Source organism: Streptomyces sp. NPDC002790, assembly GCF_040295505.1.
GTDB lineage: Bacteria > Actinomycetota > Actinomycetes > Streptomycetales > Streptomycetaceae > Streptomyces.
Genome location: NZ_JBEOVM010000041.1, coordinates 1 through 51,702 on the forward strand (window position 1 = coordinate 1; position 51,702 = coordinate 51,702).

Consider the following 51,702-nt stretch of genomic DNA (forward strand, 5'->3'; position numbering starts at 1 on the left):
TGTTTGTCTCGGCCCCCGGTGCCCCCCCTGGTCGGCGCACCCCCCAGCTCCCGGGGGGCGCCCCCCCGGCCTGGGGGGGGGCCCCGGCCCTTGGATCCGGCTGAAGCGTCAGTCGTTGCCGTTGCCCGGCGTCGGCGTCGTCTTCTGGATCTGCAGCAGGAACTCCGCGTTGGACTTCGTCTGCTTCATCTTGTCGAGCAGCAGCTCGATCGCCTGCTGCTGGTCGAGCGCGTGCAGCACGCGGCGCAGCTTCCAGGTGATCGCCAGCTCGTCGCTGCCGAGCAGGATCTCTTCCTTACGGGTACCGGACGCGTCCACGTCCACCGCCGGGAAGATGCGCTTGTCCGCGAGCTTGCGGTCGAGCTTGAGCTCGGCGTTGCCGGTGCCCTTGAACTCCTCGAAGATGACCTCGTCCATGCGGGACCCGGTGTCCACCAGGGCGGTGGCGAGGATGGTCAGCGAGCCGCCGTCCTCGATGTTGCGGGCCGCACCGAAGAAGCGCTTCGGCGGGTACAGGGCGGTCGAGTCGACACCACCGGACAGGATGCGGCCGGAGGCCGGCGCCGCGAGGTTGTACGCACGGCCCAGACGCGTGATCGAGTCGAGCAGCACGACGACGTCGTGACCCAGCTCCACGAGGCGCTTGGCGCGCTCGATGGCGAGCTCCGCGACCGTGGTGTGGTCCTCGGCCGGACGGTCGAAGGTCGAGGAGATGACCTCGCCCTTCACCGACCGCTGCATGTCGGTGACCTCTTCCGGACGCTCGTCGACGAGGACGACCATCAGGTGGCACTCGGGGTTGTTGATGGTGATCGCGTTGGCGATCGCCTGCAGGATCATGGTCTTGCCGGTCTTCGGCGGGGCCACGATCAGACCGCGCTGGCCCTTGCCGATCGGCGCGACGAGGTCGATGATCCGCGTCGTCAGCACACCCGGGTCCGTCTCCAGGCGGAGGCGGTCCTGCGGGTAGAGGGGCGTCAGCTTGTTGAACTCCGGGCGCCCGCGGCCGGATTCGGCCGCCATGCCGTTCGCCGAGTCGAGGCGGACGAGCGCGTTGAACTTCTCGCGGCGCTCGCCGTCCTTGGGCTGACGCACGGCACCGGTGACGTGGTCGCCCTTGCGCAGGCCGTTCTTGCGGACCTGGGCCAGGGAGACGTAGACGTCGTTGGGACCCGGCAGGTAGCCCGACGTACGGATGAAGGCGTAGTTGTCGAGGATGTCGAGGATGCCCGCGACGGGGATCAGGACGTCGTCCTCGGAGATCTGCGGCTCGTTGCCGAAGCCCTGCTCGTCACGCCCGCGACGCCCACGGCGGTCGCGGTACCGGCCCCGGCGCCCGCGGCGGCCGCTGCCGTCGTCGTCGTAGCCGTCGTCCTGCTGGTTGTTGCGGCCGCCGCCCTGCTGGTTGCCGCGGCCACCACCCTGCTGGTTGCCGCCCTGGTCGTCGCCCTTGCCGCCGCGGCGGTCGCGGTCACCGCGGTCGCGGTCGCGTCCACCACGGCCACCCTGGCGGTCGCCGCCCTGGCGCTCGCCCTGACGGTCACGGCGGTCGCGACGACCCTCGTGGTTGCCGTCCTGGCCGCCGTCGCCCTTGTTGCCGTCGCCGCCGTCCTGACGCTCCTGCTTGTCCTGACGGTCCTGCTGGCGGTCCTGCTTGTCCTGCCGCGTGTCGGCCTTGGCCTCGGCGGTGGCCGTCTCGGGGCTGCCCGCCTCGGACGTGGCACGGCGGCGACGACGCTCACCGGCCGGCTGCTCGTCACTGGCACCCTGGCCGGGGATCTCGATCTGCTGCTGGTCGGTGGCCTTCTTCGCCTTGGCGTCGGCCGACTCGGCCTTGTCCGCCTTGGCGGCCGACTTCGCGGGCGCGGCGTCGGCCGCGGCCTCCTCGCCTGTGCGGGCCTTCGAGGTGGCCCGCCGCTTCGGCTTCGTCTCGGCGGCGTCGGCGCTCTTGGCGGGGGCGGCCTGTGCGTTGCCTCCCCCGGACTGCGCCTCCTTGATGACCTCGATCAACTGGCTCTTGCGCATACGCGCGGTGCCCTTGATTCCGAGGCCCGATGCGACCTGCTGCAGCTCGGCCAGCACCATGCCGTCAAGGCCGGTACCGCGGCGCCGCCGGGAGCCGGCGGGCGCGGCAGAGGCGTCCGCAGAGGACGCGGCGGGCGCGGCAGCAGAGCTGTCGGCAGTCACGCCCATCAGATCGGTGGTGTCGCTCACGAAGGGTCCTTCCCTGGAGCGGACGTCGGCCTGTCTGGCTCGGCGACCGGTTGTGCTGTCCGGCGAAGGTCCTGCCTGTACGGACCGTGCCGGGGCGGTTGTCCGCCGAAGAGGCGGAAGATTCGGTGGTGACGGCGTTGGCCGATTCCGCGGGTGCACTGGATTTCTGTGTCACGCGGCTCGGTCACGCCGGTTCCGGAGCGTGCTCGCCACTCTTCAGTGCCACATCTCGACATGCGAGAACGATGCACAGAATCGCTGGGGAGGCTCCCGGAAGAATGGTTGTCCCTGACGGGGACACACAGCACCTCGCCATGGTAGGGCCGGGTGCAGACTTGAGGTTAACACTACCGGATCCAACAAACATTCCCCCTCTCGTAATCCGGCAACCGGATGTCAGGAGCCAAGCGGCAGCACGCTCGCTCCGTCGACATCGAGGTCAAGGCGGTTCGCCGCCCAGCCCTCCCCGGCCAGCCGGGCGACCTTGTCGGCCGTTTCTTCCTCCACCAGAGCGAGGACCGTCGGCCCCGCTCCGGAGATCATCGCGGGCACCCCGTCGGCCCGCAGCCGCTCCACAAGGGCGGCGCTCTCCGGCATCGCCGGCGCCCGGTACTCCTGGTGAAGACGGTCCTCCGTGGCCGGGAGCAGCAGCTCGGGGCGCCTGGTCAGGGCCTCTACGAGCAGGGCCGCCCGGCCCGCGTTGGCCGCGGCGTCCACGTGCGGGACGGTGCGCGGCAGGAGTCCTCGGGCCATTTCGGTGAGGACCGGCTTTCCGGGGACGAACACCACCGGAACGATGGAACCGGCCGCGTCGAGACGGATCGCCCGGCCCGCTCCGGTCTCGGTCCACGCGATGGTGAAGCCACCGAGCAGGCAGGGGGCCACGTTGTCGGGGTGGCCCTCGATCTCGGTGGCGAGTTCGAGCAGTGCGGCGTCGTCGAGCACGGCGGCGCCGCCTATGGTCACGGCGCGCGCGGCGACCACGGCCGACACGATCGCGGCGGACGAGGAGCCCAGGCCGCGGCCGTGCGGGATGCGGTTGGCGCAGACGATCTCCAGGCCGCGCGGCTGTCCACCGAGGGCGTCGAAGGCCGTGCGCAGGGACCGTACGAGAAGGTGCGACTCGTCGCGGGGCAGGGTCTCGGAGCCCTCACCGGCGATGTCGATGTTCAGCCCGGAGTCGGCGACCCTGACGACCACGTCGTCGTAGAGCCCCAGCGACAGACCGAGGCTGTCGAAGCCCGGGCCGAGATTGGCGCTGGTGGCGGGGACGCGCACCCTGACGGCGGCGGCGCGGAACGCGGGACCGGCCATCGCTCGATGACTCTCCTTGAGCTGCGGGATGTTTCGAGAACTTCCGAAGGATGCTTTGACCGACGAGATCGACGAGATCTTCGACAGTCGAGGTTTTCGAGAACTTCCGATACTTCCGATGTTTTTGATGCGTAGGTCGACACCCGGGCCGCGATGGACAAAACAGCGGCGGCACCACGGCATATGCGGTGGGCGGGTTCGCTACAGCCTATCGAAGGAAGGTTCCGTGGCGACATAGGGCGCACAGGAGGCGCACGATGCGTGTCGTAAGCCCCCTGTGCACCCCCTGTACTGAAAAGCCCAGTTGACGAGGTGTCAGCGTCGCCCGGAGAAGCCGCCCGGAGAAGCGGTACGGCTCAGGCGAGACCGAGACGCTCGGCGGCCGCTGCGGCGTCGACCGGGACGGTGACCGGCTGCGGGGCTCCGGCGACGGCCCAGTCCGGGTCCTTCAGACCGTTGCCCGTGACGGTGCAGACGATCCTCTGGCCGGGGTCGACCTTGCCCTGCTCGGCGGCCTTAAGCAGGCCGGCGACGGACGCGGCCGACGCGGGCTCGACGAAGACACCCTCCTGGGACGCCAACAGCTTGTAGGCGCGCAGGATCTCACGGTCCGTCACCTCGTCGATGAAGCCGCCGGACTCCTCACGCGCATCGAGCGCGTACTGCCACGACGCCGGGTTCCCGATACGGATCGCGGTCGCGATCGTCGAGGGGTCCTTGACGACCTCGCCGCGCACGATCGGCGCGGAGCCGGAGGCCTGGAACCCCCACATGCGCGGCGTACGGGACGACACCGAGTCGGCGGCATACTCCTTGTAGCCCTTCCAGTAGGCCGTGATGTTGCCGGCGTTGCCGACCGGGAGGACATGGATGTCCGGCGCGTCGCCGAGCGCGTCCACGATCTCGAACGAGGCCGTCTTCTGGCCCTCGATGCGGTACGGGTTCACCGAGTTCACCAGCGCCACCGGGTAGTTCTCGGAGAGGCTGCGGGCGAGGTTCAGGCAGTCGTCGAAGTTGCCGTCGACCTGGAGGATCTTCGAGCCGTAGACGAGCGCCTGGCCCATCTTGCCGAGCGCGATCTTGCCCTGCGGCACGAGGACGGCGCAGACCATGCCGGCCCGCACCGCGTAAGCGGCGGCGGAGGCCGAGGTGTTGCCGGTGGAGGCGCAGATGACGGCCTGCGCACCCTCCTCCTTGGCCTTCGTGATGGCCATGGTCATGCCGCGGTCCTTGAACGAACCGGTCGGGTTGGCGCCCTCGACCTTCAGGTGCACCTCACAGCCGGTGCGCTCGGAGAGCAGCCGCGCCGGCACGAGCGGCGTACCGCCCTCGCGCAGTGTCACGACCGGCGTGGTGTCGGTCACCGGGAGCCGGTCCCGGTACTCCTCGATGATGCCGCGCCACTGGTGGGTCATTCCGGTCATCCCTGCTACTCCCCTTCAACACGCATGATGCTGGCGACACCGCGCACGGTGTCGAGCTGACGCAGCGCGTCCACGGTCCCGGTGAGGGCCGCGTCGGCCGCGCGGTGGGTGACGACGACGAGGGAGGCCTCGCCGTCCTTCCCCGACTGGCGCACGGTGTCGATGGAGACACCGTGCTCGGCGAAGACCGTCGCCACCTGCGCGAGAACGCCGGGCTTGTCGGCCACGTCGAGGCTGATGTGGTACCGCGTCACGACATCGCCCATCGGCGAGACGGGCAGCTGTGTGTACGCGGACTGGCCGGGTCCCGTCGCGCCGTTGAGGCGGTTGCGGCAGACGGCGACGAGGTCGCCGAGTACGGCGGACGCGGTCGGCGAACCGCCCGCGCCGGGCCCGTAGAACATGAGCTGCCCGGCGGCCTCGGCCTCGACGAAGACGGCGTTGTACGCGCCGCGCACGGAGGCCAGCGGGTGGGACAGCGGGATCATCGCCGGGTGCACGCGGGCGGTGACGGACTGCCCGTCGGCGGCCCGCTCACAGATGGCGAGCAGCTTGATGGTGCAGCCCATCTCCTTCGCGGAAGCGAAGTCGGCGGCGGTCACCTCGGTCATGCCCTCGCGGTACACGTCGTCGAGCCGGACGCGGGTGTGGAAGGCGATCCCGGCGAGGATGGCGGCCTTGGCGGCGGCGTCGAAGCCCTCGACGTCGGCCGTCGGGTCGGCTTCGGCGTACCCGAGGGCGGTGGCCTCGTCGAGCGCCTCCTGGTAACCGGCGCCGGTCGTGTCCATCGCGTCGAGGATGAAGTTCGTCGTGCCGTTCACGATGCCGAGGACACGGTTGACCTTGTCGCCCGCGAGGGACTCCCTGAGTGGCCTGACCAGCGGGATCGCGCCTGCGACCGCGGCCTCGTAGTAGAGGTCCTCGCCGTGGTCCACGGCGGCGGCGTGCAGGGCCTCGCCGTCCTGGGCGACGAGCGCCTTGTTGGCGGAGACGACGGAGGCGCCGTGCTCGAAGGCGGTGGTGATGAGCGTGCGCGCGGGCTCGATGCCGCCGATGACCTCGACGACCACGTCGATGTCGCCGCGTTTCACGAGCGCCGTGGCGTCGGTGGTCACCAGCGCGGGATCGATTCCCTCGCGCACACGGGAGGGCCGCCGCACGGCCACACCCGCGAGTTCGACGGGGGCACCGATCCGGGCGGCGAGGTCATCGGCGTGCGTCGTCATGATGCGCGCCACCTCTGAGCCGACAACCCCACAGCCCAGCAGCGCCACCTTCAGCGGACGCGTACGCATCATGCGACCTCGTTTCCTTCTACGTACTTACTCAGGTACTTCTACGGTGGGTCCAGTCTCGCCCACCGGACCGGGGTTTCAGCCCCGGGTCCGGATCGTGAGACGTAGATTTCATTTATCCGACGTCGAGGCGCAGGAGATCTTCCTCCGTCTCGCGCCGGACGATCACCCGGGCCTCGCCGTCGCGCACGGCGACGACGGGCGGGCGAAGCGCGTGGTTGTAGTTGCTGGCCATGGAGCGGCAGTACGCGCCGGTGGCCGGCACGGCGATCAGATCACCGGCCGCGACATCCGCGGGCAGGAACGCGTCCTTCACGACAATGTCGCCACTCTCACAGTGCTTGCCGACGACGCGGACGAGCATGGGCGCGGCGTCGGAGCGGCGGGAGACGAGGGCGACGGTGTACTCGGCGTCGTAGAGGGCGGTACGAATGTTGTCGGACATGCCGCCGTCGACGGAGACGTAGGTCCGCAGTCCTTCGAGCGGCTTGACGGTGCCGACGGTGTAGAGCGTGAAGGCGGTCGGGCCGACGATGGCGCGCCCCGGCTCGACGGAGATACGGGGGGTACGGAGGTTCGCCGCCTCGCACTCACGGCCGACGATCTCGTTCAGCGCCTTGGCGATCTCGTGCGGCTCGCGGGGGTCGTCGTCGCTGGTGTACGCGATGCCGAGGCCGCCGCCGAGGTCGATCTCGGGGAGTTCGACCCCGTGCTCGTCACGCACCTCGGCGAGCAGCCCGACGACCCGGCGGGCGGCGACCTCGAAGCCGGCCATGTCGAAGATCTGCGAGCCGATGTGCGAGTGGATGCCGATGAGCTCGATGCCGTCCAGCTTGAGGGCGCGGCGCACGGCCTCCGCCGCCTGCCCGTCGGCGAGGGCGATGCCGAACTTCTGGTCCTCGTGCGCGGTGGCGATGAACTCGTGGGTGTGGGCCTCGACGCCCACCGTGACGCGGATCTGCACGCGCTGCCGCTTGCCGAGGCCGTCGGCGATGTGGGCGACGCGCGCGATCTCCTGGAAGGAGTCGAGCACGATGCGACCGACGCCCACCTGGACCGCGCGGCTGATCTCTTCCTCGGTCTTGTTGTTGCCGTGGAAGGCGATGCGCTCGGCGGGCATGCCGGCGGAGAGCGCGGTCGCGAGCTCGCCCCCGGAGCACACGTCCAGGTTCAGCCCCTCCTCGTCCAGCCAGCGCACGACGGCCCGCGACAGGAACGCCTTGCCGGCGTAGAAGACATCGGCGTCGGGGCCGAAGGCGTCGCGCCAGGCGGCGCAGCGGGCGCGGAAGTCGGCCTCGTCGAGGAAGTATGCCGGGGTGCCGAACTCCTCGGCGAGCCGGGCGACTTCGATGCCGCCGACGGTGACGCCGCCGTCAGCGGTGCGGGCCACGGTCTGCGCCCACACCTTCGGGTCGAGGGCGTTGAGGTCGTCGGCGGGGGCGGTGTAGTGGCCCTCGGGCAGGACGTCGGCGTGCCGGGGACCGGCGGGGTGGGCGGAACGGCTCATGGCTGCAATGGCTCTCTTCGTCTACTTCTGTGTCACAGATGTTCGGGTGCGTCGATGCCGAGCAGGGTCAGGCCGCCTGCGAGCACCGTCCCGACGGCTTCGGCGAGCGCGAGCCGGGCACGGTGGGCGGCCGAGGGTTTCTCCTCGCCTTGCGGCAGTACGACCGGATGAAACGAGGCCATGAAGGTGCCGGCGACGCCGACGAGGTGCCGGGCGAGCCGGTCGGGCGCGTGCTGCTCGGCAGCGGCGCGGAGGATCCGCGGGTGGTCGGCGAGCGCGGCGAGGAGGTCTTCCTGACCGGGTACGTCGCCGGTGGCGGCGGTGAGGCCGAGGTCCGCGGCGTTGCGGGTCAGGGCGTGGGTGCGGGCGTGGGCGTACCGGACGCGGAAGAGCGGGTTGGTCTCGCGCTGGGCGAGGTGCTCGGCGCCCCCTTCTTCCTCGGCGCCGATCCGGGGCCGGTCGTGGCCCGCGGGGTGGAGCAGGGCCCAGCGGGCGGCGTCGCGGCCGAGCGGCAGGGGGTCGGCGGGGGCGGGCACGGGGCGGACGTCCACATCACGGGGGGCGCTGCCGACCGTGTCGACCTCGACGCCGAGGACGTCGACCCACTCGGGCCGGGGGTGGCCCGCACAGCTGGTCCGTACGAGGGCGCCCTGGGAGCGCAGGAGGCGGGCGACGGAGTCCATGACGACGAGGGCGCGGACGTCACCGGGGGCGTGCAGCCGCAGGACCTCGCCGGTGGGGCCCTCGGCGTGCCCGTACCGGGGCCCTTCCCGCTGGATCCGCGCGACGAGTTCGCCGGGCGCGGCCTCGTGGAGGCTGAGGTTCAGGAAACCGGGCCCGGTGACGACGACGTCCGCGATACCGGGGCTCTCCCCGAGCCGACGGGACAGGATCTCGGCCACCTGGCGCGGAGTCCTGCCGGCGTCGCGGGCGAGCTGCAGCGCGACGTTCGTGGCGTAGTCGCCCTGCCCGCCGGGCCGCGGCCGCTCGACCACGACCTGCCGCTCCGCCGCGCACACGGCAGCGTCGAGCTCACCGTCGTCGACCGCGCGGCGGACGGCGCGCAGGACGGTGCGGGAGAGCTCGGCGGGTGTCACGGGACAAGCGTATGGGAGGAGGGGGGTGGGTAAGCGACCCGGTTTCCCGGAGGGTCTCGGGATGCGGACGGGGAGCCGGGGTGGCAGGGGCCGCCGGAGTCGCTCAGGCGTCGGCGGTGCGGGTGGCCTGCTCGGCATCGTCGGGGGCGCTCACGGCGCGTGCGGTGCTCGCCCGGGAGGCACCGGCGGAACCCGCCCCCGGGCGTCCCTGCTCACTCAACTGCCCTACCAGGCGCACCAGTTCACTGGGATCGAAGGGCTTCGCGAGGAATGCGTCGATGCCGACATCGAGCCCGCTCTCGACCTCGTACTGGGTGCAGGCGCTGACGACGACGATGGGCAGCGAACGCGTACGGGCGTCCGCCCGCAGCCGGGCGGCGGTGCGCAGCCCGTCGAGCCGGGGCATGACGACGTCCAGCGTGACGACATCGGGTCGCACCTGATCGATCACGTCCAAACATTCGGCACCATCGGCCGCGGTCACGACCTCGAAGCCCTCCAGCTCGAGATTGACCCTGATCAGCTGCCGAATCACCTTGTTGTCGTCCACGACAAGGACTCGGCCGGACGCGCCTGGCACAACTCGAGAGTAGGTCGACCCCGGCCACCGCGTCCGGGTTTTCCCCACTTCCGCCCCGTACAGGCGACCCGGACCACGCGGCCCCCAGCCCGATAACCCGTTCCTGAGGACCGCAAAGGAGCTGGTAGGGTTCTACCCGTCGCCACACACAGTGCGGCGCACGCCCCCGTAGCTCAGGGGATAGAGCATCGGCCTCCGGAGCCGTGTGCGCAGGTTCGAATCCTGCCGGGGGCACCGCAGTTCAGGTGCCACTTAGACCCTCTGATCAGGCCATACGCCAGATCAGAGGGTCTGCTGCTATGTGCAGCCAAGTGCCAGCGGAAGCAGCCCTATGACAGCCTTCGCGGGACATACGCGGGACCGGACACTGCGCTACGTATTGGAACAACCCGGATATAACAAACGCCCCGAGGCGGAAGCCTCGGGGCGTCACGTGTGATCATGATCACATGTATTCAAGAAAGAAATCGTCGATTCGCTTGTTGGCGATGATGTGCCGGCCGTGTAGGCACTTGGCATACCGGGATAGCAGTACCTCCACGGTGTTGCCCGCACGCGCAGCCACTTCCGTCGGATCCAGCCCCGCATTCAGCCACGTGGAAAGCGCAGAGTGTCGTAGGTCATACGGCCGATCGGCGAGCGGACTCTTGACAAGCTCGGGGGGAAGACCAAACTCCCGCGCTTCACTCCAAACCCGGGAGTAAGTGGACGCACCCACCAAACCCCCACGCTCGTTGAAGAACAGTCGACCGTCATCAGCAGTCCCGAAGGTGTCGATGCCGTCACGCCAGATGGCGACGAGCTGCGGCGGAAGCGGGGTGGGCCGGACTTCCTCGGGCTCACGGTTCTTCAGGCCGCGATCATCGTGAACCGCACCAGTCTTCGTCCATTTCTTGCCCGCCGCCGGCCGAGTTCGGTGCAGGTTCGCGAGGCCCCAGCCCTTTTCGGGAAGGTGGCAGTCCTGCAGCGTCACACCGACCGTCTCGGCTGGGCGCATTCCCGCGTAATACATGCCCGCGAACATTCCAACCAGTCGGCGGCCTCGCGCCCGGTGGTATCCGCCGACGTACGAGACGGATCCGAGTAGATTCGCCGCCTGCTTCGGGTTGCATACAACGCGCGGGTCGACTTCCACGACCTTGGAAGGCTTTTGCCAGGCCACCCTATTCGTGGGAACTTCATCGAACTCGCCCAGCTCCGTGGCGTACCGCAAAGCATTTACGAAGGTCTTTCGCTTACGCCTAACCGTCTCACCGGCAGCAGCTTGTCCGTCGAGTTTCAGCTTCAAGGCGTCCAAAACCGTCCGCATGACGGCTGGATCGTTCAGGTCACTCAGTGGAGGCGTGTTGCGTTCTACCCAGTCGAGCGCAGCCCTGGCCTCCGGCGGAAGGTCGCGGTCACCCGGCCCCGGCAGGAGGAACGCCCAGTCGCGCAGTGCACGGTGGAGCGCCTGCTCCGAAGGGCGTCCGGGACGCTGCGGCATAAGCGCCTTGGTCACCCAGGTGAGGCCCTCGCTGATCTCGTCCCGATAGTTAGGCGAGGCGTGCGGCCATTTCATGCGGGTGTAGTCGAGGGCGAAGCCGTACCAGGTTCGGGCAGCAGCCTTCTCCTCCATCGAGGGCGGGAAACCCGTCTCGGTGTCGAATTGCTCCCCCTGCTCTTGCGCCATGAGCAGTTTAGCGCGCAGCTTGTTGGCGAGCCCCACCGTTCGCCGGGAACGCGAGACTTCACGTCCAGCGACAACCCACCGAACCTCGTAGGTGTCCTTGCCTCGACGGGTTTTCTTACGGACGTCCCATATTCGAACGTCGGTCGTTTTCAAGCCACTTCCTCTCTTTCTTGCAGCCATGCCACGAAAACGCTGCGCCAGACCCGCAGTTCACCATTGGGCAGCTTAAGCACGGATGGGCCCGTTCCCAGTTCGCGCCATCGGTAAAAAGTGCGGCGCGACGTCCCTTTTAGCTCGGCTAGCACTTCGGGGACAGTCATCAGTTCATCTCGCCTATCGCCGACTCTCATACAGCCACCTCGGCGAAGGTGCATCGCAATACGCCTCGCAAACGCCGGATGATCGCAGCGGGTTGCAAAGGGATCTCAATCGACCTCACGCCGAAAGACCCTTGTTTCAGGGCATGGCTGATCACGGAAGGGTGCACGCGGGGTTCCTTATAGGCGAACTGGACATCGCTGGGGCGCAGGATCCAGCGAACTGGGGACGGCTCTTCCTTTCGGGTTCGTCTTACATTCCCCAGGGAGTAGCCGATCCCGATCTGGGGCACGTCGAATTGCTGTCGCACCGGTCCACCGCCAAGCAGCCGATACGAACAACATCAATGCTCCAGACGATCCCCGGTTTCGGTAACCGGGGATCGTGGCCTATAGTCCGCCGCGCAACCGAGGGCTACGAGGTGAGCCGGTAGGACTTGAGCGCGGGGTGCGCGTCATCTTCGACCAGTACCACGAGCCCGTTCTCGGTAAGTCGGCTGAGGTTGCGAGCCACGACGCGCTCGGGAGTGCCGACGGCTCGGGCGATGTCTCGGGCCTCCGTACCCGGGTGGGCCGCGATGTGCGCGAGCACCAACAGATCTTGGCGTTGTCCGCGCTGTACAAGGTCCTCTCCGAAAAGGCCGGCGGCGCAGACACAGAGGCACAGGGCTGTGGAGAGCGCTGCGTAGTCGGCGTTCGTCTGGGCGGTCCATGCGTTCATGGCGCCGAGCGCCAGGAGGATCGGAGCGGTGACGCGGGCCGATCGCAGAGCGGCTTTTAGCAGGAGGGCCTCCTTGCTAGGGACCAGGGCGTGAGACGGGAGACGAAAGCCGGCTCGGCGCGCAGGCAACCGCATCGGAAGGCGTCTCTGACCTGGTGCTTTCCGGGGAGGTTGTACGTTGACATGGTCTTCGGTGTGGTTCCAGTCCCTTGGGGCTCTTTCACGTCTGCCGTGGGCGAATCTGTCCTCGGGCCCGCAGGCAGGCGAGCCTCGGCTATCGCGGTGGGAGGAGGGAGCCAGCGCCTTCAGCGCGGAGCAACTGCTGCACCATGGGCGCTCTACCTGCCATAGGCGGGCTGTTCGACCAGACAGACCAGTGCTGGCAGAACGCGGATATGGACCCGGCTAGGACCTGGCCCCGGACACTTCGACGCTCTTCAGCCCACCGCGGTCCAATGCCAGGGCCGACGCCCTTGGCGACCTCTTACGCAATCAATCCGATACTGGGCCTGATCAAGCGCTTCGGGATCTTGGTCCGCAGCCTGCATCCCAAACGTCACTAGCCGCAGTTCCCGAATGCCCCGCAAGATCGGATACCCGGCCCAGGCCCGTACGTCGTAGCCGTACCGCTCGCTGTAGTCCGCGTACTGAGTGGCGGACAGCGTGCCGAAGGTGTCGAAGGCGACCGCGGTTGAGGTCAGGTCCCATTCGGGCGGTCCGATCGACGTCCGCTCGAAGTCCAGGAGGAGGGCGCCCTGGTCGGTAACCGCGCAGTTGCCGCCCCACGCGTCCCCATGGATCACGCAGTGCGGCAGTCCCGGCGGAAGCTGGGCCCACTGCTCCTTCAGTTCGTCGAGGCGACCCAGAAGCCACGTCCTATCGTCTTCGGTCGCGCAGCGCGCAGCGCTGATTCGCTCGGCGACGCGAACGAACGGCTGTACCTGTCCAACGGGAAACGGCGGTCGGCGCAGTTGGTGCATCCGTCGCAGGAGCGGCGCCAGTTCGGCCTCGGTGCCCTGCCTATGAGGGGGGAGGAGTTCCCAGAACGTCGCCGCACGCCCACGGGCGTGGACGGGCTGATCTCTGGACACCGGCCGCACCGCAGGGACGTTGTTCTCGGCGAGCCATCGCGCCACTGCTACCTCGCGGGCGGCAACCTCGTCCTGGCCCGACCTGGAGATACGCACGACCACGTCGTTGGCGAGCCTCCACAGGTCGTTCTCGGCGAGACGGATGGGCTCAGCACCGTCAACGGGCAGGCCGGCAGCCGCAACCACCTCTTCGAGGACGGCGAAGGATTCCTTGGTGGGCGTCGTGGTCATGCGTTGACCGTGGTGGTGATCCTGCTCCGGAGTTCAGCCACGTCGGACCTGCGGGCGTACCGGGCGGAGGCACTCGCCAAATCATCCATATCGGTGACTGCGCGCTTTGACCGGAGCTTCCCGACCTCGTCCAAGGCCCGGTTCGCGATGACCACGGCCTGCTGGGGATCGCCCGAGACCATCGTCAGTGTGGCCAGCTTGGTACCCGACAGGGCGCGCGAGCGTACGTACGCGTCCGTATGGCCGTCGATCGCCGTCTCAAGTCGAGAGATTGCCAACTCGGGTGATCGTCCTGACATGAGCGCGATATCGAAAGCAGCATGACCAGTGTCCCCGTGGTGCTGCGCGTCGTCGTAGTAGGCCATCCACGGTAGGTCTTCGCCATCACGGGCTCGTCCGAAGGTCTTGTCGGACTGGTCGATCGCGGCCAACGCCTCATCCGGATTACGCATCTTCGCCCACGCTCGCGCCCTGGCGTTATGGAGCATGGACTGCTCCCGCGGCGTGAGGCGATCCGAGCGCAAAAGGCCACTCTCCGCGTACGTAAGTCCCTCGTCCGGCCGTCCACGCCAAATCTCGTGGCGCGCACGCCAGTTAAGTGCCGATGCGCGCAGATGCCAGTTGTTTCCCTGCTCAGCGCACCAGGTACCAAACCGCAGCAGCTCGGTCGCGTCGTCGTGGGCGTAGGCGTCGAAAGCGCTCGCGCCCATGACGACGGAAAGGCGCCCGACAGCGGTATAGAGGGCGTCTTTGAGGTCGGTCGGGTACTTCGTAGCCAGCAGCCCCTTGGCCCAGATGAACAGCCCCATGGAGGAGCTGCCAACGATTCCTCCGCCTCCGTAGAGGTTGTCCCAGCCGGCGAGGGTGTCCGCCGCCGTCAGAACCTGGCGGATGTCCTCGGGGCGGACGCTCTTGGGGAGTGCGTTTGGTCCGGACGACGGGAGCAGATCCACGAACGCGGTCGGGGCGAGGGCGGCTACTCCACCCAGGGAGAAGAAGGCGCGGCGCTCCATGTCTGACTGGCTCCGTTCCGAATGCACAGGTGGGTTCAGTCCCAGCATGCCTTTCATCCGGGCTTCGGCGGCACCCTGATCGGCTTCGCTAGCAACTTTGTCCGCATGCGCAGCCTCCTTGACTGCTTCCTCCTCAACGAGTCGCCATAACCGCGTGAGGGCGCCTCCGGCCTCAACGGCGTCATCGAGGAGACTGGCGAGAGCACGATCGCACTCGCGCTCACACTTCTCGATGCGCTCGATCATCGTGGCGCTGAGGTGCACCTTTCCGCCGACCTCGCGTGTCGACATCCCGCGCGTGTTACGCCAGTTGCGCAGTTCCTTGCCCCACCATGCACGAGCTGACGCCGTCTCATCCAGGGGCTTGGGCTTCTGTGCCATAGCTTCTCCTCCGGCGTCCTGATGCGGACAGCACTACTGCACATTGATTGTCCGCATCTCGGCTCTCGTTCACAGGACTTTTCCGAACCCGGCGACCTCAACCACCCACCAGACCGGAGGCGTTGACTGTCGCCTGAGCACGCTTAGGTGGCGCAAACACGACGGCCCGGCACCCACGACGAGGGCCGGGCCGCACAGCACCAGCGCTCCGTCACCTGAGTAGGGGTGACGTCGAGGAGCTAATGCACGTAGTGAATGTGGCCCACGCCGCCGGCGAGAATCCGGTGTGCGGACCGTTAGGACGCTTGGAGTCCCTGACGAACGTCAGCTGAGGCGTATTGGCTACTTCCACGCATTCATTGTCGGGTGAGGCGCTGTAACTGCTTTTGAACCATGTAATTTCCTGGGGCTGTTCGGCCACGGATTCTTTCCTCGCTACTTCTGATCTTGCTGGTGCCTCTTGCGGGCCTCGGCGATCAACTCTGCCGAAGAATCGGGGTCCAGTGCCTCTTCGCTGAGAAATGCACGAGCGTGCTCGTAGGCTGCCCGCGATCCTTCCTCTTCCAGAAAGAGGGAACCTACGGCGTTTTCGATGAAGATGACGTCGAGGGATGGATCAGGTCCGCCGTAGACGATGAAGCTAGTGAGCGTTGCGCTGTAGGCGCCAGAGCCGAACGGGAGGACTTGGATGGTGATGGTCGGCTCCGTTCGCCGGTCTAGCAGCAGGTCAAGCTGCTCGATCATGACTTCAGGGCCTCCGACGTTGCGCCGCAGCACGCTCTCATCGAGCACGCAGTGATAGGTCGGTGGCGTCGCACGTTCAAGGATCTGCTGGCGTTGCATTCGCATGTCCAGGAACTCCGTCACCTTTTCCGGCGTGAGGGTGTTACCTGGTGTCGATTTGATGGCGGCGGCGTAGCGCCTCGTCTGTAGAAGACCCGGCACCACTCCATTGGAAAGATGCCAGATCGATTTTGCTTCATTTTCAAGCGGCAGCAGCACCCTCATGGGGTCCGAGAGTTTTCCCGCGTAGGGAACCCACCACCCGTCCGTGACCTTGCTGTTCTGCGCCAGGTCGATCAGCTCTGCCGTTTCCTCTGGTGATGCGCCATACACCTCACAGAGCTGCTTAACCTGATTCCACCGCACATTTCCCTTGGCCTGCTCGTACCGGCTGACCGTCGCCTTCGACACGCCTGCCCGTCGGCCGGCTTCCTCAGCGGAAAGATCGGAATCCTTCCTCAACGCGAGCAGGCGAAAGCCGAGCTGACGACGTCGGGCTGTCGGGCCTGACTCAATCTCGCCGTTCAGTTCGGCGCTCTTCGACGCGTTCGTCATCCTGGCGGCTCCTCTTGGACGAGTGCGGCCAGTGTCCTGTCTGGCGCGTACCGACCACAAGGGACGTTACACGGCGGAACAGCGGCCGGGTTACGCCCGAGATGGCGCCCGGAAGGCTCATGCGGACACTTCCGCCGTGAGCGTTACATGGGGAGCGTTCCCGACCGCATACTCCAACTCGTACGAACAGCTGCGCAGTTGAGCAAGACCGCCTCGCGGCCCGCTCCAGGCTCCTGGACGGGCGACCGCGGGAGCGGCGCCACTTCACTCGCACCCCTGACGCCAAGCGCCCCCACGCACGTCACTTGGGAGACTGCCAATGAGCCCAGCAACAACTGCGCTTCTCAGTGCCGCTGCTGACCTGCGGCTGGACCCGATCCCCGGCTTTGCGGCTACCTTCCCCCCGTTCTCCTCGCGGGTCAGCGAGATGCGCCGCCGCACGGCCAGCCGGCTCCGGACGTGGAAGATCCCGCAACGAGACGCCGAGGACATCACACTCGCGGTGTCGGAACTCGTCACGAACTCGGTCGTCCACGGTAAGGGAGCGGTCTGCCTCGTCCTCCGTCAGGTCGCCGGCGAGATCCGCGTCGAGGTAACCGATGGAAACCCGCAGCCAGCCATGGCGAAGAACGCTGATCCGGAGGACACCTCGGGGCGCGGGATGTTCCTGGCCACACACTTTGCGCGGCGCGTTGAGGTCAGCGATGACGGCTACACCACCACCGCGATCTTCAGTCTCTCGGGACGTCAGCAATGAGGGGGCAAGGGAACGAAGTTACGTTGGTAAGAACCGCGTTCGTACAGCCGCGCGGTGTAAGAACCCCGTCCCTGCTGGGGGACATCCAGATCCCTCCCAAGGGCGCCACGGTCGGGCTCTTACGCCGCAGAGCGCTACGGCCGGTCCGCCGCGGCGCACCAGTACGCGGTGAGCATTTCACCTGGCCAAGCAGGCTGTCGGATAGGCCCGCGAGGGCCCATTTCCTGGAAGTAGGGGGCCAGGTCCAACACCGGCGTCCCGTCTACTGCGTCGAGGTCGGTCACCAACAAGTCCCGGCCTTCCACGCCCAGCAACCTCGGGTAGCTCACAGCCAGTTGGTTAGGTCGCCTGTGGTTTCGGTGCACGAAGGTTCCGGTCTGCGGCCACTGCGCGTTGCCCCGCGGGCTGCGAGCGTGGAGCTGTACGTCCTCGGGCTGAGCCAGGTGAAAGCGCCACGTCACCGTCAGGTGCGAGAACTCCCCAATGCCTTGCAGGGTTTCGAGGGGGTACGTTTCGTTGAGACGGATCACCGACTGAACCCCGGCCTGGTAATCGTCCTGAACGTGGGTGTGGCCACCAACGACCTTGGCGATTGTTTCGACCTGGTACGTCGTCACCGGTACTGCTTCCTCTCCTCGGGCGATCCTTTTGCACGCGCTGCCGTTCGGCATCTAGCGTCTGCGTCGCGGCCAGCCTATGTCGAGGAGCAAGCCGCGTGCCCGGCGGTCCAGTTCGGCGACATGGCGGCCTCCGCGTTGCCGAACGGGCGAGAGGTCGCTCTGAATGCGGACGATGACGTCACGCGCCCGGCCGGAGTGGACGCCCGTCATGGCGTCGAGTGCCTCGTTCCAGGTTGCGCACGCCTCGTCGAGGTTCCCTCGCTGCACTTGGACTGCACCGAGGTAGCCGAGCGTCACGCTGTGGGTGCGGGCGAATTGCTGGCGCCGGCGCGTGGCCACGCTGCGTTTGAAGTGGATTTCCGCGTCGAGGGGCTGGCCTATGTCCCGCAAGGCGCAGGCTGTCTCGTGGGCGAGGGAGGCTTCCTGGAAGAAGCCGACACGGGTGGGTGCCTCGGCGGTGTCGGCGCGGGACAAGTCGCGCTCCGCGCGGCTGATGGCAGCGAGGGTGCCAGGGCGGTCGCCGTCGGCCGCGAGTGCGCGGGCGTGGACGATCGCCAGCAGCGCCTTTTCGCGTGGGCTGGCCTGGCCGTAGCGGTCGCGGGACATCGAGGCATCGGCGAGGGCAAGCGCCCCGCGCGGGTGGCCCAGGTCGACGGCCTGGTGGGCGAGCGCGCGCAGAATGTGGCCGCCGAGCGATCCGTCGCCGGCCTCGGCCGCGATCCGGGCGCCGACGGTGAGGTAGCGCTGGGCGGTGCGGTGTTCGCCGGCGTCGAAGGCCATCCAGCCTGCAAGATAGGTCATCTCTGCGACTGCGGAGTACGTGTCCCGGCGAAGCGGGTCTGTGCGGAATCGACCTCCGAGCAGGGGCACCGCTTCGTCGAGCAGGTGGCTGGCGAGTGCTTTACGGCCCGAGGCGCCACCTCTCTGTTGGTCGCGTGCGGAGTAGTAGGCCGTGAGGTCGCGGATGTCTTCGACGTCGGCCGTGGTCACCGAGCGCGCGGAAGTCGGCCGGCGCTTGTTTGCGGCGCCGGGGGCGGCTGCCCACCACGCGGTGGCTGGCAGGGCGAGGCCGGCGGCGGAGTAGGCGGCGGTGGCCAGCAGTTTGCGTCGGTGCATGTCGAGGTCGTCGCTTCCCAACTCGGCCAAGGTGGTCTGGGGGTCGACGCTCCAGTCGGATCCGGTGTCGGTCGTGCCTGTCGGCTCTTCCTCCAGCCCGAGGTCAGCCAGGTTGAGGCGGCGGCCGAGCCTGCGGGACAGCGTCTCGCGCAGGATATGCGGCGCCCTCCCACTCGGCTTCGTGCCCAGGATCCACATCGAGATGTGCGAGCGGGAGATCGCCTCCAGCTCACGCGTCCCGCTCTCCGCAGCTACGCGGGCCACGGCGGCAGCGGCTTGCGGCTGGGACCAGCCTGCTTCGCGAATGAGCGCGGCGAGGGCGTCGTTGCGTTCACGGGCCATGGGGTGCCCCTCGGTTCCGAAATGATCTTTGGCGCCTTTGGCGGCCTTCGCGACCGTCGAGGCATACCCCGCGGGCGAGATTCACGGTTCGCTCAACGTAGCGGCCAGATCGCCGGGTTCGCACGCGGGACGTCGGCTCTACCTGACGATCCCGGCTCACTTTGGCTTGATCTGAACAGGAGTTGCGTCATGCGTCATTCGCTGGGTCTTCACCGAGACGGCAGCCAGCTCGTGGTCGGGCGCGCGTGCCGAGCAGACCTCGCCGAGTCGCCTCCGCGGGAGCGCGACCACGTGGTGGCCGCGACGGAGACCGTAACGCTGGTTCTGGGCGAAGAATCGCCCCTGCCCGAGAGTGCCTCCGACGTGGAAGACCTCGTTCGCCTTCTACGGGGGCACGTTGCCCAGTTGGCCACTCGGGCCGCTCCTGAGGAACCGGCTCTCCTGCGCGCCCAGCGACTCTGCGCCGACAGCATCCCCGAGGGCTACATGCCGAGCCGCGTGTACCTGGTCAAGCTCGCTGAAGCCACACAGGAACTGGCGGCTCACGTGAGAGGCGGCGGGTGCGGGCCGACCGTCGCGAAGGATGTACGGCGATGGCGCCGGCCGAAGGTCAATGTTCTGCGCGGGGTCGTTTTCGCTCTTGCCCTGACCTGCTTGGTCCTCGCCGCTTCGGTACCGCGCTCATGACGGCGACCGGTGCCCTCGTGCTTGTTCTGGTCCTCGGACCAATGGCCTGGCTGATGCTTCACGGCGAGAAGTGATCCATCTAGGAACAGCCAGCACGCGGCAACGCTCCCCCTCACCCCGGTGCCCACCTGGCTGAGCTCTGTCCCACGTTCCCGGCCGCCACGGCGGCCCTGAAGCCATCCCCGGATCCCCGGGGCCTATGGAGATCCACACGATGAATCGACTTCCGTGCATCGAGCAGTACGGCCTGATCGGCGATACACAGACGAGCGCCCACGTCTGTGACGACGGTTCGATCGACTGGCTGTGCCTGCCCCGATTCGACTCGCCGGCTGTACTGGCCGGCCTGCTCGGCACGCAGAAGCACGGCTCCTGGCAGATCGCCCCCGCGCGCTCGGCCGACAGGTCCGCCGAGGAAGTGGTCACCGAGCGCCGGTACCGAGGCGACTCTCTCGTTCTGGAGTCGGTCTGGCGCACCCCGACGGGGGCGGTCCGGGTACTCGACTTCATGCCGCCCCGCGACGGGGCGCCGCAGGTGATCCGGATGGTCGAGGGGATGACCGGCGAAGTGCAGATGGTGTCGGCCCTGCGCCCGCGGCCCGGTTACGGCAGGGTCAGCCCCTGGATCCACGACGTCGGCGGGCGCATGGTCGCGGAGGCCGGAGCGGACGCGCTGTGGCTCGACACCAGCGTGCAGCAAGTGGAGAAAGACGGGGCCATCGTCAGCGCCTTCGCGGTCGCCACTGGGCAGAGCGTGGCGTTCGTGCTCAGTTGGTGCCCCTCTCACGCCGCGGCACCTGACCTTCCCGACCCGCAGGCCGCGCTCGCCGAGACGCTCGGGTTCTGGGAGGACTGGACACGGGCGTGCACCTACGACGGGCCCTATCGCGAGCCCGTAGTCCGTTCGTTGATCGCACTGAAGGCGATGACGTACGGGCCGAGCGGCGGGATCGTTGCGGCGCCGACAACGTCGTTACCCGAGGAGATCGGAGGTGGCCGTAACTGGGACTACCGGTTCACCTGGCTGCGCGACGCCTCCACGACGCTGGCCGCGCTGCTGGGCACCGGGTATCGGCAGGAGGCGCGGGCCTGGCGACGCTGGCTGCTGCGGGCCGTGGCCGGCGATCCGGAGAACCTGCAGATCATGTACGGAATCACCGGGGAACGTGACCTGCGCGAGCGCGAGCTGCCCTGGCTTCCCGGGTACGAGGGGTCAGCCCCGGTGCGGGTCGGAAACGGAGCGGCGGACCAGCTCCAGCTCGACGTGTACGGCGAGGTGATCGAGACCCTGTACCTCGCGCATCAAAGTGGGGTCGGGCACTGCGCAGACACCGCAGTCCTGCACCAGCGACTCGTCGAGCACCTGATCCAGCGCTGGCAGGAGCCCGACGAGGGAATCTGGGAGATCCGCGGGGCACGTCGGCACTTCGTGCACTCCAAGGTCATGGCCTGGGTGGCCATCGACCGCACCATCCGCCTGATCGAAGCCGGCGCTCTCACCATCGAGCTGGGCCCTCTGGTCGAGTTGCGCGAGACGATCCATCACGAGGTGTGCACCAGGGGCTTTGACCCGGAGCGCAATACTTTCACGCAGTCCTACGGGTCGGCGGCTCTGGACGCGGCCACCCTGCTCATCCCCAGCACGGGCTTCCTGCCGCCCGACGACCCGCGCGTCATCGGCACCGTGGACGCGGTACGCCGGGAGCTGGCCACGCCGGACGGGCTGGTGCGCCGATACCCGACGATCGGTGACCGCGCCGGGGTCGACGGGCTGAAGGGCGACGAAGGCGCCTTCATCCTCTGCTCGTTCTGGTTGGTCGATGCCCTGGCCCTGACCGGCCGCCTTGAAGAGGCAGCCGACCTGTTCGAACGCCTTCTCACGCTGCGCAACGACCTCGGGCTCCTCGCCGAAGAGTACGACCCGGTACGAGGGCGCCAACTCGGTAACTTCCCACAGGCGTTCAGCCACATGGGGCTGATTCAGAGCGCCCGACTCCTGCATCGGCTCTTCACGCAGCGCTCCACTGTCTCTGGCACGGCCGCTGTTCCCGCGCCCCGGCCCGCATCGCGTAGGTCGCAGCCGGCCTGCTCGGACCGGACCTCGCAGCACGTCTAGCCCGCCCCCACCGACGAGGATGTTCATGTCTGACAGCGCGTTCCCGCCACGGCCACCAGCGACCGGTCACCGCAGACATCGGTACCCCCAGGTCGATGCCTTCACCTTGGGACCTATCCGTCGTGCCGTGATGCTCCCTCTCGTGCTCTTCGCGGCGTTGACGGGTGGCGCTCTGGGCGCCTGGCTGACGGCCACTGCGGCTCACGGCTGGATCGTGGTCGGGTTGGTCTGCGGGCTGGGTGGCGTCGCGGTGGTGGCGGCGCGAGGCGCGCGCAAGGCAGCCGGCGCCGTTTCGACGGCCGTGGAGGAGCGGCGGGCGGCCGAGCAGGCCGCGCTCACTAGGAATACGTCGGCCGTCGAGCACCAGCGTGTGGCTGAACTGGCCGCTGTCGCTGGGGACGCCGCGGCTGTCGAGAAGGTGGTGCTGTGGTCGGCGGACGAGCTGTGCCGGGGGGCCCGTCCGCCAATGCCCGAAGGCCCGATGGCTGCGCCGGCCGGTGCGAGGGCGGAGATCAGCAGGGCGCTTGGAGCGCTCCAGGTGCAGGCCGTCACGGCGCTGATCCGTGTGCACGACGAATCCCAGTCTGTCGTCCTCCTCCAGGTCTTGCGGCGCCTGGCCCAACGGGAACACTCCCTGGTCGGCAAGGCCCTGGAGGCGCTGGGACAGCTGGAGAAGCTGACGGACGACCCCGAGCTGCTGGACAAGATCTTCCAGATCGATCACCTCGTGACCCGGATGCGTCGTCAAGTCGAGAGCACGGCCGTGCTCGGCGGGCAGTCCTTGCGCAGCACCCGTCAGGCGGTGTCGGTCACGACCACGCTGCGCGGCGCGGTCTCGGAGGTGGTCCACTACCCGCGGGTGGTGGTCGCGGCGGGCTCGGTGGGCGTGCAGCTGGGCCTTCCGGGACACGTGGGCCCGGACCTGACCCACCTGCTGGCCGAGCTGATTGAGAACGCGTGCGAGTCCTCCGATCCCGCGACGAAGGTGATGGTGCGCGCGGAACGGGTGCCCAACGGACTCGTCGTCGAGGTCGAAGACCGGGCCGTCCCCATGCCTCCTCAGGCACGCGCGCAGATGAACCGCCTGCTCAAGGCCCCCGACGAGGTCGACGTCAGTGCTCAGGTGCGCGCGGGGCAACTCGGCCTGCTGGTCGCGGCCAAGATCGGCAAGGCGCACAACCTGTCCGTGCACCTCCAGGAGAACGTCATGGGAGGCACCACGGCTCAGGTGGTCATCCCGAACCGTCTCCTCGTGGCGATCACGCCCGCCGGAAACGTGGGCGCCCGCCGCGACGTCCGTCCCGCCGGGCCGCCCCCGAGGCAGACCGGTGCGGCCCTGGTCCCTTCAGCAAGTCCGGGCGGACATCCGACCGCCACGACAACGCCTCCGGCCGAAGGCGCCGGGCCCCCCGCTCCTGCGACCGCGCTGCCGCGGCGAACACGCCAGCCTGGCTCGGTTCGCCCGCCGGTCGAGCGGGAGCCCGTTCCTGCGGCTGCGCCAAGACCGGGATTGGCAGGCGCCTTCCGCCGCGGCGTCCAAACCGGCGAGGAAGCCGCCTTCCCTCCCGACTCAGGCGGGTCCGCCCGCCCCTGACGATCACAGCTCCCCTCATTCCCTCAACGGCCCAGACAGGGCCGCCGGCCTTCCCCCTCATTTCTGGAGTGATTCACATGAGCACCCACGCCGAGACGGACACCGTGACCGAGGACGCATCCGCACCACAGGTGGAGGTGACGGCGAGCGGTATGCGGGGGAACATGCACTGGCTGCTGAAGCAGTTCGTCGCCGAGTGCGCGGGTGTCACTCACGCCGTCCTGCTGTCGCGGGACGGGCTGCGGCTGCTGGACAGCGAGGTCGACAGGGACTGGGCCGACGGGCTGTCGGCCGGCATCAGCGGATTGGCCTCCCTCGCGAAGAACCTGCCCGGCCCGAGCCGCCAGACGCGGCCGGCCAGCCAGATCATGATCGAACGAGACGACTGCCTCATCTTCGTCCAGAGCGCCGGAGGCAGCACGGCCTTCGGCAACCACTCCGGCATCAAGGTGAAGGAGACGGTCCTGGGCGTGGTCGCCACCACGGATGCGGACGCGGGCAGCGTCGGCTTCGAAATCGGGCGCCTGGTGCAGAAGTTCGCCCCCTATATGCAGATTCCGGTCCGCGAGCGCACGGACGACGAGGCCCGATGAGCGGCCACGAGCGCGCGGACGAGGACGCCACGTTCGTGCGGACCTACACGCTGACGCGCGGGCGCACCCGGCCGCGACACCTGCTGAGCCTGGACACCGTGCTGAGCGCTGGTGCTGGGCGGCCCGGCCCGCGGCAGGCCGAGGAGTGCGAGCAGATCCTCAGCCTGTGCAAGGAGCACCAGCGTTCGGTCACCGAGCTGGCCGGACAACTCGCTCGTCCCGTCACCGCCGTCAAGGTCCTCGTCTCGGACCTCCTGGACGCAGAGGCCCTGGTCATCTCCGTGACCTCCGCCTACGGCTCCGGCGACACGGACGCGGACGAACGCCCCACCACCGATCTACTGACCGCCCTCGCCGTGGGCCTGAAAAGGAAGTTCCCCGATGCCATCCCCTACCGCCAGGCCGGATGACCAGCGCGCCGGGCTGCGGACCACGCCGCCCGTACACGCTGGTCCGCCGACCGTGCTGAAGATCATGATCGCCGGGGGCTTCGGCGTGGGCAAGACCACCGCCGTGGCGGCGGTCAGCGACATCACGCCGCTGAGCACGGAGGAGTACCTGACCGAGGCGAGCACGGACGTGGACAGCCTCGAAGGCATCGAAGGGAAGGAAACCACCACGGTTGCCTTCGACTTCGGCCGGACCAGCCTGCCCGACGGGCCCGCCCCTTTGGAGCTGTTCCTGTTCGGCACGCCCGGCCAGGACCGGTTCGGTGACCTCTGGTACGACCTCTCCCGCGGTGCCGTCGGTGCGGTCGTGCTGGTCGACACCCGCCGTCTCGAAAGCAGCTTCGCCCCCGTCGACTTCTTCGAGGACATCCAACTGCCCTTCGCCATCGCGGTGAACGAGTTCGACGGAGCCGAGCGCCACCATCCCGAAGAAGTGCGCGACGCCCTCGGGCTGCACCCGTCGGTGCCGGTTCTCACCTGTGACGCCCGTAATCGGAACCACGTCGCCGGCGTTCTGCTCGCTCTCGTCGGCCACGCCGTACGGAATGCCCCGGCAGGGCCCATCTCCGCCTCATCCGCCATCACCCTCCAGGACGCCTGATGTCGTACCAGCCCCACACGCCGCACCTTCTGCCCCCGTCCGCTCCGCCCGCGCTGCACTTACCGCAACGGGCCCTGCACCACGGTCCGCAGGAGCTGGTCCCGCCCGTCGGCGTCACACCGGCCGAGCCGCAGGGCCAGGAACCGAGCGAGTTGGCCCAGCGGTACGAACTGCTGCGAACCCTGGGTGTGCCCACCACGGCCAGTGAGGACTTCGACGCGCTGGCCCGGGCCATGGCCGAGAAGGCCGGGTTCCTGTACGGGTTCGTCAATCTGTTCCTGGAGGAGCAGACCTTCGTCGGACTGCACCAGCCGCCGGCGGACAGCGGGTATGTCATCGTCGGCCGCACCATGAGCCGCGACCACGGCTGGTGCCCGGAGGTCATGAGCCGCGAGAAGGCGCTGCCGCTGCCCGATGTGCACGCTTCTCCTCGCTTCAGCGGCAATCACGTGGTCGACGCGGTCGGGATCCGCGCCTACTTCGGCGCTCCGCTCATCCACGACAGCGGCACCGTGCTGGGCACGGTGTGCGTGATCGACCCCGAAAAGCGATCTCTCGCAGATGCGCGCCGGATCCAGGACATCGTCATCGACGGCGGTGCCCAGGTGATGGACGGCATCACCCGCGCGTCGTTGCGCTAGCCGTTCGGCCTGCACCACCCGAGAGCGCGCGATAGCCGGCCGCTCCACCGTGCGACCTTCGCCCACGCAGAGGGAGACGACCATGTCCGCCACATCCACCACGCCACCACCGGCACTGCACCCCTACCTCAGTGCCCGCCACGCACTGCTGTGGGCCGAGGCGGACACGTTCGCTGACGAACAGGTCACTCCACGCATCGCGCGCATGGAGGCAGCGCCAGACCGGGTGGAGTGCAAGCTCGCCGAGCTGATGGGCGCACGAGGCTGGTTCGGCGTCCTCGTCCCAGCGGCCCTGGGTGGGCTCGACGCCGGGCACGTGGCGCGCACCGTTTTGGTCCACCGCATCGCCTGCGCTTCCGCTTCCGTCGCGGCCACCTTGCAGGCGACTCTCATCCCCGTCGGAGCCGTGCTCAACTTCGCCACCGACGAGCAGAGGCAGCGGTGGCTGCCTGGCGTCGCAGAGGGCTCGCGCCTGTTGTCGATCGCGGTGACGGAGCCGGAAGCCGGCGGGCACATCGGCGGCATCGAGACCACCGCTACCCACACCGGCAACGGATGGGTGCTCACCGGCAGCAAGGCACACGTCGGCAACAGCCACCTCGCCGCCGCTCACCTTGTCGTCGCCCGCACCGCCGCGGTCGGAACGAGCACTTCCACCGCTCTGACCGCGTTCATGGTCGAGTCCGACCGTCCCGGCCTCACCCTTGGCGACCAACGCAGCGGCCTCGGCCTGCACGGCTTCTCCGCCGGCCGCCTCGAACTCGACCAGGTCCGCATCCCCCACGACAACGTGCTCGGCGACGTCGGCCAGGGCCTGGCCGTGGCGCAAAGCAGCAGCATCCTCTACGGGCGCCCCAACCTGGCCGCCGTCAGCCTCGGCATCCACGAGGCTGTCGTGGCCGCCACGACCGAGCGCCTCAAGACCCGCACCCGCTACGGCAGCACCCTGGCTGAGCTACCAGTCCTTCGCGACCGCGTCGGCGGCATGGAATCCCGCTTGCGCGCCGCACGCATCCTCGCGTACCAGGCCGTGCACCTCCTCGACGAGGGCGTGCCCTGTGACGCGGAACTGATCAACAGCAAGTATCTCGGTCACCAGTTGGCCGTGCAGACAGCCCAGGACGCCATGGAGCTGCACGGCGCACACGCCCTGGACCGCGGCTACCTCCTCCAGCGCCTGTGGCGGGACATACAGCACACCTACCCACCGGCCGGAACCGGCGAAGTCCAGCGGATACGCCTCGCTGACGTGGCCTTCGACGAGGCCCGCATCCAGTGGTCCGAACGCCTCGCGCCCGAGGCTGCACGGGCTCAGCCCGACCCGACCACCGTATGACCAGCGCGTCCGCGCCGACCCCGCCTCACCCGCTCCGCTGTGCCCCACGACGACCGACTGACCCGAACCTCGACGAGGAACCTGCCATGACCGCCGCCGCCCCGCCTCTGTCCCTCACCCCGTCCGAACAACGCATCGCCCAACTCCTGGTGGACGGGCTGACCGCCCAGGAGATCGCCTCCGTCACCGGGCTCAAGCTGGGCACAGTCAAGAAGACGCTGGGCACCCTGCGCTGGAAACTGCACTGCCCGCAGCGATCGCCGCTCGCCATGGTCGCCCACCGTCTACTCAAAACCGGACTGGCAACCGCCCCAACGGCGACGCAGCCCGCACCGGAGCTGGGCCCCGGGCAGATGCGTCTGCTCACAGCCGTGGCCGAGCACCCCCTGCCCCGCGACATCGCCCTGGCCGCCCAGCTCGCCCCGGCCGACCTGTCCGCGGCCCTCGACAAGCTTCTCGACGGCGTCGGCGCACAGGACAGCACCGAGTTGGTCGTGCTGGCATACAGCTGGCAGTTGCTGCCGGTCTCAGGAGGCGCCCACGCCACACGAAGTGGAGCACGCCAGTGACCCGGCCCGGAATTCACACGGCCAGCGAGGACCGCTCCCTCCCCGTGCCGTTCACGCCGGCGCGAGCGTCCGCCATCTACACGATGCGCACGCTGGAGACCGCAGCCGAGCGCGATGAAGCCGCGGCTCTCGTCCAGGACCGCCAGAACTGGCTCGTGCTGCACAGCCTGCCCGCCCCTGCTGGCGCCGACATCCCCGCGCAGTTCCGTACGGCGCAGACCCGCTCCGCCGGGTTGTTCGAGGACGGGAGGATGCTGGCCTGCCTGATACCCGAACAGTCTCCGGATCTCGCGTGGGGTCAGGGGCCGTGCCTTTTCCTCCGGAGCCTCTACACGCTGCCCGGCCACCCGGACGACGTCACCCGCCTGATCACCTTGTGGGCTTCCGACTTCGCAGCCCGCCACGATCTGCCTCATGTACGAGCGGAAGCGCCCACCCGTCAACTGCGCGATCCCGCACCGGTCGCCCAGCTCCTCAACCGTCTCATCGACATGGGCTGGGACCTGTACGGCCCCGGGTGCGGACAGGCAGGTGAGGTCGCCCGCCTCGAACTGAAAGCCGAGCACCGCTCCGGGCTCGGTGCGCTGATCAACTGCCGGGTCCAGGTTCCTCAGCCCGCCCAGAGAGATCGGAGCACCGCGTGACAACTCACGAACCTCAGCGGCCCGACCTCGCCCGCGAGCTGACGGCCCGTGCCGCGGAATCTGCCGCTCACCGGAACAAGCGTGTACTAGACCAGCTCGACGCCGTCCAACTCGGGCGGGGCCGGCACACCGAGCACGCCAACACCGCCGTGCTGCGCCGGATCCTCGCCGAGCACGACTGGCCCGGCCACCGGCTCGTCGGCCCCGTCGCTGCCCGCGCCGCGTGGACGATCGCCCTGCACAGTGACGACGACCCCGCCTTCCAACGCGCCGCCGCCACCCTGCTGGAACGCGCGGTCCAGGCCGACGACGCGCCGGTCCAGCATTGGGCACACCTTCACGACCGAGCCCTCGTCAACCACGGACACGACCAGGAGTACGGCACCCAGCACCTTCTGAGCGCCAACAGCGTCGAGCTGTGCCCGCTGCGCGCACCGGAGTTCGTCGACGCCCGCCGGGTCACCGTCGGTCTGCCGCCGCTCGCTGTCGCGCTGGAAGCGGTGCGCCGACGGTACACGTCCGTCGACTTCGCCGACGAAGCCCCGACCGTCGTCCTCGCGGGGGTCGCATGAATGAGCCAACGCCCGACTTCACCAGCAGTCGGCCATCCGGCCGCAGCTCCGCCCTACGAAAGGCTCGCGTACCGATGAAGCTCACCACCGCCGTGCTCACCGTCGGCGCTGCCGTCTCCCTCACCACCGCCGTGGTCGGAGCGGCCCGGCTCCGGCAGGAAGCGCGGCACCAGGCCGAGCGCAACGAGGCGGTCGTCGCCCGTAACCAGCTCGACTGGCTGGAGCAGACGTCCACCAACCCCGACCTCGCCAAGCTTTGGACACCCGAGCACATGGAAGTTGACGAGTACGTGCAGCTGCTCAAGGCCAACCAGCTCATCTGCTCGCTCAGCCTCCGCGACCGCCTCGGCTTCGTGCGCGATGGGCAACTGGCGTTCTACGCGGCGATGGTGATGAGCAGCGACGTCTGCCGGCGCTACTGGAAGCGCTTCGGTGCCCTCCGCGCCGAGGAGGCCGAGGGCGACGAGCGGGCTGAGCGCTTCACCCGAGCGCTGGACCAGGCCGCCAAGAAGCACCCGCAGGCGCAGGCCGCCGCGGCCTGACAGCACCCCACCGACTCCGGACGCGTAACCGTCGAGCGACTTCGCCGCCCGCCGCTGTCCGGCGACAGACCCCGGGGTCCGACCGGTCCCGGGCATCTCGCACCACTCACCACTCCTAGGAGGCAGACATGACCGCCATCCAGACCGAGAGGCCGACCGCACCCGTGTCGGCGGACCTCGTGAAGGCCGACGAGGACGACCCGTTCAACCTCGACATCATCTTCATCGAGGGCACGCCTGCGACCGAGACGGCCCTGATGTGTGGCACCGGCGACAACTGCGGCAGCTCCTGCCCCAGCGCCTGCACCACCTCGTCCTCGTAAGCCGGCTCACCCCGGCAGTGCGGGCCGGACGGGGTCTCCCCGTCCGGCCCGCCCCCGCCCGTCACGCCCATGAGATGAGGAAGCGCTGATGACACGGCAACGGCGAAGCCTGTACGAGGCCGCAGGGCCGGCCATGCTGCGCGCCACGGTACACCTGAGCGAGCCGGCCATGCCGCCTTGGCCGATGAGTACGGCCCCTGTGGACGAATGGCGCGCGTGGCTGGGTGCTGTTTGGTCCGATACCGACTTCCGCCATGCCGTGTCGCAGGCGAGCCCCGATCTGGCGGACCAGGTGCAAGCCATCATCGACGGCCGTACACCGAAGGTGCGGCGAATTCGCCGGGCTGCGCTGGCCACCGCCCGCTACGCGATCCGCAGTGCCCGCCGCTCCGTCCCCTACGGCCTCCTCGCAGGCGTCGCCCCCCTCGACTTCGCACCGGCCGCGTCCGTCCGCTTCGGCGATGACCACCAGGTCGTCGCGCGCCCGGAGCCAACCGGTCTCGATGCGATGCTCAGCGACTGGGAGAGCGATACGGCGCACATGGCCAACGTGGAGGTCTGCGTCAACAACCTGATCCGACAGCAGGACCAGCACATCCACGTGCCCTCCGAGGGCGACGCCGAGTTCCGCATCGGCCTCAACCCTGCACTGCGTCTCGTCCTCGATCTGGCCCGGTCACCCATCGCGTATAGCCAGTTGTCCGACAAGCTCGCCGCGGAGTTCCCCACCGTGAGCGGCGCCGCGCGCGACCGGCTGCTCGGTGAGCTGCTGCGGGTGCGATTGCTGCGCTCATCCCTGCGCGCGTCGGCCACCGTCGCCGACCCCGCCGACGTCCTACCCCCCGCCGTGCGCGTTCGGGCAGCTGCCCTGCGGAGCGCGTGCGATCTGCGACTGGACGCCGACGTGCGGCTGCCCAGGACCGTACTGACGGAGGCGGAGACTGCGGCGACCGTCCTGGCCCGCCTGGCCACCCACCCCTCTGGGACACCGGCATGGCAGCGCTGGATCGAGCAATTCGCTGGGCGCTATGGCGAGAACACCATGGTGCCGGTGGAGATGGCGACGGACCCCGACAGGGGCGTGGGCTTCCCGGCCGGGTTCCTCACGGCGAGCGAACCGCCCCGGCCGATGTCCCGGCGCGACCGTCTCCTCCTCGACCTGGCCGGCACCGCAGCCGCCGAAGGCAGCCGCACCATCGCGGTGACCGAGGCCATGATCGAGGAACTGGAAACTGCGGCCAGCACCACGCCGCACGATCTGGCACCCCACCTCGAAGTCGCCGCACAGGTCCACGCCTCGTCTGTTGCAGCCTTGAACCGCGGGGACTTCCGGCTCGGCGTGCAGACCGTCTCCCGCTCTGCCGGCACGATGACCGGCCGGTTCTGGCACCTGTTCCCGGGCACGGAGTCGGCGTACGCACACCTGCCCACCATCGACCCGAAAGCGGAACTCGCCCAGCTCTCCTTCCACGCCGGCCGGGTACAGGGCGACCTGCTCACCCGCGCACCGCAAGCCCTGCCCCGCGTCGTCAGCGTGGGCGAATTCCGACACCCCGCCCCGCACGTCCTCTTCCCCCGTGACCTGTCCGTCCGGGTTGCCGACGGCCGCCCTCAGCTGGTGGAATCCGCGACGGGCAAGCTGCTGGAACTGCTGGCGCCCACCGCCATCAACTTCCTGTGGAACAACTACACCCCGCCCATGGCCCGTTTCCTCGGCCAGATCAGCCGGGCGGCGTCCCCTCAGGTGACGTGGTTCGACTGGGGGGCCGCCTGGGCTCTTCCCTTCACCCCAGCCCTCACCTACCGGCGCACCCTCCTCACCTCCGCCCGGTGGAAGATCCGCAGCTGCTCCCTGCCTTTGCGCACCGTGCCCCTGCGCCAGTGGGCGGAACAACTCCACGCCCTTCGGGCCCAGTTCCGGGTTCCCGAACGAGTGCTCCTGGCACAGGACGACCAACAGCTTCCTCTCGACCTCGCTCGCGACGTCGACCTGGACCTGCTGCGCGCGCACCTGGATGCCAGCCCCACTGGCGTCGCCACCCTGCACGAGGCGCCCCCGCCGGACGCCGACGGGTGGATCGACGGCCGGGCCCACAGCATCGTCGTGCCCCTGGCCAGGCGCTCATGACCACGACGACCGTTCCCCGCACGCAGGACCTGTCCGAGGGCGCCCTCGGGATGGCCCTGCTCAACATCGAACGCCATGACCTCTCCACCGCCCGCCGTCACCTCTCCCAGGCCACCGCCCACGGGGTGAGCACCGGCAGCAACGCCTCCCTCTTCCACGGCGCACCTGCCCTGGAGTTCGTCCTGGCCCGCGCCCACGGGGCCGGCGACGACGTCCGCGCGGCCGTCGACCGCGTCGTGGACGCCCGGCTCGCCGCCGCTCAACGCCGTCAAGCCGCCGGCGCGCTCCCCGGCCTCGCCGAATGGGACCTGATCCGCGGCTTGACCGGACTCGCCGCGCTGCTGCTGTCCCGCCCCGCCGCGCCCCGGTTGCCCGACGTCCTCTCGCATCTTGTCGCGCTCGCTCACCGCATCCGCGGTGGCGGACGGACGCTGCCGGGGTGGTGGTCCGCGGTCGGCCCGGACGGCGAGGCGATGGCCGGCGGCCACGGCAACAACGGCATGGCGCACGGCATCGCGGGGCCCCTGGCCGTGCTCTCTCTCGCCCAGCTCGAGGGCGCCAGCGTCCCCGGCCAGGAGCAGGCCATCAGCACGTTCGCGACCTGGCTCGACCGCCACGGCGACCACTACTGGTCCACTACAGCCCACCTCGACGCCGACCAGCCACCCGAAGCGGAACCCGCCCGCCAGTCCTGGTGCTACGGCCAGACCGGCATCGCCCGAGCGCAACAGCTCGCCGGGCTCGCTCTGGACGACCCCAACCGTCGCCAGACAGCCGAGAACACCCTCGCGTCCGTCCTGACCGACCCGCTACAGCTCGCCCGGATCACCGACTCCACGCTCTGCCACGGATGGGCCGGGCTCCTCGTGCTCACCCGCGTGGTCGCCGCCGACAGCCCCGATCCCGCACGCTTCACCCCCGTCGTCCAAGACCTTCACCGACGGCTGGCCGCCACCTGGGAGCACCTGCCCAAACCAGGCTTCCTGGAAGGACGCGCCGGAGCCCAACTCGCCCTCCGCTCCGCCGATCCCTCCGGATGGACCCGCGCCCTCCTGCTCACCTGACCCCGCCCGCCGACCCGCAAGGAGCTTTCCTGCTCATGACCTTCGACGACGAGAACCTGCCCCTCTCCGCGGACACCTCCTGGTGGCACGCCTCCGTGGCCTTCCCCGCACCGCACCACGACGCGGCGCGCGCCCTGGCCGCTGCACTGGCCGGACGCCGGTTCCACTTCCTGCGCAAGGACGCCGGGGTGCGCCTGCGCACCGAACAGCCCGCCTCCGATCTGCTGGACCAGCTCGTCACGGGCCGGGCGATCACCGGCTGGACGGGCGGCATCTACGAGCCGGAGACCTACGCCTTCGGCGGCCCCGAGGGCATGCAGGTCGCGCACGATCTGTTCTGCGCCGACAGCCCGGCCGCGCTCGCCGCGACCGGCGTTCCCGGCGCCCGTGAACGCAGCGTGATGCTGCTGTCCGCCATGATCCGCGCGGCCGAACTGGACCCGTTCGAAGCCGGAGACGTGTACGCCCAGTGGGCTGCCCTACGGCCTCCCGCCACGCCGCCCCAGGGGCCCGCCCTGGAGAAGGCCGTCTCGGCAATGCGGCGGCTGATGAACGCGGACGCCGCTCTGCGTCCCACTGCGGAAGCGGGCTGGGTCGAGCGCGTCGCCGCGTTCGAAGACGCCGGCCGCCAACTGCGCCGGCTCACCGCCGACGGCCGGTTGATACGCGGGATCCGGAGCGTCCTCGCTCACCACGCGATCTTCGCGTTCAACCGCGCGGGCGTTCCCGTCGCCGCGCAGGCCGCCACCGCGTGGCTCGGCCGTCACGTCGCCTTCTCCACCGGAGAAGACGACGTGTCCACCAGCAAGTCCGCCTCGGCGGACCCTAGCCTCCCCCGAATGGAGACCACCGTGACACCCGTGAACGACGCCCCCCAGCGACGCGAAGCCCTCGCCGAGCGCCTCGTCGACAGCGGCCACCTGCACAGCCAAACAGCCATCGCCGCCTTCCGCGCCACCGACCGGGACACCTTCCTGCCCGGCATCGACCTGGACAGGGCCTACAAGGAGGACGCGGTCGCGATCAAGCATGACGAGCACGGGGAGATGATCTCCTGCATCTCCGCGCCGTCCGTCGTGGCCACCCAGCTCGAACAGCTCGGCGCCCAGCCCGGCCACAAGGTCCTGGAAGCCGGGGCCGCCACCGGATACAACGCCGCCCTCCTCGGCCAGATGGTCACCCCCGGCGGGCAGGTGTGGACCCTCGACGTGGACAAGGACCTCGTCGACGGCGCGAACAAGAACCTCGCCGCAGCCGGAGTCGACAACGCCACCGCGGTGATGGCCGACGGCGCGGCCGGCCTGCCCGAGCACGCCCCCTACGACCGGATCATCTTCACCGTCGGCGCCGGCGACGTCCCGCTGGGGATCCTCGACCAGCTCGCCCCCGACGGGCGCCTGGTCCTGCCGATGCGCATCCGCGGCAGCATCTCCCGCAGCTTCGCCTTCGAACGCGACGGGCAGACGTGGAAGACCGTCTCCTGCGAGATGGCCACCTTCGTCCCACTGCGCAAGGGCGTCTGCGACGACGTGTACACCCTCGTCCCCATGGCCGGCGACGGCAACGTCCGCCTGGAGACGTTCAGCGAGCAGGATGTCGACCGCGACGCCCTGCGCACCGTCCTCGACGAGCGGCAGACCAGGCTCTACACCGGGGTCAAGTTCCGCAAGGGCTCGGCCTGGGAGTGGCTGTACCTGTACCTGGCCTGCGCCATGCCCAACGGCCTGTCCCGCATGCCGGGCCAACGCCGCGGATTCACACCGCACTTCGGGTGGGGCTCCATGGCCGCCCTCGACGGCGGATCGCTCGCGTACCTGACCATCCGCGAGGGCAAAGACAACCAGGGCCAGTACTGGGAAGCCGGCGTGATCGGCCACGGCAAGGGCGGTGGCGACCTCGCCGAGCACGTCGTCACCGAGATCCGCGCCTGGGACGCCAGCGGCGGCAACAACGCCCCCGAACCGGGTTTCCGGATGGCCGTCGCCGACCTGCGTGACCGTCTGCCGGTCGACGACGCGCGCTTCGTCGTCGACAAGCCCTACAGCCGACTCGCCATCGACTGGGCGCGCAAGGGCTAGCCGATGATCCCCGCGATAGCCAGCCGCATTCCCCTGGTCCGCCGCACCAAGGCACCTGCGCTCCCGTTGGAGGAGCGCATCAAACACCTCACCGGGCTGACCGTCGCACCCGCGGGTGCGAGCCACCACGATCTGGTGGCCCGCGCCTGCGGGGTCCTCAACTACGCCGCGCTCATCGCCTCCGACGTCGGCTTGCCCGACGAGGCGGAGGCTCTGTGCTGGCGTCAGCACCAGGTCTTCGCCGACGCCGGGCACCTCAGCGGACAGATCGCCATCATGTCGCTGATGCCGCTGGTCAACCTCTCCCGCCTGCAGACCCGCGCAGGCGAAGGCGAGCGCGCCTACAGCCTGTTGCAGAGCCTCAACGACGCGGCCCGTCACCGGGCCAAGGCCGACATCGACGGCCGCACCGTCGACCTCTCGGCCCTGACCGATGCGGACGAGGACCACCGCACGGTGTGCCAGGAGCTGTACGTCTCCGTGCTCGTGGACGGTGCCCGCGCCCTCGCCTGCAACGGGCGCTGGACCGAGGCCGCCGATGCGATGGCCCGGCACCGCGGCATCGGCAACCGTCTCCTCGACGGCCGCCAGATCAAGATCATGGCCCTGATGGAGCAGGACCTGGACCATCAGGCCCGCGACCTGATCGACACCACCCAGCCCACCGAGACTTGGGAGAGCGTCGTCGCCGACCTCCTGCGTGCCCACTGCCGCCCCGGCGCGGCACCGGCTTCCGACGTCGACCAAGCTCAGCGGGCGGTCGCCTCGTTCCTGGCCGACCCTGAGCCCGCTCCGTACACAGTGTTCCGGACCCGCACGGGCCTGGCAGCCCTGGACCTCGACGCCGGCGGGCCGCGCACCAGCGCACTCGCCTCGGCACTCGCCGAAGCTGCCCGCCTCGACGCCTACGCCGCCCGGGAGGTACTTCGCCACCCCGTTGCCCTCACCGCCTTGGGCGACAAGGCGACAGACGAACTGAACACGGTGGTCACCGCAGCCGGACTGGCATCCGGCGCCCTGTCCATTCACCACGGCGAGGCCCTGACGGGCGCAGTCGCGCAGGCGGAGACACAGCTGGAAGCGCTGCTGCGGTCCCAACCGGCCCCCAGGCCGGGGTGAAAGCCCGGCGAGGCCGCCACCCGCAGGCCGCGGTTTGGCGTTGACGGCGATTCGGCCAACCTCTGCCCGCAGCCGCCCCAAGCCAGACCAGGGATCGGGCATCGGCGAAGGCCGCAGTTGCAGGAGATACCGCGTCTCCCAGCACGACCGAATGCCGTGTGTTCGATATCGCGTCCGCGTCGTTAGACCTCACGACTCAGCCGCAGCGACCGTCCTAGGGGGAACGATGACCTCGGCCATTACGCAGGACCAGCCGCCGCAACCGGAGAAGGGAACCACGCCGGACGCCGCACCGCAGGACCTCGGTGTTCGAGAAGAGGAATACCTCTACCGCGACGAATCAAGACTCCAGGCCGGCTCCCTGCTGACCTCCCGCACCATGGCCCGACGCCTGCCCGCGCTCGTGCGGCGCTCGCTGAACATGGCCTGGCGCGTGGACCGCAGCGCGACCATCGGGCTCCTGGCGTGCCAGATCGCAACCGGCGTCCTCGCCGCCCTGGGCCTCCTGGCCGTCACCGGCACGATCAATGCCCTGATCGCCTCGGGCGACATCACCGAACGGCTGTGGGACGCCGCCCCGCAACTGGCCGTCATCGCCGCCGCCGCGGGCCTTCGCGCGCTGCTGGGCATCACCGTGGTCTGGCTGACCGGCCGACTGCGTCCGGTCCTGGGCCGGGCCGCGGAAGTAACGATGATCGAGGCCGCGCTCGGCGCGGAGCTGGCCGCCAACAACCAGCCCGGCTACAACGACGCCTACGACATCGCCGATCGCGGCGCGCAGGTAACCCCCGACCTCGTCGAAGAAGCGCAGGACGTCCTCGCGGCGACCGCCACCCTCGCCGCCGGCGCCACCGTCCTGACCGTCCTGCACCCCCTGCTTCTCCCCCTCCTCTTCCTCGCCTGCCTGCCACAGGCCGCCGCGTACGTGCGATCCGCCCGCGTGATCTACCTCGCCGGTCTGGAGACCTCCGGACGGCGCCGGATGCTCGGCAAACTGCGCTGGCACATGGCCTACCAGGAGTCCAGCGAGGAGATGCGCGCCTGCCTCGCCGGCCCCTTCCTCATCGGCCGATACCGACGGCTGGCCGCCTCGGTCAACGCCGCCGAGCGCAACGCCGCGAACACCGGCGCCTGGATGGGACTGGCCGGCGCCATGGCCGGCGGGGTCGCCTCGGCCGCGGTATGGGCGGCACTGCTGTGGCTCCTGGCCTCCGGACGCATGAGCGTGGCGGCCGGCGGCGGCGCCGTCTTCGCCCTGCAGACCGCCACCGGCTCGGTGCGCGGCATCATCAGCGGTGGTGCCCGCCTGGTCCGCACCGGCTGGTACGTCCAGGACTGGCAGCGGTTCCTCGACAACGCCCACGGCCAGGCCATGGCCGACTCCCGCGGTACCGCACCCGTGACCGCGGCCCCCGAGCGCTTCGAAGTTCGTGACGTGACCTACCGCTACGACGGTGCCCCAAAGGACAGCCTGCGCGACGTGTCCCTGCATGTGCGGCGCGGGGAGATCGTGGCGCTGGTCGGGGAGAACGGCTCCGGCAAGACGACCCTCTCCCGCCTGCTGTGCGGACTGCTGCTGCCCACCGCAGGCGACGTGGCCTGGGATCACGCATCCACCACGGACCTGGACCCCTGGAAGTCGTGGGAGCACGTAGCGCTGGTGCCGCAGAAGTTCACGTACCTGCCGCTGACGATGCGCGACAACATCACCTTCGGGCAGGGCGACACCAGCGACGCGGCCCTGCTCGCCGCGTGCGAGGCATCGGGTGCCGCAGAGATGCTTCCCGGCCTTCGCTCAGGTCTCGACACCTTGTTGACCAGCGAGTGGTTCGGCGGGCAGCAGCTCTCAGGAGGACAGTGGCAGCGCCTTGTTCTCACCCGGGCGTTCCACCGGCAGGCGTCACTGCTGGTGATGGACGAGCCCACCGCCGCTCTCGACGCCCGCGCCGAGCACCGGATCTTCGCCGGCCTGCGCGAACTCGCGAAGGACCGAGCCGTCCTGCTGATCACCCACCGGCTCACGAACGTGGCCGTCGCCGACCGCATCGTGGTGTTGGACGAAGGCCGGATCGTTCAAGAGGGCACCTACGCCCAACTCACTCAACAGCCTGGGCTGTTCCGGTCTCTATGGGATCTGCAGCGTCGAATGAGCGGTGACTCTTCCTGATCGCTCCCCTGCACACCCGCCCGGCCACCGTCTCGGAAGGCAGAGAACGTGCCCTCTCCCCATCAAGATCCGGTCGCACCACGCGCAGTCCTACCGGCAGCGCAGTACGCCGCGTCCCGGCACGCGGCGTGGCTCGGCGCCGCCGCGATCATCACCGACCAGGTCGGCCGCGTCCTACTCGTGCACCCCACCTACCGCACGGACGACACGTGGCTGCTACCCGGCGGCGTCGTCGAGGCGGGCGAACACCCCCACGTCACCTGCCGGCGCGAGATCACCGAAGAACTCGGCCTCGACCTGCCCCTGTCGGCCGTGCTCGCCGTCCACTCCTTCTCCTCACACCACCCCGACCTTGGGCCCAGCTCACCCTGCCCCGGCGAAGTCCGGTTCGTCTTCGACGCCGGCACCCTCACCCCCGACCAGGTGCAAGCGATCTGCCTGCCGGCCGAGGAGCTGTCCGAGTACGCCTTCCTGGAGACCCGGGACGCGATGCGGCGGCTGCGGCCGGTGGATGCGCAGATCATGCTCGCCGCCTACCGTGCCCGGCTCGGGCACACCGCCACCGCCCACCTCGCCGATGGCCACCACATCCTCGACGTCCCGGCCCTGGACCGACACAATGTCCACGTCCGCTTCCGCCCGTTGTGGGACAGCCCTCTGCACCGCGACCCGGTCCCCGACCGGCTCCCCGTGCGGCAAGCATGGTCGTGGTGCTTCGTCCCCGACGGTCGCGTCGTCCTGGTGGCCGATCCCGGCCTGCGGGGCGCGCTGCCGATGCTGCCCGGCGGCACGGTGGAGAGCCCCGACGCGACGCCCGAGCAGGCCCTGCGCCGCGAAGCCGCCGAGGAAGCCCAGCTCACCCTGACCGATGCGGTACGACTGGGCTGGGTGCTGGATGAGACCGGCGAGGTCTACGGCGGTGTAGGACCCAACGCCCGCCTCCGCCTGGCCGCCCGAGTCACCGCCATCGGCCCCGCAGCTGTTGACCCCGCCACCGGACGCTCCTTCGCCCGCCTGCTCGCGGCGCCCGCGCAGGCAGCCGCCCTGCTGGGCTGGGGCCCGCCCGGTATCCGGCAGGCCCAGCTCGCAGCGGACACGGCTCGTGAGCAGTGGGGCCTCCCCTCGGCGTCCCCATCTGCCATCGAGGAGATTCCTGCGGAGGGGATGCGGCTGAACTGATCCGGAACCGCCCAGTCTCGCCTCCTCCCGCTCCAGCCCTCTGAGGTAGCCCTCATGCCGTTGTCGCACCACCACATCCGCACCACCGTCGATGCCTACCTCGCTCGCCACCCCTACGAGCGCGAGCAGCTCGGCGTCCTGCTGGACGCCCTCGACCGGACCGGTGAGGACATCGCCAGCCGCTCGACCTTCACCGGGCACGTCACGTGCGGGGCGATCGTCGTCGACCAGCTCGGCCGCGTCCTGCACGTGCTCCATCTGGCCAGCGGGAAGGTACTCGCCCCTGGCGGCCACGCCGAGCCCACCGACGACGTCCTGGTAGCGGCGGCGCTGCGGGAGCTGCACGAGGAGACCGGAATCCCGCCGCAGGCCGTCACGCCGTGGCCCGGCTACGAGACCGTTCCGCTGGACATCGACATCCATGACATCGACGCACACCCGGGCAAAGGCGAACCCGGGCACCAGCACTTCGACCTCCGGTTCCTCTTCCGCCTGCACGCCGAGGGCGAGGTATCCGTGGCGTTGCAGGAGGACGAGGTCGGCGGCATCGAATGGCGTCCCCTGGACCGGGTGACCGCACCGACCCTGCGCGAAAAGCTGCTCAAGCTCCCGCTCCATGCCGAACCGGAAACTGCCAACGCCTCGGCCCTGATCCACAACGACCGAGGCCAGTACCTGCTCCACCTGCGCGACTACTTCCCCGGCCAGATCTGGGAGCCGGGCATGTGGTCCCTGCTGGGCGGCGGCCGAGAACCGCAAGACGCCACCCTGGAACACACCGTGCGGCGCGAACTGACCGAGGAAGCCGGCCTCGACCTCGCCGACCTCACCCCGTTCGGCACCGAGTACGCCACCAACGACGCCGGCACGACGGTGCCCATCGCCATCTACGCCGGCCGCTGGAACGGCGACCCGCGCGAACTCCACCTCACCGAAGGGGTGATGCTCGCCTGGTTCGCACCCGAAGACCTGCACCGCCTGCGCATCGCGGACACCACCAGCGACCTCGTACGGCGCCACGCCGCCACCCTTCCGGCAACGCTGAGCCAACCCGCAGCCGAGGAAGAACGCCGGGCTTCACCGCACGGCACTGTCCCCAACATCATCGGCGTCCACCTCTACCTGGAGCGGTCCGACGGCACGGTGCTGCTCGGGCTGCGCCACCGCACTTCCGTGTTCGCACCCTCTACCTGGCACGCCCTGGCCGGGCACTGCGAGCAGGAGAACGCCATTACCTGCCTCATCAGGGAAGCCGAAGAGGAGGCCGGCCTGCACATCGAGCGACAGGACGTCGACCTCGTCCACGTCGTGCACCACATCGACCGCGCCGGGGACCAGCCCCGCATGGGGCTCTTCTTCCGCGCCCGCACCTGGCGCGGCGAGCCAGAACTGCGCGAGCCGGACAAGTGCACCCAGTGGAAGTTCTGGGATCCGGCCGAGCTCCCCCACGACCTCGTCCCCTACACCCGGGTGGCCATCGAGAAGATCCAGAACGGTGAGCTGTACAGCGAGACGGGCTGGCCCGCATGACCCACACACCGGCCAGCGCACCCCGCCCCATGCCCGCCGTGAAAGCGGTCGGACGTCCCGACACTCGCCTCGTGGTGATCCGCGGCAACTCGGCGTCCGGCAAGTCGAGCGTGGCCCAGGGGCTGCGAGATCGCTACGGCCGCGGAGTCGCGATCGTGGGCCAGGACGTGATCCGCCGAAACGTCCTCCGCGAGCACGACACAACCGCCGGCGCCAACATCGCCCTGCTGGGCACCATCGCACGCCACGCCCTGGACGCCGGATTCCACGTCGTACTCGAAGGAATTCTGTACGCCGACCGCTACAGCCGCATGATCACGTCGCTGGTGCGGGACCACCGCGGCATCTCCAACTGCTATTACCTGGACGTGCCGCTGAGAATGACCCTGGCCCGCCACGCGTCGAAGGCGGATGCCGCATACCTGGAGCAGGTCACCGACGACCACCTCACTTCCTGGTACCGGGAGCTGGATCTGCTGCCCGGCGATCTGGAGACCGTGATCCCCGCCGACAGCACTCTGCAGGACACCGTCGCCCGGATCGTGCGTGAGACCGATCCGGCTGCCGCCCCACCGCCGCAGTACAAGCCGTCACAGGGAGACTCGATGAACCCTCTGGTGTTGATGTCCGATCCACAGGTCGCCGCAATCCCAGTGCGCGAGTGCGGAGAGCCGCTCGTCGACGTGCGCGACCACGGCTTCCGCGTCGACCCCCGCAAGGAAGACCCACCGGGCGCGTTCGCCCATGTACGTGAAGGGGTTCTCGCCCGGTTGAAGCACGCCCGCTCGCTCCTGCCCGCCGGCACCGACCTGCTGTTCATCGAGGGCTACCGGCCGCTGGCCCTGCAACAGAGCTACTTCACCGACTACCACAACGAGCTGGCCGCCGCTCACCCCGGCTGGACACCTGAACAGCTTCACCAGGCCGCCAGCAGGTACGTCTCGCCCCCGGATATCGCGCCTCACTCCGCGGGCGCGGCCGTGGACGTGACCCTCGTTGACCAAGACGGCCACGAACTCGACCTCGGCACCCGCGTCAACGCCTCTCCAGAGGAGAGCGAAGGAGCCTGCTTCACGTATGCACCGAACCTCAACAACCAGGCGCGCCACCACCGCACGCTGCTGCTCAACGCCATGGAGGGCGCGGGTTTTACGAACTACGGAACTGAGTTCTGGCACTTCTCGGCAGGAGACCGGTACGACGCGCTCCTGCGGAAGGATCGGCGCGCACGCTACGGACCGATCGAACTGCCTTAGCGCGTACGGAAGACGGCTGACCGCCGAGCAGTTCGGCCAGATCCGGCTCGATCCCGCAGAACACGACATGTGGGCCGTCCACGACCTCTCAAGTTCTGATGGCGCCGCGCGCCTACCTGATTAGTCACCCTGACCCCCGCCCCGCCCACCAGGAGGCACCCCATTTCCGCCGAGGACACCAACACGCTGGCCTGGCAGATCTATGGCCAGCGGCAACTCGCTCGCGCCTACACCCCGCCCGTCCCCGAGCGGCTCTCCTGGACGCCCTGGGAGGGGATCGGGCCCGGAGTGGAAATCCTCGGCGGCGTTGAAGGCCGCCAAGTCCTGGACATCGGCTCAGGGGCGGGCCAACATGCCGTCCACCTCGCCCAGGCACATGGAGCGCGCGTCACCGGCATTGAGCTGTCCCCGACCCAGCACGAACGCGCAGAGAGCACGCACGCGGACGTGGACGGCGTGGAGTTCATCCAGGCAGACATGGCCGAGTACCTGGCCGGAGCCGAGCCGTTCGACGCCGCTTACGCAATCGGGACCTTGGGGTTCATCGACCCGCACCGCTCACTGCCGGCACTGCGCGACGGTCTGCGCCCCGGCGCTCCGCTGATCCTCTCGCTCCTCCACACCGACCTGCACGGCCGCGGTCCATCCACCGAGGCGGCGCCGCGCGAGCAGATGATCCTGCTGCGCGACGACCCGCCACTGCCGACGCAGATGTGGGTCCTGGCACCGCAGCTGTGGGAGGACCTGCTCACCGAGTACGGCTTCCGTGTCGAAGCCATCGATCTGTTCCCACACCCCGACGAGAGCGCCAGGGTTGTCCAGCAACTCATCCGCGCCCGGCGTTTCCTCGACCGGCCAGTACGCGTCTCCAGTCGCCCTCGCAGCACCCGAGCCCCCGCCGCTCACGCGGCCGTCGGTGTCGGTGCGATCCTGCTCAGCGAGCAGGGCATCCTGTTGGGCCGACACCACCGCGGCACCCTCGAACTGCCCGGCGGCACTGTGGAAGCCGGGGAATCTTTCGAAGACGCAGTCGTCCGCGAACTCGCCGAGGAGACCGGTCTGGTCGCCCGAGTCAGCGACGTGCAGCTACTCGGCACGCTCGTCGACCACGTCGACGGCGTCCTCCGGGTCACCGTCGGCGCGCTCGTCCACGCCTGGCAAGGGCAGCCGGCCACACAACCGGACGAGAACGTTGGCGACTGGGCGTGGTACCCGCTCGATCAGCTCCCGGACGAACTGTTCGTGTGCAGTGCTCAGATCCTTGCAGCCTGGCGAAGCGACCTGCCCATCGACCATTCCCCCGCCCACTTCACCCCCTTCGCTTCGGCCAAGGCATCCCAGCTCTGAGCTGACGAGGATTTCGCAATGACAGCTGCAGTGTTTACCGCCCCGGCCCAGCGCACGGACCGCGACCGGATGGTGCGTGCCCACGCGGCGGCGGCCCGCGAACTGAGGGTCGCGGCCTCTGGTTCCTTGGTGTGGGGGTGGCAGGGGCGCACGCTCGGCAGGCGTGCCGACCGGTTCTGGCTCCGTCTGCTGTGCGCACCCCTGGAGAAGGAGGGCGGGCATCTGTGGGAGGGAACAGCGACGGCGCAGCAGGCGCTGCCGCGCAGCATCCCTCGCCCCGCCCTGCACCACGTCCTGGACTGGACAGCCGGTGTGCACGCCTACCGGGCAGAACTCACCGAGTACGTGCCCACCCGCCCCCTGGAGACTGGTAGCCCCGTCCTTAAGCGCGAGGTGGACCTTCCGAACGCGTGGTGGCAAGACCTCAAACAAGCGCTCGCCGACGCGTCTAAGACGCCGACATCCCGGGTCGCTGTCCGGCAGGGGTGGGTGGATAAGAGCTTCACTCGGTTCCTCGGCATCCCGCCGGTCCAGATCACCGCCACCCAGACCGGACATGGCGACTTGCACTGGGCGAACCTGACCGGACCACCGGTGGTACTCCTCGACTGGGAGGGGTGGGGGCGGATGCCAGTCGGCTTCGATGTCGGCGTGCTGCACGCCTATAGCCTCACCTGCCCTGGCACTGCGCACCGGATCCGTCAGGAATTCCACGGCGTGCTGGACTCGCCCGAGGGACGGGTCGGGGAACTCGTCGCCGTAGGCCAACTCCTGCAGGTCGTAGATCGCGGCGGCCATCCAGAACTGGGTACTCCGCTCCGGCTCCATGCCGCGTCACTTACCGGCGTGCCCGTCCCTCAGGCGTGAGCCGCCCAGCGATTCGCTGCGGGCCCTTGCGCCCGCCCCGCTAGCATCAACCGGGGCCCGGCCGACGGCAGGACGAAGACGTCAAGGCGAAGTTTTGCGTTGCCGATCAACGGACACCACCGGCGGATGGTGTACGCCCACGAACGCCAAGGAGTCGCATGGACTTCCGTCCAGTCCGACGTGCCCCAGGAGCATTCCAGCAGTCGCTCGTCCCAGATGACTTCACCGCGGTATGCCATCGGGCTTTCGGCCCCAGCAGCAGCCCCCTCTCGGCCGTCGAACTGGGCCTAGGGATGTACAACAACACCTACAAGATCGAACTAGCCGGGCACAACAGGCCGGTTATCCTGCGGGTAGCGCCGGAGCCGACCCGTCAGTTCCGTTCCGAGCAGCACCTGATGCGCAACGAGTACGCCTCCGTGCCGTGGCTGGCAGTGATCGCGCCGCTCATGCCTCGGGTGATCGCGGCCGACTGGTCGCACGAGATCGTCCGCAGAGACTGGATGATCCAGTCATGCCTCGACGGAGTGCCCGCCCCCGACCGTCTGGGCGCGTATCCACGCGAGGCGTGGCCCACGTTCTACCGTCAGATGGGCGCCATCACACGCTCCGTGCACGATGTACGCGGACCTCGCTTCGGCCCTGTCGGCAGCACAGGACACGCCACCTGGAGCGAGGCCGTCATCACGTCCTTGGAAGAGATCGCCACCGACCTGGAGAGCCTCGCTCTGGAGTCCTCGGACATTCGCAAGGTTGCCGCGTTGGCCGGTCACAGCCACACCATCCTCGACGAGGTCACCGACCCAAGGCTGCTCACCGGAGACCTGTGGACTGTCAACGCTCTTCTCGATCCCTCGGCGAGCGAGCCGACGATCACGGGCGTCCTGGACTTCGACCGCACGTGGTTCGGTGACCCCGCCGCCGACTGGACTATCCGCATGGCGCGGTCCAAAAGCGACGAACGCCAAGCCTTCTTCGAGCCCTACGGCGCGCTGGACGATACGCCCGCAGCGCAGTGGCGCGCGCTCGTCTACGAGGCCCGCCACCTGGGCGCGCTCAGACTGGAGCGCCACCGGCTGGGCAAAACCGACGCGGTCAGGGAGAGCTTCGACGCGGTGGCCAAGGTGCTTGACGGCCTCAGCTGACTGCGGTGATTCCCGGGTCGGAATCGACGTCGACCTGGATTCGCCGCGAAAGCGCATCGGCTCGCTCCTCAACCTCGCTGGCATCCGAGCCGGTGACCACGAACGATCCCAGACGGTGGCTGTTGGCACGCGGCTGCTGGACAAGGTCGCCGATCACCGCTCGCCGACGAACGAATGGCACGCCCGGTCCGGTCTCGGGGAAACCACGCAACGACGTCAGCCGCCCGGAGCGCGGACTCGTCACGAAGCGCACGGTGGCATGGCCGCGCTCAGAGCGGTTGATCGCCACAGGGCAGCCCAAAGCGACATCGAGCAGTGCGGTCCACACGTCGAGCCCCAGGGCGTGTTGGAGCAGGATTCCGATATGCCCGGAGCCGAGGCGCGCACCGATCTCAATGACCGGGCACGTCCCGTCCTCACCGACGATGACCTCGGTGTGCGAGGCTCCGTGCCGGATCCCAACCGCCCGGATAGCCGCCTCCGCCGCGCTGTACACAGCTGCCTCGACGGCCGCGGGGAGAGTGACGGGCAGGCTGTGCCCGGTCTCGACCCTCTTCGCCCCACTGGTTACGTGCTTGCGCGTGACGGCGAGATGTGTCGGCGTACCATTCTGGGTAAGGGACTCGACGCTGAACTCCGATCCTGCGGCGTACGCCTGGACCAAAACGGGCGCCGCGCTGTCCCTGCCGGTGTCCGATGTCGCGCGGGCGTCATCGACAGCTTCGGCGAGTTCCCCCGGATCATTCGCCACCGTGACACCCGCGGAGCCCGCCCCGGCCAGCGGTTTGACCACGTAGGGGAAGCCGACTCGCGGGCCCTCCAAAAACACCCGCAGGTCGGCTTGATCGCCGACGAGGGCCGCGGGCGGGCTATGCACCCCAGCCCTCGCGAAGGTCTCGGCCATCCTGGCCTTGTCACGGGCGGCCCGTGCCTGGGCCGGATCGTTGCCTGGCAAGCCCAGTTCGGCGCACAGGTAGGCGGCGAGTTCTGTCAGGTACTCGTTGACGGTCAGCACCGCCGCGACACCCCGACGGCGGGCGTACACAGCGATCTCGTCGAGGGCCCTGTCGGGCCGGGCAAAGTTGGTGACGAGGTGCCCGGACAGCAGGGCCTTCAGCTCCGGCCCCCAGCCGGCGTACGCCGCTTCGGTGGTCGCAGCATAGACCTGGTGCCCACGGGCTGCCGCAGTGGCGGCGAGGGTGCCCGCCTCGGGGCCGGCCGCGTCCAGGAGCAGCACTCCCGGGAGGGTCACGACAGGTAGTTTTCGAAGCCGCCGGTGCGGTGGGTGTCTAGGGTGAAGCAGTGGAACCCCCCGCCGAACAGTCGCCGGTGCCGGTGCCGTACGGACACCACGTCGAATCCTTCGGCCTCCAAGAGCTTGGCCAGTCCGTTGCACTCCTCGTTGACCAGCACCGTGCGCTCGTCGACCGAGAACACGTTGAGGTCGATGTACGGGCTGGTGAGGACCAGGTCCTCGTAGTCGTCGTAAACCGGGAACGCGCCCGGGTCCGGCTCCGGGGGCACGATGTAGCGCCACGAGCGCAGCGGCTCGGGCATCAGGTCCCGGATGCCGTCGTGCCGGGCCAGGAACACCCCCGGCTTCAGGGCGAGCACCATGCTGTCGATGTGGTTGTCCGCCATCCGCCACACCCGGTGGACCCGGTACTCGTGGCCGAGGTGCCGCTCCAGCCACTCTGCGCCGCGGGCGTGATTCTCCTGCGCGACGTTGACGACCAGGTCGCGGCCCAGGCGCAGCACCTGGGCGCCGTCCAGCATCATCTCTATGCCAACGTCGTACGGGCTGGGCTGCGGGGCATCGATCGCCTCGGTCGGCCCGCCCAGGGTGGTCGCGGTGTCCCGGGCGTACGACAGGTCGAACGACAGGTCGGTGAGGGTGGGGCGGGGCATCGTCGTCCACCGTGCACCGTCCTCCCAGTAGCGGGTGAAGACCGGGGCGAGCAGGCGGGTCTCCAGGTAGCGGGAGCGGATCGCCGGCGGCGTCTCGATGATCTCGCTCCCGAGGATCAGCGTGTTGTCGCGGATATTCAGCGCCGGGGTCGGGGCAGCTTCCCATCCCAGGCCCGCGATCGGGGCCGCGTCCGCGGGCAGGGTCAGCGGCCGGTGCACGGTCACGCCGAGGCCAGCGAGCGTCGCGGCCAGGGCTTCGACGTCCTCGTGCAGTTCCTCGGCGTACCGCGCCTTGATGGTCCAGCTCTCTCGGTGGCCGGCTGCCGCCCGGGTCAGGCGGGGATAGGCCCAGTCCGACCGGAAGCCCGTCAGGTTCTCGTGGTGGAACAGCTCGAAGCTCACGTCGCGGTCGTGTCCAACGTAGTTGGCGGCAGACCCGACGATGACCTCCTTGAGCGGGGTGAAGTCGTCATAACTGTTCAGGCGGGACATGGGCCTTCCTCTCGGGCAGCGGAGCGGATCAGGAAGTACGCGAGGCTGCGGCCACGTGCCGCTCAGCGAGCGCGCGGCCGTGGCGAGCCCGCAGCGTCAGGCCAGTACCGTCGCGGTCCGGCTCGAGGGTGCGCTGCTCACTCCAGCCGGAGAACCGGAACTCAGGGTCGTCGACCGGGACGAGGGCGAAGGCACGTCCCGCGATCGTCAGTGCGAGCACACCGTCGGCGCCGCGGTCAATGCGGGCGGGGATGAGGGAGCCGTCCAACGGGGTGGAGGTGTCGAAGTCCGCGAACCCGGCCGGCAGCAGTGCCTCGTACGGCAGCCCAGCAGGCCAGACCGGAGCGGACGACGGGGCCTTGCGGTTGATGAGGACCTCGCCATAGGCCATCAGATTCTGCCAGGAAACCGGGAACCAGGCCGCGAGGTCGGCGGTGAGCAGGGCGTCGACCACAACATGGACCCGGGTCACCGTCGGGCTGGTGTTGCGCACCAGGTGCTCCCGGGAGAAATCACCGAACCAGCAGGTGCCCGGCTGCCAACAGTGCTCGACACCGTCCAGCACGAGGATGGCGGCCGGGTCGGTGACGACGGGGATGTGTAGGCGCACGATGCCGCGGTCGAGGCGGTACTTGGGGTCGCAGTGCGCCTCCGATACGGCGCCGGGGCCGAGCGCCATCAGCCGCACCGCGTTCAGCGGTGCGGGGATGGTGTCCAGAACTTCCGCGAGGTACGGCAGCTGGTCGAGCCAGCGCGTCGCCTGGAACGTCTGAGGTCCGGGGCCGCCCGGGTCGGTGCGCTCCGGGTCGCCGCCGAGGCTGCGCAGCGCCAGGACCCGCCAGTCGATCGTGGCAGCCTGGCCGACCTGCCCGTCGTGGGTGTGGGTGCGCTGCACGTTCCAGGTGTGGGCGGTGACGGCCGCTAGCTCGGCGGCCAACCGGCCGGGGTCGAAGGCAGGGCGGAGTCGGGCAGCTTCGGGCATCGGCCCGGTGTGCGTGGTGGTGGACACAGGGAGGCTCCAGATCAGGAGGAGAAGGACACGGTGCCGGTGCCGATGTGCTGGCTGGCGTCGTAGGTGCCGGCTGGCACGGTCGCGAACCGCGCGTCGAGCAGGGCGAACGCGCTCGCGTGGCCCTCGGCGGGGTCGTAGGCGAGGCAGAACACGAACTGCACCGGCTCCCCGGGTGCGAGGGGGATGGCGGGCATCGACACGATCACCCCGGTCCGGGTGGCCGGGTCGTAGGCCAGAGCCAGCTCATCGAGCGCTGCCAGGAACGCGGCGAAGGACGGCACCGCCCACGTGGGCGGGACGTGGTACTCCACCACCTGCCGGGCCGGTTCGGCGGTGATGTCGACGATGCCTTGGGCGATCGACTGGTAGATGTGCAAGGACCCGGAGACCTGGGCATTAACCTCCGTGAACACCACTGTCTGGTCGGGTAGGACTAGGGCGTCCGCGCTCAGGTGCCCGCGGTAGCCGAACGCCCGGTACGCCTCGGCCAGCCGGGTGCCGCCGTCGACCAGTGCCGCACGCACCGGGTCGGCGACGCCGTCCAACGGCACGACCTGGTGGCTCAGGCGCCGCCCGACGTACAGCAGGCGGCCCGTCTCGGTGGCCCGAGTACCGGCGTCGTAGGCATAGTGCTCGGAGTACACGGCGTCTGCGCCGGGCGCGAACTCCTCGATGACGACAGGCCAGCGGCCGTCCCCGCTCGCCCAGGGCCACCGCTCAGCCCAGTACGAGGCGATGCCGTCGGGGCCCGGAGCCAGGTGATGCAGGTGCCGAGCGCCTACGTGGTCAACGGCCATTTCCTGTTCACTGACGAGGAGTTGGTTGCCGACGCCGGCCCCGTTGTGGGCCTGCTTGACCATGACGGCCCCGGAGGCCGAGTCCTTCAGCAGTGCTCCGGTCGCTTCGGTCGCTTCGGCGAGGCTGCGGCAGATGCGGCCCGGCAGGATCGGCACGTCGGCCGCTGCCGCCAGGGCCCGGAAGTTCGCCTTGCTGTTCCCGATCTCCCCGCCGCCCTGTCCGAAGAAGGCCGCGCCCGGGAAACGGTCGGCCACACCCAGGGCATCGGCGAGCCGTGTCACAGCGGCCGATGGCCACAGCGCGAACACCTCGCTCACTGCGTCGGCTTCGCCCGGGCCGAGCGAGGCGCGCAGCTGCTCCACGAACGCGGGCTCGGTCAGCGAAGAGGGGTCGAGCAGCCGGTCGCCCCACGCTCCGGCAGGGGCGATCAGCAGGGTCAGCTCCTCGCGCTTCGCGCCGGTGTGGGCCAGGGCGTAGTCGGTGAATTCCGCGTCCGGCTCGCAGCACAGGACGAGAAGGTCTCCGGGGCGCGCGAACCAGAGCAGACGCTGGGTCCAGGCCCGCATGTCGTGGCGCTCGCGGATGGACGGATCGATGTGGTTGCCGATGAGGATGCGCACAGCAGCTCCTGAAGGTGGGATGGCGTTCCTCAGCCGAGGAGGACGGGCAGCGTGTCGAAGGCCCGCATAGTCGCTGTGCGCCGCCGCACACTGTCGCCGGCAGCGGTCAGGCGAGCGGGGTGGTCGTTCAGGGCCGCGACCAGGGCGCGCAGCCCCGCCTGGGCGACCGTCGTCCCGATGCAGGAGTGCGGCCCCCATCCGTAGCCGAGGTGGCGGTTCGGGGAGCGGTCCAGCACCAGCTCGTCCACCCGCGAGAAGGCGGCCGGGTCATGGTTGGCCGCCGCGAACAAGGGGATGACCTTTTGGCCCGCCTCGATGACGGCGTCGCCGATGCGGCAGGAGCGCACGGCTATGCGCGTGGTGCCCTGCACCGGTCCGTCGAAGCGCACCAGTTCGTCCACGCCCGTGGCCAACAGCGCCGGGTTCCGCATCTGCTCCAGGGCTCCAGGGTGGCCGAGGAGGGTCTGCACGGCGTTGCCGACTGCCGCGGCCATCGTGCTGTAGCCGCCTTGGAACACCACCCGTGCCGTGTTCTTCACGTACAACCGGGCCAACGCATCGGAGTCGGGGGACACCGCCTGCCGCACCTGGGTCAGCAGCCCGGGCCGCGACGAGGCCGTGAACCAGTAGTCGACCAGGTCGCTCAGCTGCTGGCGGGCGACGCGGCCCGGCTCGACGAGCGTCGGATTGAGGCCGCCGTCCATGCTCCGCATGATCGCGTCCGACACGGCGGCGAACTCCTCGTACGGCGGAGCCTCGACACCGAGCAGGTCGGACACGACCGCCACGGACAGCGGTACCGCGATCTCGGCCATGACATCGAACGCGCCGGCACCGGCCAGCTCACCGAGCCGTTCGCGCGCCAAGTGACAGGCGCGTTCTTCGAGCCCGGTCAGGTCCTGGGCCCGCAGCGCGGTCATGAACAGGGACCGGATCTGGCTCTGCTGCGGGGGGTCGAGCGTCTGCACGCTCAACGACGGTTCGGGCACCGTGCCGCCGGTGCGCCGGGCATCGCGGGCGAACGTTGCGTGATCGCGCAGCACGCGCACACAGTCCGCGTACCGGGTCAGCGTCCACGAGCCCATGCCCTCGTGCCAGAACACCGGCTCAGACAGGCGCAGTTCAGCGAGAACCGGGTACGGATTGCGCAGGACCTCGGGGTCTAGGGGGTCGTAGCGGTCGATCAAAGATGGCATCGCGAGTCCTTCCGGAGCGGGGGGGGGGGGGCCGGGGGGGGGGGGCCCGGGTAGAAGTGGGGGGTGTGGGGTTTGGGGATACGTAGGCGGACAGCGGAGCGG

46 protein-coding genes and 1 tRNA gene are annotated in these 51,702 nt (G+C 69.3%); 26 read left to right on the forward strand and 21 right to left on the reverse strand.

Going from position 1 to position 51,702, the window contains the following annotated elements:
- Positions 1–108: 108 nt before the first annotated feature.
- The 7 genes from rho to ABT004_RS19755 form a co-directional block, all read right to left on the reverse strand.
- Entirely contained in the window at positions 109–2,214 is a 2,106-nt protein-coding gene (rho, locus tag ABT004_RS19725) for a transcription termination factor Rho (RefSeq protein WP_351338364.1), read from the reverse strand.
- A 396-nt stretch (positions 2,215–2,610) separates the two neighbouring features.
- Positions 2,611–3,528, reverse strand: coding sequence for a homoserine kinase (gene thrB, locus ABT004_RS19730; RefSeq protein WP_351338366.1), 918 nt, complete (start codon positions 3,526–3,528; stop codon positions 2,611–2,613).
- 356 nt (positions 3,529–3,884) lie between these two features.
- Complete coding sequence (gene thrC / locus ABT004_RS19735; RefSeq protein ID WP_351338470.1) at positions 3,885–4,943, reverse strand: threonine synthase; 1,059 nt, start codon at positions 4,941–4,943, stop codon at positions 3,885–3,887.
- Between the two features lie 14 nt (positions 4,944–4,957).
- Positions 4,958–6,250: a homoserine dehydrogenase gene (locus ABT004_RS19740; RefSeq protein ID WP_351338369.1), complete on the reverse strand. Its 1,293-nt coding sequence runs from the start codon at positions 6,248–6,250 to the stop codon at positions 4,958–4,960.
- 112 nt (positions 6,251–6,362) lie between these two features.
- Positions 6,363–7,754, reverse strand: a complete 1,392-nt coding sequence (lysA, locus tag ABT004_RS19745; RefSeq protein WP_351338371.1) for a diaminopimelate decarboxylase — start codon at positions 7,752–7,754, stop codon at positions 6,363–6,365.
- A 32-nt stretch (positions 7,755–7,786) separates the two neighbouring features.
- Positions 7,787–8,851, reverse strand: coding sequence for an ArgS-related anticodon-binding protein NrtL (gene nrtL / locus ABT004_RS19750; protein ID WP_351338373.1), 1,065 nt, complete (start codon positions 8,849–8,851; stop codon positions 7,787–7,789).
- 103 nt (positions 8,852–8,954) lie between these two features.
- Positions 8,955–9,479 (reverse strand): response regulator, encoded by a 525-nt coding sequence (locus ABT004_RS19755; RefSeq protein ID WP_451190640.1) that lies wholly within the window; start codon positions 9,477–9,479, stop codon positions 8,955–8,957.
- 114 nt (positions 9,480–9,593) lie between these two features.
- On the opposite strand from ABT004_RS19755, the gene ABT004_RS19760 reads away from it, so the two are divergent.
- A tRNA-Arg gene (locus ABT004_RS19760) sits at positions 9,594–9,665 on the forward strand.
- A 211-nt stretch (positions 9,666–9,876) separates the two neighbouring features.
- Here the strand turns inward: ABT004_RS19760 and ABT004_RS19765 are convergent.
- From ABT004_RS19765 to ABT004_RS19795, 7 genes are all read right to left on the reverse strand, one after another.
- The gene (locus ABT004_RS19765) at positions 9,877–11,253 is read right to left on the reverse strand and encodes a tyrosine-type recombinase/integrase (RefSeq protein WP_351338379.1); all 1,377 of its coding nucleotides are present in this window, start codon (positions 11,251–11,253) and stop codon (positions 9,877–9,879) included.
- Positions 11,250–11,420, reverse strand: coding sequence for a helix-turn-helix transcriptional regulator (locus tag ABT004_RS19770; RefSeq protein ID WP_351338380.1), 171 nt, complete (start codon positions 11,418–11,420; stop codon positions 11,250–11,252). Before ABT004_RS19770 ends, ABT004_RS19765 begins: the two co-directional genes overlap by 4 nt.
- 412 nt (positions 11,421–11,832) lie before the next feature.
- Positions 11,833–12,138: a winged helix-turn-helix domain-containing protein gene (locus ABT004_RS19775; protein ID WP_351338383.1), complete on the reverse strand. Its 306-nt coding sequence runs from the start codon at positions 12,136–12,138 to the stop codon at positions 11,833–11,835.
- A 437-nt stretch (positions 12,139–12,575) separates the two neighbouring features.
- Positions 12,576–13,460 (reverse strand): phosphotransferase enzyme family protein, encoded by an 885-nt coding sequence (locus ABT004_RS19780; RefSeq protein WP_351338385.1) that lies wholly within the window; start codon positions 13,458–13,460, stop codon positions 12,576–12,578.
- The gene (locus tag ABT004_RS19785) at positions 13,457–14,854 is read right to left on the reverse strand and encodes a helix-turn-helix domain-containing protein (RefSeq protein WP_351338387.1); all 1,398 of its coding nucleotides are present in this window, start codon (positions 14,852–14,854) and stop codon (positions 13,457–13,459) included. Before ABT004_RS19785 ends, ABT004_RS19780 begins: the two co-directional genes overlap by 4 nt.
- Positions 14,855–15,065: 211 nt before the next feature.
- Positions 15,066–15,275, reverse strand: a complete 210-nt coding sequence (locus ABT004_RS19790) for a DUF397 domain-containing protein (protein ID WP_351338389.1) — start codon at positions 15,273–15,275, stop codon at positions 15,066–15,068.
- A 14-nt stretch (positions 15,276–15,289) separates the two neighbouring features.
- On the reverse strand, positions 15,290–16,192 hold the full coding sequence (locus ABT004_RS19795; protein WP_351338390.1) for a helix-turn-helix domain-containing protein: 903 nt from the start codon (positions 16,190–16,192) through the stop codon (positions 15,290–15,292).
- Positions 16,193–16,511: 319 nt separating this feature from the next.
- Here ABT004_RS19795 and ABT004_RS19800 point away from each other — a divergent pair, with 319 nt between their 5' ends.
- Positions 16,512–16,949 carry an ATP-binding protein gene (locus ABT004_RS19800; protein ID WP_351338392.1) on the forward strand — a complete coding sequence of 146 codons (438 nt, stop codon included), beginning with the start codon at positions 16,512–16,514 and terminating at the stop codon, positions 16,947–16,949.
- A 134-nt stretch (positions 16,950–17,083) separates the two neighbouring features.
- Here ABT004_RS19800 and ABT004_RS19805 read toward each other — a convergent pair whose 3' ends face one another.
- Positions 17,084–17,566 carry an SAM-dependent methyltransferase gene (locus ABT004_RS19805; RefSeq protein WP_351338394.1) on the reverse strand — a complete coding sequence of 161 codons (483 nt, stop codon included), beginning with the start codon at positions 17,564–17,566 and terminating at the stop codon, positions 17,084–17,086.
- Between the two features lie 54 nt (positions 17,567–17,620).
- Positions 17,621–19,027 carry an NsdA family TPR-like regulatory protein gene (locus tag ABT004_RS19810; protein ID WP_351338396.1) on the reverse strand — a complete coding sequence of 469 codons (1,407 nt, stop codon included), beginning with the start codon at positions 19,025–19,027 and terminating at the stop codon, positions 17,621–17,623.
- 189 nt (positions 19,028–19,216) lie between these two features.
- Here ABT004_RS19810 and ABT004_RS19815 point away from each other — a divergent pair, with 189 nt between their 5' ends.
- The 24 genes from ABT004_RS19815 to ABT004_RS19930 all read left to right on the forward strand — a co-directional run bounded on the left by ABT004_RS19815 (position 19,217) and on the right by ABT004_RS19930 (position 45,574).
- Positions 19,217–19,714, forward strand: coding sequence for a DUF6415 family natural product biosynthesis protein (locus tag ABT004_RS19815; protein ID WP_351338398.1), 498 nt, complete (start codon positions 19,217–19,219; stop codon positions 19,712–19,714).
- A gap of 214 nt (positions 19,715–19,928) precedes the next feature.
- Positions 19,929–21,830 (forward strand): glycoside hydrolase family 15 protein, encoded by a 1,902-nt coding sequence (locus ABT004_RS19820; RefSeq protein ID WP_351338400.1) that lies wholly within the window; start codon positions 19,929–19,931, stop codon positions 21,828–21,830.
- A gap of 130 nt (positions 21,831–21,960) precedes the next feature.
- Positions 21,961–23,424 (forward strand): sensor histidine kinase, encoded by a 1,464-nt coding sequence (locus ABT004_RS19825; protein ID WP_502966960.1) that lies wholly within the window; start codon positions 21,961–21,963, stop codon positions 23,422–23,424.
- A gap of 77 nt (positions 23,425–23,501) precedes the next feature.
- The gene (locus ABT004_RS19830) at positions 23,502–24,017 is read left to right on the forward strand and encodes a roadblock/LC7 domain-containing protein (protein ID WP_351338405.1); all 516 of its coding nucleotides are present in this window, start codon (positions 23,502–23,504) and stop codon (positions 24,015–24,017) included.
- A complete protein-coding gene (locus ABT004_RS19835) occupies positions 24,014–24,427 on the forward strand; it encodes a DUF742 domain-containing protein (RefSeq protein ID WP_351338408.1) in 414 nt (137 codons plus the stop codon). The genes ABT004_RS19830 and ABT004_RS19835 overlap by 4 nt, the downstream gene beginning before the upstream one ends.
- A 64-nt stretch (positions 24,428–24,491) precedes the next feature.
- On the forward strand, positions 24,492–25,067 hold the full coding sequence (locus tag ABT004_RS19840) for a GTP-binding protein (protein ID WP_351338473.1): 576 nt from the start codon (positions 24,492–24,494) through the stop codon (positions 25,065–25,067).
- Positions 25,067–25,708, forward strand: a complete 642-nt coding sequence (locus ABT004_RS19845; protein WP_351338410.1) for a GAF domain-containing protein — start codon at positions 25,067–25,069, stop codon at positions 25,706–25,708. The genes ABT004_RS19840 and ABT004_RS19845 overlap by 1 nt, the downstream gene beginning before the upstream one ends.
- Positions 25,709–25,790: 82 nt before the next feature.
- Positions 25,791–27,044 carry an acyl-CoA dehydrogenase family protein gene (locus ABT004_RS19850; RefSeq protein WP_351338413.1) on the forward strand — a complete coding sequence of 418 codons (1,254 nt, stop codon included), beginning with the start codon at positions 25,791–25,793 and terminating at the stop codon, positions 27,042–27,044.
- Positions 27,045–27,130: 86 nt separating this feature from the next.
- Positions 27,131–27,613 (forward strand): LuxR C-terminal-related transcriptional regulator, encoded by a 483-nt coding sequence (locus ABT004_RS19855; protein ID WP_351338414.1) that lies wholly within the window; start codon positions 27,131–27,133, stop codon positions 27,611–27,613.
- Entirely contained in the window at positions 27,610–28,257 is a 648-nt protein-coding gene (locus tag ABT004_RS19860; protein ID WP_351338417.1) for a hypothetical protein, read from the forward strand. The genes ABT004_RS19855 and ABT004_RS19860 overlap by 4 nt, the downstream gene beginning before the upstream one ends.
- Positions 28,254–28,829 carry a DUF6624 domain-containing protein gene (locus ABT004_RS19865; protein WP_351338420.1) on the forward strand — a complete coding sequence of 192 codons (576 nt, stop codon included), beginning with the start codon at positions 28,254–28,256 and terminating at the stop codon, positions 28,827–28,829. The genes ABT004_RS19860 and ABT004_RS19865 overlap by 4 nt, the downstream gene beginning before the upstream one ends.
- A 74-nt stretch (positions 28,830–28,903) precedes the next feature.
- On the forward strand, positions 28,904–29,371 hold the full coding sequence (locus ABT004_RS19870) for a DUF6082 family protein (protein ID WP_351338423.1): 468 nt from the start codon (positions 28,904–28,906) through the stop codon (positions 29,369–29,371).
- A gap of 128 nt (positions 29,372–29,499) precedes the next feature.
- Positions 29,500–29,694 (forward strand): FxLD family lanthipeptide, encoded by a 195-nt coding sequence (locus ABT004_RS19875; RefSeq protein WP_351338425.1) that lies wholly within the window; start codon positions 29,500–29,502, stop codon positions 29,692–29,694.
- Between the two features lie 184 nt (positions 29,695–29,878).
- Positions 29,879–31,822, forward strand: coding sequence for a lantibiotic dehydratase family protein (locus tag ABT004_RS19880; protein ID WP_351338428.1), 1,944 nt, complete (start codon positions 29,879–29,881; stop codon positions 31,820–31,822).
- Positions 31,819–32,886, forward strand: a complete 1,068-nt coding sequence (locus tag ABT004_RS19885) for a lanthionine synthetase C family protein (protein ID WP_351338431.1) — start codon at positions 31,819–31,821, stop codon at positions 32,884–32,886. Before ABT004_RS19880 ends, ABT004_RS19885 begins: the two co-directional genes overlap by 4 nt.
- Before the next feature lie 35 nt (positions 32,887–32,921).
- Positions 32,922–34,964 (forward strand): methyltransferase, FxLD system, encoded by a 2,043-nt coding sequence (gene fxlM / locus ABT004_RS19890; protein WP_351338434.1) that lies wholly within the window; start codon positions 32,922–32,924, stop codon positions 34,962–34,964.
- A gap of 3 nt (positions 34,965–34,967) precedes the next feature.
- Positions 34,968–36,083 (forward strand): hypothetical protein, encoded by a 1,116-nt coding sequence (locus tag ABT004_RS19895; protein WP_351338437.1) that lies wholly within the window; start codon positions 34,968–34,970, stop codon positions 36,081–36,083.
- A 226-nt stretch (positions 36,084–36,309) separates the two neighbouring features.
- Positions 36,310–38,250, forward strand: coding sequence for an ATP-binding cassette domain-containing protein (locus ABT004_RS19900; protein ID WP_351338439.1), 1,941 nt, complete (start codon positions 36,310–36,312; stop codon positions 38,248–38,250).
- 48 nt (positions 38,251–38,298) lie between these two features.
- The gene (locus ABT004_RS19905; RefSeq protein ID WP_351338442.1) at positions 38,299–39,429 is read left to right on the forward strand and encodes an NUDIX hydrolase; all 1,131 of its coding nucleotides are present in this window, start codon (positions 38,299–38,301) and stop codon (positions 39,427–39,429) included.
- A gap of 54 nt (positions 39,430–39,483) precedes the next feature.
- Positions 39,484–40,959, forward strand: coding sequence for an NUDIX domain-containing protein (locus ABT004_RS19910; protein WP_351338445.1), 1,476 nt, complete (start codon positions 39,484–39,486; stop codon positions 40,957–40,959).
- Positions 40,956–42,215 carry a M15 family metallopeptidase gene (locus ABT004_RS19915; RefSeq protein ID WP_351338448.1) on the forward strand — a complete coding sequence of 420 codons (1,260 nt, stop codon included), beginning with the start codon at positions 40,956–40,958 and terminating at the stop codon, positions 42,213–42,215. The genes ABT004_RS19910 and ABT004_RS19915 overlap by 4 nt, the downstream gene beginning before the upstream one ends.
- Positions 42,216–42,377: 162 nt before the next feature.
- Positions 42,378–43,562, forward strand: coding sequence for a bifunctional class I SAM-dependent methyltransferase/NUDIX hydrolase (locus tag ABT004_RS19920; protein ID WP_502966961.1), 1,185 nt, complete (start codon positions 42,378–42,380; stop codon positions 43,560–43,562).
- Between the two features lie 18 nt (positions 43,563–43,580).
- Positions 43,581–44,429: a hypothetical protein gene (locus tag ABT004_RS19925; protein ID WP_351338454.1), complete on the forward strand. Its 849-nt coding sequence runs from the start codon at positions 43,581–43,583 to the stop codon at positions 44,427–44,429.
- A 158-nt stretch (positions 44,430–44,587) separates the two neighbouring features.
- Entirely contained in the window at positions 44,588–45,574 is a 987-nt protein-coding gene (locus tag ABT004_RS19930; RefSeq protein WP_351338456.1) for a phosphotransferase family protein, read from the forward strand.
- On the opposite strand, the gene ABT004_RS19935 is transcribed toward ABT004_RS19930, so the two are convergent.
- The 5 genes from ABT004_RS19935 to ABT004_RS19955 are packed head-to-tail and all read right to left on the reverse strand — an operon-like array spanning position 45,567 to position 51,600.
- Positions 45,567–46,811 (reverse strand): ATP-grasp domain-containing protein, encoded by a 1,245-nt coding sequence (locus ABT004_RS19935; protein WP_351338458.1) that lies wholly within the window; start codon positions 46,809–46,811, stop codon positions 45,567–45,569. The genes ABT004_RS19930 and ABT004_RS19935 overlap by 8 nt on opposite strands.
- An 11-nt stretch (positions 46,812–46,822) precedes the next feature.
- Positions 46,823–47,974: a glycine amidinotransferase gene (locus ABT004_RS19940; RefSeq protein ID WP_351338461.1), complete on the reverse strand. Its 1,152-nt coding sequence runs from the start codon at positions 47,972–47,974 to the stop codon at positions 46,823–46,825.
- Between the two features lie 28 nt (positions 47,975–48,002).
- Positions 48,003–48,983: an aspartyl/asparaginyl beta-hydroxylase domain-containing protein gene (locus ABT004_RS19945; RefSeq protein WP_351338464.1), complete on the reverse strand. Its 981-nt coding sequence runs from the start codon at positions 48,981–48,983 to the stop codon at positions 48,003–48,005.
- 14 nt (positions 48,984–48,997) lie between these two features.
- Positions 48,998–50,404: a preATP grasp domain-containing protein gene (locus ABT004_RS19950; protein WP_351338466.1), complete on the reverse strand. Its 1,407-nt coding sequence runs from the start codon at positions 50,402–50,404 to the stop codon at positions 48,998–49,000.
- A 29-nt stretch (positions 50,405–50,433) separates the two neighbouring features.
- Positions 50,434–51,600, reverse strand: a complete 1,167-nt coding sequence (locus ABT004_RS19955) for a cytochrome P450 (protein ID WP_351338468.1) — start codon at positions 51,598–51,600, stop codon at positions 50,434–50,436.
- Between the last annotated feature and the right edge of the window lie 102 nt (positions 51,601–51,702).

Excerpts from the sequence above, each read along its gene's own strand:
- thrB (WP_351338366.1), bottom strand. The coding sequence starts at position 3,528 with ATGGCCGGTCCCGCGTTCCGCGCCGCCGCCGTCAGGGTGCGCGTCCCC.
- thrC (WP_351338470.1), bottom strand. The coding sequence starts at position 4,943 with ATGACCCACCAGTGGCGCGGCATCATCGAGGAGTACCGGGACCGGCTC.
- ABT004_RS19740 (WP_351338369.1), bottom strand. The coding sequence starts at position 6,250 with ATGATGCGTACGCGTCCGCTGAAGGTGGCGCTGCTGGGCTGTGGGGTT.
- lysA (WP_351338371.1), bottom strand. The coding sequence starts at position 7,754 with ATGAGCCGTTCCGCCCACCCCGCCGGTCCCCGGCACGCCGACGTCCTG.
- ABT004_RS19770 (WP_351338380.1), bottom strand. The coding sequence starts at position 11,420 with ATGACTGTCCCCGAAGTGCTAGCCGAGCTAAAAGGGACGTCGCGCCGC.
- ABT004_RS19775 (WP_351338383.1), bottom strand. The coding sequence starts at position 12,138 with ATGAACGCATGGACCGCCCAGACGAACGCCGACTACGCAGCGCTCTCC.
- ABT004_RS19780 (WP_351338385.1), bottom strand. The coding sequence starts at position 13,460 with ATGACCACGACGCCCACCAAGGAATCCTTCGCCGTCCTCGAAGAGGTG.
- ABT004_RS19785 (WP_351338387.1), bottom strand. The coding sequence starts at position 14,854 with ATGGCACAGAAGCCCAAGCCCCTGGATGAGACGGCGTCAGCTCGTGCA.
- ABT004_RS19795 (WP_351338390.1), bottom strand. The coding sequence starts at position 16,192 with ATGACGAACGCGTCGAAGAGCGCCGAACTGAACGGCGAGATTGAGTCA.
- ABT004_RS19800 (WP_351338392.1), top strand. The coding sequence starts at position 16,512 with ATGAGCCCAGCAACAACTGCGCTTCTCAGTGCCGCTGCTGACCTGCGG.
- ABT004_RS19810 (WP_351338396.1), bottom strand. The coding sequence starts at position 19,027 with ATGGCCCGTGAACGCAACGACGCCCTCGCCGCGCTCATTCGCGAAGCA.
- ABT004_RS19815 (WP_351338398.1), top strand. The coding sequence starts at position 19,217 with ATGCGTCATTCGCTGGGTCTTCACCGAGACGGCAGCCAGCTCGTGGTC.
- ABT004_RS19820 (WP_351338400.1), top strand. The coding sequence starts at position 19,929 with ATGAATCGACTTCCGTGCATCGAGCAGTACGGCCTGATCGGCGATACA.
- ABT004_RS19825 (WP_502966960.1), top strand. The coding sequence starts at position 21,961 with ATGCTCCCTCTCGTGCTCTTCGCGGCGTTGACGGGTGGCGCTCTGGGC.
- ABT004_RS19830 (WP_351338405.1), top strand. The coding sequence starts at position 23,502 with ATGAGCACCCACGCCGAGACGGACACCGTGACCGAGGACGCATCCGCA.
- ABT004_RS19835 (WP_351338408.1), top strand. The coding sequence starts at position 24,014 with ATGAGCGGCCACGAGCGCGCGGACGAGGACGCCACGTTCGTGCGGACC.
- ABT004_RS19840 (WP_351338473.1), top strand. The coding sequence starts at position 24,492 with ATGATCGCCGGGGGCTTCGGCGTGGGCAAGACCACCGCCGTGGCGGCG.
- ABT004_RS19845 (WP_351338410.1), top strand. The coding sequence starts at position 25,067 with ATGTCGTACCAGCCCCACACGCCGCACCTTCTGCCCCCGTCCGCTCCG.
- ABT004_RS19850 (WP_351338413.1), top strand. The coding sequence starts at position 25,791 with ATGTCCGCCACATCCACCACGCCACCACCGGCACTGCACCCCTACCTC.
- ABT004_RS19855 (WP_351338414.1), top strand. The coding sequence starts at position 27,131 with ATGACCGCCGCCGCCCCGCCTCTGTCCCTCACCCCGTCCGAACAACGC.
- ABT004_RS19870 (WP_351338423.1), top strand. The coding sequence starts at position 28,904 with ATGAAGCTCACCACCGCCGTGCTCACCGTCGGCGCTGCCGTCTCCCTC.
- ABT004_RS19875 (WP_351338425.1), top strand. The coding sequence starts at position 29,500 with ATGACCGCCATCCAGACCGAGAGGCCGACCGCACCCGTGTCGGCGGAC.
- ABT004_RS19880 (WP_351338428.1), top strand. The coding sequence starts at position 29,879 with ATGAGTACGGCCCCTGTGGACGAATGGCGCGCGTGGCTGGGTGCTGTT.
- ABT004_RS19885 (WP_351338431.1), top strand. The coding sequence starts at position 31,819 with ATGACCACGACGACCGTTCCCCGCACGCAGGACCTGTCCGAGGGCGCC.
- fxlM (WP_351338434.1), top strand. The coding sequence starts at position 32,922 with ATGACCTTCGACGACGAGAACCTGCCCCTCTCCGCGGACACCTCCTGG.
- ABT004_RS19895 (WP_351338437.1), top strand. The coding sequence starts at position 34,968 with ATGATCCCCGCGATAGCCAGCCGCATTCCCCTGGTCCGCCGCACCAAG.
- ABT004_RS19900 (WP_351338439.1), top strand. The coding sequence starts at position 36,310 with ATGACCTCGGCCATTACGCAGGACCAGCCGCCGCAACCGGAGAAGGGA.
- ABT004_RS19910 (WP_351338445.1), top strand. The coding sequence starts at position 39,484 with ATGCCGTTGTCGCACCACCACATCCGCACCACCGTCGATGCCTACCTC.
- ABT004_RS19915 (WP_351338448.1), top strand. The coding sequence starts at position 40,956 with ATGACCCACACACCGGCCAGCGCACCCCGCCCCATGCCCGCCGTGAAA.
- ABT004_RS19925 (WP_351338454.1), top strand. The coding sequence starts at position 43,581 with ATGACAGCTGCAGTGTTTACCGCCCCGGCCCAGCGCACGGACCGCGAC.
- ABT004_RS19930 (WP_351338456.1), top strand. The coding sequence starts at position 44,588 with ATGGACTTCCGTCCAGTCCGACGTGCCCCAGGAGCATTCCAGCAGTCG.
- ABT004_RS19940 (WP_351338461.1), bottom strand. The coding sequence starts at position 47,974 with ATGTCCCGCCTGAACAGTTATGACGACTTCACCCCGCTCAAGGAGGTC.
- ABT004_RS19955 (WP_351338468.1), bottom strand. The coding sequence starts at position 51,600 with ATGCCATCTTTGATCGACCGCTACGACCCCCTAGACCCCGAGGTCCTG.